The sequence below is a fragment of the Dyadobacter sandarakinus genome (genome assembly GCF_016894445.1).
In the GTDB taxonomy this organism is placed as follows: domain Bacteria; phylum Bacteroidota; class Bacteroidia; order Cytophagales; family Spirosomataceae; genus Dyadobacter; species Dyadobacter sandarakinus.
This window is the reverse complement of record NZ_CP056775.1, coordinates 3867367-3925037: the sequence shown is the minus strand read 5'-3', so window position 1 is coordinate 3925037 and position 57671 is coordinate 3867367. Positions and strand designations below refer to the sequence as shown.

48 protein-coding genes (2 of these 48 only partly in view) are annotated in these 57671 nt (G+C 48.9%); 24 read left to right on the top strand and 24 right to left on the bottom strand.

All coding sequences use genetic code 11. The features are described from left to right. Window positions 1–542 carry the 5' portion of an NAD-dependent epimerase/dehydratase family protein gene (locus HWI92_RS15790; RefSeq protein ID WP_204657055.1) on the bottom strand. Its footprint begins 520 nt before the window's first position, so 542 of the gene's 1062 nt are visible here — the first part of the coding sequence; the start codon lies at window positions 540–542; its stop codon lies off the left edge, out of view. A gap of 252 nt (window positions 543–794) precedes the next feature. Between HWI92_RS15790 and HWI92_RS15785 the strand changes: the two genes are divergently transcribed. The 4 genes from HWI92_RS15785 to HWI92_RS15770 are packed head-to-tail and all read left to right on the top strand — an operon-like array spanning window position 795 to window position 7846. Next, window positions 795–1523, top strand: coding sequence for a hypothetical protein (locus tag HWI92_RS15785; protein ID WP_229248113.1), 729 nt, complete (start codon window positions 795–797; stop codon window positions 1521–1523). Further along, window positions 1520–4279 carry a TonB-dependent receptor gene (locus HWI92_RS15780; protein ID WP_204657053.1) on the top strand — a complete coding sequence of 920 codons (2760 nt, stop codon included), beginning with the start codon at window positions 1520–1522 and terminating at the stop codon, window positions 4277–4279. The genes HWI92_RS15785 and HWI92_RS15780 overlap by 4 nt, the downstream gene beginning before the upstream one ends. A gap of 12 nt (window positions 4280–4291) precedes the next feature. Further along, on the top strand, window positions 4292–5425 hold the full coding sequence (locus HWI92_RS15775) for a DUF4249 domain-containing protein (protein WP_204657051.1): 1134 nt from the start codon (window positions 4292–4294) through the stop codon (window positions 5423–5425). A gap of 12 nt (window positions 5426–5437) precedes the next feature. Then, a complete protein-coding gene (locus tag HWI92_RS15770; RefSeq protein ID WP_204657049.1) occupies window positions 5438–7846 on the top strand; it encodes a hypothetical protein in 2409 nt (802 codons plus the stop codon). Here HWI92_RS15770 and HWI92_RS15765 read toward each other — a convergent pair. Next, on the bottom strand, window positions 7843–8304 hold the full coding sequence (locus HWI92_RS15765) for an Lrp/AsnC family transcriptional regulator (protein WP_204657047.1): 462 nt from the start codon (window positions 8302–8304) through the stop codon (window positions 7843–7845). The two genes, HWI92_RS15770 and HWI92_RS15765, sit on opposite strands and share 4 nt — an antisense overlap. A gap of 163 nt (window positions 8305–8467) precedes the next feature. Here HWI92_RS15765 and HWI92_RS15760 point away from each other — a divergent pair, with 163 nt between their 5' ends. Continuing rightward, window positions 8468–9427 (top strand): NAD-dependent epimerase/dehydratase family protein, encoded by a 960-nt coding sequence (locus HWI92_RS15760; protein WP_374757878.1) that lies wholly within the window; start codon window positions 8468–8470, stop codon window positions 9425–9427. A 70-nt stretch (window positions 9428–9497) separates the two neighbouring features. Continuing rightward, window positions 9498–10679 carry a glycine C-acetyltransferase gene (gene kbl, locus HWI92_RS15755; RefSeq protein ID WP_204657045.1) on the top strand — a complete coding sequence of 394 codons (1182 nt, stop codon included), beginning with the start codon at window positions 9498–9500 and terminating at the stop codon, window positions 10677–10679. Window positions 10680–10895: 216 nt separating this feature from the next. Here kbl and HWI92_RS15750 read toward each other — a convergent pair whose 3' ends face one another. Then, window positions 10896–11699 carry a transglutaminase domain-containing protein gene (locus tag HWI92_RS15750; protein ID WP_204657043.1) on the bottom strand — a complete coding sequence of 268 codons (804 nt, stop codon included), beginning with the start codon at window positions 11697–11699 and terminating at the stop codon, window positions 10896–10898. A gap of 185 nt (window positions 11700–11884) precedes the next feature. Here HWI92_RS15750 and HWI92_RS15745 point away from each other — a divergent pair, with 185 nt between their 5' ends. From HWI92_RS15745 to HWI92_RS15735, 3 genes are all read left to right on the top strand, one after another. After that, window positions 11885–12418: a YceI family protein gene (locus HWI92_RS15745; protein WP_204657034.1), complete on the top strand. Its 534-nt coding sequence runs from the start codon at window positions 11885–11887 to the stop codon at window positions 12416–12418. A 134-nt stretch (window positions 12419–12552) separates the two neighbouring features. Next, window positions 12553–13905 carry a neutral/alkaline non-lysosomal ceramidase N-terminal domain-containing protein gene (locus HWI92_RS15740; protein WP_204657032.1) on the top strand — a complete coding sequence of 451 codons (1353 nt, stop codon included), beginning with the start codon at window positions 12553–12555 and terminating at the stop codon, window positions 13903–13905. Window positions 13906–13907: 2 nt separating this feature from the next. Further along, window positions 13908–14990 (top strand): Gfo/Idh/MocA family protein, encoded by a 1083-nt coding sequence (locus HWI92_RS15735; RefSeq protein ID WP_204657022.1) that lies wholly within the window; start codon window positions 13908–13910, stop codon window positions 14988–14990. Between the two features lie 4 nt (window positions 14991–14994). On the opposite strand, the gene HWI92_RS15730 is transcribed toward HWI92_RS15735, so the two are convergent. Further along, the gene (locus HWI92_RS15730; RefSeq protein ID WP_204657020.1) at window positions 14995–16560 is read right to left on the bottom strand and encodes a helicase HerA-like domain-containing protein; all 1566 of its coding nucleotides are present in this window, start codon (window positions 16558–16560) and stop codon (window positions 14995–14997) included. A 215-nt stretch (window positions 16561–16775) separates the two neighbouring features. Between HWI92_RS15730 and HWI92_RS15725 the strand changes: the two genes are divergently transcribed. The 4 genes from HWI92_RS15725 (at window position 16776) to HWI92_RS15710 (ending at window position 21335) form a co-directional block, all read left to right on the top strand. Then, complete coding sequence (locus HWI92_RS15725) at window positions 16776–17780, top strand: alpha-E domain-containing protein (protein ID WP_204657012.1); 1005 nt, start codon at window positions 16776–16778, stop codon at window positions 17778–17780. 46 nt (window positions 17781–17826) lie between these two features. Continuing rightward, the gene (locus HWI92_RS15720) at window positions 17827–18567 is read left to right on the top strand and encodes a proteasome-type protease (RefSeq protein WP_204657010.1); all 741 of its coding nucleotides are present in this window, start codon (window positions 17827–17829) and stop codon (window positions 18565–18567) included. 180 nt (window positions 18568–18747) lie between these two features. Next, window positions 18748–20151 carry a phosphoglucosamine mutase gene (gene glmM, locus HWI92_RS15715; RefSeq protein WP_204656994.1) on the top strand — a complete coding sequence of 468 codons (1404 nt, stop codon included), beginning with the start codon at window positions 18748–18750 and terminating at the stop codon, window positions 20149–20151. 35 nt (window positions 20152–20186) lie between these two features. Continuing rightward, window positions 20187–21335 (top strand): cysteine desulfurase family protein, encoded by a 1149-nt coding sequence (locus HWI92_RS15710; RefSeq protein WP_204656992.1) that lies wholly within the window; start codon window positions 20187–20189, stop codon window positions 21333–21335. A 16-nt stretch (window positions 21336–21351) separates the two neighbouring features. Here HWI92_RS15710 and hemH read toward each other — a convergent pair whose 3' ends face one another. The 8 genes from hemH to HWI92_RS15670 form a co-directional block, all read right to left on the bottom strand. Further along, window positions 21352–22422: a ferrochelatase gene (gene hemH / locus HWI92_RS15705; protein ID WP_204664610.1), complete on the bottom strand. Its 1071-nt coding sequence runs from the start codon at window positions 22420–22422 to the stop codon at window positions 21352–21354. 44 nt (window positions 22423–22466) lie between these two features. After that, on the bottom strand, window positions 22467–23417 hold the full coding sequence (locus HWI92_RS15700; RefSeq protein ID WP_204656990.1) for an N-acetylornithine carbamoyltransferase: 951 nt from the start codon (window positions 23415–23417) through the stop codon (window positions 22467–22469). A gap of 54 nt (window positions 23418–23471) precedes the next feature. Then, window positions 23472–24608 (bottom strand): aspartate aminotransferase family protein, encoded by a 1137-nt coding sequence (locus HWI92_RS15695; RefSeq protein ID WP_204656988.1) that lies wholly within the window; start codon window positions 24606–24608, stop codon window positions 23472–23474. 318 nt (window positions 24609–24926) lie between these two features. Then, on the bottom strand, window positions 24927–25910 hold the full coding sequence (argC, locus tag HWI92_RS15690; protein ID WP_204656986.1) for an N-acetyl-gamma-glutamyl-phosphate reductase: 984 nt from the start codon (window positions 25908–25910) through the stop codon (window positions 24927–24929). Window positions 25911–25914: 4 nt separating this feature from the next. After that, a complete protein-coding gene (gene argG, locus HWI92_RS15685; protein WP_204656984.1) occupies window positions 25915–27114 on the bottom strand; it encodes an argininosuccinate synthase in 1200 nt (399 codons plus the stop codon). 37 nt (window positions 27115–27151) lie between these two features. Beyond that, the gene (locus tag HWI92_RS15680; protein ID WP_204656982.1) at window positions 27152–27556 is read right to left on the bottom strand and encodes a helix-turn-helix domain-containing protein; all 405 of its coding nucleotides are present in this window, start codon (window positions 27554–27556) and stop codon (window positions 27152–27154) included. Between the two features lie 11 nt (window positions 27557–27567). Further along, window positions 27568–27864, bottom strand: a complete 297-nt coding sequence (locus HWI92_RS15675) for a type II toxin-antitoxin system HigB family toxin (protein ID WP_204656980.1) — start codon at window positions 27862–27864, stop codon at window positions 27568–27570. A gap of 167 nt (window positions 27865–28031) precedes the next feature. Beyond that, a complete protein-coding gene (locus HWI92_RS15670; protein ID WP_204656978.1) occupies window positions 28032–28745 on the bottom strand; it encodes a GNAT family N-acetyltransferase in 714 nt (237 codons plus the stop codon). A 371-nt stretch (window positions 28746–29116) separates the two neighbouring features. On the opposite strand from HWI92_RS15670, the gene aat reads away from it, so the two are divergent. From aat to HWI92_RS15645, 5 genes are all read left to right on the top strand, one after another. After that, window positions 29117–29725, top strand: a complete 609-nt coding sequence (gene aat / locus HWI92_RS15665; RefSeq protein WP_204656976.1) for a leucyl/phenylalanyl-tRNA--protein transferase — start codon at window positions 29117–29119, stop codon at window positions 29723–29725. Between the two features lie 108 nt (window positions 29726–29833). After that, window positions 29834–30865, top strand: a complete 1032-nt coding sequence (gene proB / locus HWI92_RS15660; protein ID WP_204656974.1) for a glutamate 5-kinase — start codon at window positions 29834–29836, stop codon at window positions 30863–30865. Continuing rightward, window positions 30865–32115 (top strand): glutamate-5-semialdehyde dehydrogenase, encoded by a 1251-nt coding sequence (locus HWI92_RS15655; RefSeq protein WP_204656972.1) that lies wholly within the window; start codon window positions 30865–30867, stop codon window positions 32113–32115. Before proB ends, HWI92_RS15655 begins: the two co-directional genes overlap by 1 nt. Next, window positions 32109–33239, top strand: coding sequence for a M20 family metallo-hydrolase (locus tag HWI92_RS15650; protein ID WP_229248104.1), 1131 nt, complete (start codon window positions 32109–32111; stop codon window positions 33237–33239). Before HWI92_RS15655 ends, HWI92_RS15650 begins: the two co-directional genes overlap by 7 nt. Further along, window positions 33239–34066 carry an enoyl-CoA hydratase/isomerase family protein gene (locus HWI92_RS15645; RefSeq protein ID WP_204656970.1) on the top strand — a complete coding sequence of 276 codons (828 nt, stop codon included), beginning with the start codon at window positions 33239–33241 and terminating at the stop codon, window positions 34064–34066. Before HWI92_RS15650 ends, HWI92_RS15645 begins: the two co-directional genes overlap by 1 nt. On the opposite strand, the gene HWI92_RS15640 is transcribed toward HWI92_RS15645, so the two are convergent. The 3 genes from HWI92_RS15640 to HWI92_RS15630 all read right to left on the bottom strand — a co-directional run bounded on the left by HWI92_RS15640 (window position 34067) and on the right by HWI92_RS15630 (window position 37065). Next, window positions 34067–35629 (bottom strand): Rne/Rng family ribonuclease, encoded by a 1563-nt coding sequence (locus HWI92_RS15640; protein ID WP_204656968.1) that lies wholly within the window; start codon window positions 35627–35629, stop codon window positions 34067–34069. It lies immediately after the preceding gene. A gap of 260 nt (window positions 35630–35889) precedes the next feature. Beyond that, window positions 35890–36732: a tetratricopeptide repeat protein gene (locus HWI92_RS15635; RefSeq protein WP_204656966.1), complete on the bottom strand. Its 843-nt coding sequence runs from the start codon at window positions 36730–36732 to the stop codon at window positions 35890–35892. A 27-nt stretch (window positions 36733–36759) separates the two neighbouring features. After that, window positions 36760–37065 (bottom strand): HU family DNA-binding protein, encoded by a 306-nt coding sequence (locus HWI92_RS15630; RefSeq protein WP_204656964.1) that lies wholly within the window; start codon window positions 37063–37065, stop codon window positions 36760–36762. Window positions 37066–37224: 159 nt separating this feature from the next. Between HWI92_RS15630 and mutY the strand changes: the two genes are divergently transcribed. The 4 genes from mutY to guaB all read left to right on the top strand — a co-directional run bounded on the left by mutY (window position 37225) and on the right by guaB (window position 41929). Continuing rightward, window positions 37225–38310 (top strand): A/G-specific adenine glycosylase, encoded by a 1086-nt coding sequence (mutY, locus tag HWI92_RS15625; RefSeq protein ID WP_204656962.1) that lies wholly within the window; start codon window positions 37225–37227, stop codon window positions 38308–38310. 135 nt (window positions 38311–38445) lie between these two features. Next, window positions 38446–38910 carry a single-stranded DNA-binding protein gene (locus tag HWI92_RS15620; RefSeq protein ID WP_204656960.1) on the top strand — a complete coding sequence of 155 codons (465 nt, stop codon included), beginning with the start codon at window positions 38446–38448 and terminating at the stop codon, window positions 38908–38910. A 230-nt stretch (window positions 38911–39140) separates the two neighbouring features. Beyond that, window positions 39141–40376 carry a transporter associated domain-containing protein gene (locus HWI92_RS15615; protein ID WP_229248102.1) on the top strand — a complete coding sequence of 412 codons (1236 nt, stop codon included), beginning with the start codon at window positions 39141–39143 and terminating at the stop codon, window positions 40374–40376. A 77-nt stretch (window positions 40377–40453) separates the two neighbouring features. Continuing rightward, window positions 40454–41929 (top strand): IMP dehydrogenase, encoded by a 1476-nt coding sequence (gene guaB / locus HWI92_RS15610; protein ID WP_204656951.1) that lies wholly within the window; start codon window positions 40454–40456, stop codon window positions 41927–41929. 155 nt (window positions 41930–42084) lie between these two features. Here guaB and HWI92_RS15605 read toward each other — a convergent pair whose 3' ends face one another. Next, window positions 42085–42738 carry a DedA family protein gene (locus tag HWI92_RS15605; RefSeq protein ID WP_204656943.1) on the bottom strand — a complete coding sequence of 218 codons (654 nt, stop codon included), beginning with the start codon at window positions 42736–42738 and terminating at the stop codon, window positions 42085–42087. Between the two features lie 45 nt (window positions 42739–42783). Further along, complete coding sequence (locus tag HWI92_RS15600; RefSeq protein WP_204656941.1) at window positions 42784–43578, bottom strand: phosphosulfolactate synthase; 795 nt, start codon at window positions 43576–43578, stop codon at window positions 42784–42786. 160 nt (window positions 43579–43738) lie between these two features. Between HWI92_RS15600 and mazG the strand changes: the two genes are divergently transcribed. Further along, window positions 43739–44572, top strand: coding sequence for a nucleoside triphosphate pyrophosphohydrolase (gene mazG, locus HWI92_RS15595; RefSeq protein WP_204656939.1), 834 nt, complete (start codon window positions 43739–43741; stop codon window positions 44570–44572). Window positions 44573–44578: 6 nt separating this feature from the next. Further along, window positions 44579–45244: a thiamine diphosphokinase gene (locus HWI92_RS15590; protein ID WP_204656937.1), complete on the top strand. Its 666-nt coding sequence runs from the start codon at window positions 44579–44581 to the stop codon at window positions 45242–45244. Here HWI92_RS15590 and HWI92_RS15585 read toward each other — a convergent pair. The 7 genes from HWI92_RS15585 to HWI92_RS15555 form a co-directional block, all read right to left on the bottom strand. Beyond that, window positions 45239–46882, bottom strand: a complete 1644-nt coding sequence (locus tag HWI92_RS15585) for a M1 family metallopeptidase (protein ID WP_204656935.1) — start codon at window positions 46880–46882, stop codon at window positions 45239–45241. The genes HWI92_RS15590 and HWI92_RS15585 overlap by 6 nt on opposite strands. Window position 46883: 1 nt before the next feature. Next, on the bottom strand, window positions 46884–47864 hold the full coding sequence (locus HWI92_RS15580; RefSeq protein WP_204656933.1) for a Kelch repeat-containing protein: 981 nt from the start codon (window positions 47862–47864) through the stop codon (window positions 46884–46886). 126 nt (window positions 47865–47990) lie between these two features. After that, window positions 47991–49328 (bottom strand): glucoamylase family protein, encoded by a 1338-nt coding sequence (locus HWI92_RS15575; RefSeq protein WP_229248094.1) that lies wholly within the window; start codon window positions 49326–49328, stop codon window positions 47991–47993. Between the two features lie 78 nt (window positions 49329–49406). Next, window positions 49407–50756 (bottom strand): glucoamylase family protein, encoded by a 1350-nt coding sequence (locus HWI92_RS15570; protein WP_204656929.1) that lies wholly within the window; start codon window positions 50754–50756, stop codon window positions 49407–49409. Window positions 50757–50764: 8 nt separating this feature from the next. After that, window positions 50765–52258, bottom strand: a complete 1494-nt coding sequence (locus tag HWI92_RS15565; protein WP_204656927.1) for a RagB/SusD family nutrient uptake outer membrane protein — start codon at window positions 52256–52258, stop codon at window positions 50765–50767. Between the two features lie 13 nt (window positions 52259–52271). Next, complete coding sequence (locus HWI92_RS15560; protein ID WP_204656924.1) at window positions 52272–55304, bottom strand: SusC/RagA family TonB-linked outer membrane protein; 3033 nt, start codon at window positions 55302–55304, stop codon at window positions 52272–52274. A 166-nt stretch (window positions 55305–55470) separates the two neighbouring features. Then, window positions 55471–57671: the 3' portion of a triple tyrosine motif-containing protein gene (locus HWI92_RS15555; protein ID WP_229248092.1), read on the bottom strand. The gene runs 613 nt beyond the window's last position; only the last 2201 of its 2814 coding nucleotides appear in the window; its start codon lies beyond the right edge, outside the window — the gene reads right to left on this strand; it ends in the stop codon at window positions 55471–55473.

Below are 57671 nucleotides of genomic sequence, written 5' to 3'. Positions count from 1 at the left end.
ATCAACTCCGAGGCAAGTTTGGTAGTCCCATACAGCGAGCGGGCGCCGGTCAGTGGGAAGTCTTCGGCAATACCCCTGGACGAAGCACCCGGCACCGGTTGTTCGTCGGCCAGTGCAAACCGGGTATCTTCCTCAATAAAGTTGAGTGTCTCAATGGTTTTGATCGGGTAAACACGGCTGGTTGAAAGAAACAAAAAACCCGCTTTGTGCTTCAGTGCAAAGTTCAGACAGTTGATCGTACCCACGAGATTGGTATTAATCAGGTAGTCCGGCGTGCCATCCAGCCCTGCCAGTACCGAAGGCTCCGCGGAGGCTTCTATGACCATATCCACCGCCGGGATGCCGTCAAAGTCCTCTTTGCTGCGGATGTCGCCATGTACAAACTCCACTCCGCTCTTTTTCAGGCGGGGCAAATTGAGCTCCGACCCGCGGCGTTTAAGATTATCCAATGCAAATACCTCGTAGCCGGGGTAGTTAGCTTTCAATGAAATAGCCAGAGATGACCCTACAAAGCCGGCACCGCCGGTAATTAGTATCTTCATGATATTTTGAAAAGTGAAAAGAAAACCAGGAAAAGTGCAGTTATTTATCCCAAAAACAGGCAGGAGCTGCAATTTGATGTGTAAAATATTTATATTTCAATCATCCGCCGAATTCCGGTAAATAAATCCCGGAAAAAAATAGGAAGCGTACAAAGTAAGTAACCCGCGATTACAACTTTGGGTATACATTCCCGCGCCCCGAACCGGAAAACAGACAAATTTGAGAAGTATTGTAAACTTTAATCGCACTCCATGCGCATTAATACCATTGTCTTTTTTTTCTGCATCGGCCTCTCCGGGAATTTGTTTGCCCAGGACAGCGACATCCGTGTATCTGCGGTTAATCCGGCAGCATACCCCATTTCTCTTTATAAAACAGCCACCGCCCAGACACAAAACCTGTACAATGGGCGGCAGTACTATCTGTACGATGCCCGGAACGACGAGCATCAGTTTTTCCAGCAGAGCAAGTGGCGGAATGGTGTGATCATGTACGACGGTCAGGCTTTTGACAGTATTCCCATGCTGTACGACATCGTTCGCGACGAGCTGGTTATCCGGCATGTGTACGGTGATCACCTTTTGCTTCAGTCAGAGAAGGTCGCGAATTTCTGGCTTCTGGATCATCACTTTAAAAGAATGGAGTCGGGCAAGGATGTTAATGCATCCATGCGCAGCGGCTTTTATGATTTACTGTATGAGGGAAAAACGCAGGCTATTGCGCGTCGCTCTAAATCGAGACAGGAGAAAATACAGGATAAGCGTGTCATAGCACTTTTTCCGCCCAAAAATTTCTATTATGTCCGGAAAGACAGTACCTACCATCCCGTGCATTCCAGGAAATCATTCTTCGCCTTGTTTCCTGAACATAAAAGGGATTTCCGGCGGACTTTGCGTGAGAAAAACCTAAGGTTCCGTAGAGACCGGGAAATGGCGATTATCAGCCTGGCCACAGCCTACGACAAAACAGCCAGACCATGAGAAAACTGCTACCCCTCTTTTGCTTTCTGTTATTTTCACTGACTGCTGCTGCCCAGGGCACAGCGGAGAAGAAGATAACCATGCGCCTGGACTCCGCGCGGTTTGGTGACTTTGTAAAACAAATGGAGTCGCAAACCGGATACTATTTTTACTACGATGCAACCCGGTTTGACAGTCTTACCCTTGATCTTGATGTAAAAAACCTGAGTGTGAGGGAAGTTCTTGACCAGGTTTTCAGAGGCTCCGAGTTTGAGTATTCCATCGATCTGCAAAAACGCATTTACATTACCCAGGGCCAGCGCATTATCACCCAGCTTCCCCCCAGGCTTTTTGAGCCCGACGCCGTCACAGACGAAAACGTCGTATATGCCGGAGCGGAGAATGACGCCAAGGAAAAACTGCTCTCCACTGCCGAAAGCAAGGTGCATGAAATCGGAATCAGGAAACACCGCATTGTGCCTGGCAACAGTACCATCACAGGGTATGTCCGCAATGCAGCCACGGGCGAGCCGGTGATAGGTGCAGCCGTTTTTATAGATAAACCTAACATTGGTATTACCACGGACGCACTCGGGTACTTTTCCATCACCATTCCGCGGGGCAAGCAGATATTGCGGGTAAAAAGTACCGGCATGCGCGAAACGCAGCGGCAGGTGGTGCTGTACTCAGACGGTAAGCTGGACATTGAAATGCGCGAAAGCGTTATTGCATTGAAAGAGGTATCCGTGAAGGCCGGAATGGACAGGAATGTAGTGGGTACACAGATGGGGACCGTAAAACTGACCATCAAAAATCTGAAACAGGTACCTACGGTTTTTGGTGAAACCGATCTGCTTCGCACCATTATGACGCTGCCGGGCGTGAAGTCAGTGGGAGAGAACAGTACCGGGCTCAATGTACGCGGAGGTTCTACAGACCAGAACCTGATCCTCTATAATGATGCTACCATTTATAATCCTTCCCATTTGTTCGGCTTTTTCTCGGCTTTCAATCCGGATGTACTGAAAGACGTTGAATTATTCAAGAGCGCGATCCCGGCCAAATTCGGCGGAAGGCTGGCATCGGTGCTTGATATCAACAGCCGGGACGGCAATAAGAAGAAATTTGTAGCCTCTGGTGGTGCAGGGCTGGTTACCGGAAGGCTTACGCTCGAAGGTCCGCTTGTAAAGGACAAAACGTCATTTTTGCTGGGAGGACGTTCTACCTACTCCAACTGGCTGATCAGGACACTGGATAATGAAAATTATAACCAGAGTTCCGCTTCCTTTTATGACGTCAACCTGCATATCAGTCACGAGATCAATGAAAAAAACAGTCTTTTTCTGACCGGATATATCAGCGACGACCGGTTCAGGCTTTATGGCGATACGCTTTACACCTATCAGAATCAGCTTGGCTCCCTGAAATGGAAGCATACATTCAACAACAGGCTGTACAGTGTATTTACGGTTTCGCACAGCAAGTACCAGTACACCATGGAAGCAAAGGGATTGCCGCTGAATTCATTTGACCTGAAATTTGACATCAACCAATCCAACTTCAAGGCCGATCTCAGCTATGCATTGCACCCGAAACATACGCTTGACTTTGGCGCAAGTGCATTGTACTACAAGCTGCATCCCGGCAAATTTACACCTACCAGCACTGAGTCGCTGATCGTGCCGGATACCCTGGAGGCGGAGCAGGCCATGGAAAATGCATTGTACATAGAGGATAAGTTTGAAGTAAGTCCGAGACTGTCCATTACAGCCGGTATCCGCTATTCTTTTTACCAATATCTTGGTCCCAGGAATGTGAACACCTACCTGCCCGGGCTTCCTGTCGATTACATTTACCAGGAAGGCGTGCAGCATTACGGATCGGGCAAAAAGATAAAAGGGTATGGCGGTCCGGAATACAGGGCGTCTGTGCGGTACAGCATTTTCGATAACCTGTCTATGAAAGCGAGCTACAACAGTTTGCGGCAGTATATCCACCTGCTTACCAATACGATGACCATTTCTCCGACGGATATCTGGAAGCTGAGCGACAGCTACATCAAGCCGCAGATAGGGGACCAGTTTTCACTGGGTTTTTACAGGAATTTCAGGGGTAACAAAATTGAGGTTTCACTCGAAGGTTATTACAAAAACATCCGCAACTTCCTCGACTATAAAGGCGGCGACTCGCTCATTATGAATCACAACATTGAGGCCGCCGTGATCAATACCAAGGCCAAGGCTTACGGGGTGGAATTTATGGTTAAAAAAATGAGCGGAAAACTCAATGGCTGGCTGGCTTATACCTATGCCCGCACGCTGCTCCGGGCCATAGACCGCGACTCGCCCGACGCGCCCAATCACGGGGCATTTTATCCGAGTAACTACGACAAGCCGCACGATTTCACCCTCATTTCCAATTATCGTCTTTCACACCGTTTTAGCTTATCGCTCAACTTCACATACAGCACAGGCCGCCCCTATACGCCGCCTGTCGGGAAGTATATGATTGATGGCGCCCAGCGCGTGTATTATGCTGATCGTAATCAGTTCAGGATACCTGATTATTACCGGACGGACCTGTCTATGAATATAGAGGGCAATCACAAGATCAGGAAGCTCGCCCATAGTTCATGGACGCTGGCGGTATACAATCTCTGGGGACGAAAAAACCCTACATCAGTGTATTTCCAAACCGTTGGCGGGCGTGTGAACGGGTACCAGCTGTCTATTTTTGGTCAGCCGATCCCCACGGTTACTTACAATTTCAGATTTTAACGTAATGCAGATATGAAATACTGGTTGTTGAAAATCAGCTTTTTTGCGCTGATACTTGCGCTTGACAGCTGCATTGAGCCCTTCTCGCCACCCGAAGTAAATTCCGACCAGGGCTACCTGGTGGTGGACGGTTTTCTCAATGTAGGTAATGACAGCAGCAAGATCACATTGAGGAGGACGCAAAATGTGAATGTAAATACATTCCCTGCCGTGGTGGCTGGAGCAGCGATTGTGGCCGAAAGCGAAACCGGCGAGTCGTACAACTTTACAGAAACCGGCAGCGGCGAGTACATCCTGCCGCCGTACCCTTTTAACCGCTCCACGAGGTACCGGCTCCGTGTCAGCCTGGGCGCAGACCTGGAATACTTGTCGGAGTTTGTAGACGTGACCCAAACGCCTGCGATTGACAGTGTTACCTACAAGTACGATCCCAATCAGGATGCAATGGTCTTTTATGTCAACACGCACGACGCACAAAACAAAACACAGTTTTACCGCTGGAAATTTGAAGAAACGTGGGAGTACTTTACCGCCTATGCCTCCAACCTGGAAGTTGTAGACAGTCAGGTAGTGACCCGCCGGCAGCAGATCAGCCGGTGCTGGCGTACCATGCCTTCAGGAGGGATATCGCTGGGAAGTACTGTAAAGCTGAGTGCCGACATCATCCGGGACCTGCCACTGATTAAGGTGCCTGTTTCCACCAACAAGCTGTATTCCCGTTATAGTATTCTGGTAAAACAGTATGCACTCTCGCGGCCGGAGTTTGAGTATTGGACAAGCCTCTCTAAATCGACACAGATCACCGGCGGGCTTTTTGATCCGCAGCCCGGTCAGGTCACAGGAAACTTTCAGAATACGTCGGATCCTCAGGACCTGGTTTTCGGCTATTTCCGGGCGGGTACCGAAGATCAGAAGCGACTTACGGTTTCCCCAGGACTGGGCAATTTTCCCAGATGTGCGCTGCCTGACACATTACCTGTTTTATGCACACCTGCAACGGATGTGGAATGTGCAGCTAAAACGGCCAAATTATTACTGAATTACTACGGACCGCGCTCGGACTTTGTACTTGCAACCACGCCGGACTGCGCCGACTGCCGCCTGCAGGGCGGTACCACCAACAAGCCTTCGTACTGGGACAGATAGCCACACATTCGTATGAAAACCAGAACATTCATTAGCATTGTCGTTTTTTTTGCTAGTCTGCCACTCTTCGTCACCGCGCAGGAAGATGCAATGATCCGGTCAATCCGGCAGCGGTTTGATCTTTTCAGGGAAAAGTCGGTGCAGGAAAAGATGTACGTCCACCTGGATCGTACCCTGTATCTTATCGGTGAGACGATCTGGTTTAAAGCCTACAACCTGGATGGAAACACACATCTGCCACTCGACCTCAGTAAAGTAGGGTACCTGGAAGTACTTGACCAGGATAACAATGCAGTAGCACAAACAAAATTTTCCATTGCTGCCGGCAAGGGAAATGGTACCCTCCTTATTCCTGCGGGCGTAATCAGCGGAAGTTACAAGGTGCGCTGCTACACCAGCTGGATGAAAAATGCAGGTCCCGACTACTTTTTCGAAACACCCGTCACAATTGTTAATCCGTTTGTACGCTTTGATCCCGGCACGGAGGAAGTTGCAGATGAAGGTTACGATGTCCAGTTTTTCCCGGAAGGCGGGCACCTGGTACAGGGTATTGAAAGCAAAGTGGCATTCAGGGCGATAGGGCCCGACGGGAAAGGGCTTACCTTCCAGGGGGCACTGGTTAATAGCCGCAATGATACGGTTGCCAGGTTCACGCCGGAGCGCAGCGGCATCGGTTTTTTTGTTTTTACCCCTGAAAAAGATGAACAGTACAAGGCTGCGGTCAGAAACAAGCGGGGACAATGGTCTGCCTACGAATTTCCTGCTGCGGAAATGGTGGGTTATGTAATGCGGCTGCGGGAAGGGCAGGGTACCATGATGGATGTGGTAGTATCCGGCAAGCGCGAAGATGAAGATGAGCCCTCCACGGTTTACCTCCTCAGCCACACCCGGCAGGGAAATGTACTGGCCGACAAGAAGGTCTGGAGGAAAGGTTCTGTTACTTTTCAGATTGATAAATCTCAGCTGGGTGAAGGTATTTCGCAGATCACCGTCTTCAATGAAAAGCTCAGGCCCATTTGTGAAAGGTTGTATTTCAAGCGCCCCACTCAGCGCCTGCAGGTGTCGGCTACGAGCAGTAAAAATTACATTACGCGGGAAAAAGTCAGCCTTGAACTCACGGCTGCACTCGGTAATGCACCGGCTCCGCTGACTGATCTCTCCATTTCCATTTTCAGGGAAGATTCCATACAGGCCAGGCCACAGCAGGATATTTCCAGCTATTTCTGGCTTAGTTCCGACCTGAAAGGTACCGTCGAGGATCCCGGCTACTACTTTGAAAATCCTTCATCTGAAAAAGACCGCCAGCTCGATAACCTGATGCTGACGCATGGTTGGAGGCGGTTTAAATGGGAGCAGGTTTTCTCCAACAAGCCGCTTGCATTTGACTACTTACCCGAGTACGACGGTCATTTTATTTTTGCAAAACTGCTGAACAAAAATGACAGTACGCCTGCCAAAGGCGTGGAAGCTTTCCTGGCCTCGCTCGATGTGCCTGCGCGGTTGTATGTGGCGCACAGCGATCCGAAAGGCAATCTGATGTTTGAGGTGCGTAAGTTTACCGGACCCAAGGAAATCACGCTGCAAACCAATCTGAGCAGGGATTCACTTTACCGCTTTGAATTCACAAGCCCATTCCCGAGGCAATTTTCAGATCGTAAGGTTCCTCCTTTTGTTTTTGATAAAACAATGGAAAACCAGCTACTGACGCGGGCAATCAACATGCAGACCAGCAATGCATTTATGCCCGTGAAGTATGTCGATCGCAACTCCACGCTTACCGACTCGCTCCCGTTTTTTGGTATGCCTGATGAGAAGTACTTCCTGGACGATTACACCCGTTTCCCGACCATGGAGGAAGTGCTGCGTGAGTATGTGAAAGGTGTTCTGGTAAGGAGGAGGCAAAAGCAGTGGCATTTCTGGATGGTGGATAAGCTTATTCCGAATACCCTTTACAATACCGATCCCCTGATCCTGCTGGATGGTATACCGGTGTTCAATGCAGGCAAAATCATTGAATTTGATCCGCTTAAGGTAAAGAAAATCGAACTCATCAGCTCCCGGTACTTCCTGGGCCTATCCACGTTCACGGGCATTGTGAGCTTCTCCACTTACCAGGGTAATCTCGGCGGTTTTGAACTGGATCCCCGTGTCACGGTTATGCCGTATGACGGTATACAGGCAGAGCGGGAGTTTTATGCACCCCGGTACGACAGCGCCAATGCCGGCAGCCGCATTCCCGACTTCCGCAACCTGCTATACTGGTCGCCCGGTGTTACGACCGGTGCGGACGGAAAGGCGCATGTCGACTTTTACACTTCCGATCAGGATGGGCATTACCGGGTGGTGGTGCAGGGAATGAACCCGGCGGGCGTGAGCGGCAGCCACACCTTTACATTTGATGTAAACCGACGTAATTTTTAGATGTAAAACTCGGAGGTGTGTTTGATTTCTTTCAAAACGAAAGTACTGTTGAGCACGCCGATATTATCGATTTTGGATAGTTTGTACTTGACAAAATCGTGATAGTCGTCGAGGCTGGCTACGTGGATTTTAAGTAGAAAATCTACCTGACCGGCCATGTGATAGCATTCCTGCACTTCTTCCAGCTTCTGAATTTCCTGCTCGAATTTCTCGATGAATTCCTCATTGTGGTACCGCATGGATACCTGGCAAATGGTAGTGACCTGCCTGTTGATGAGTTTTTTATCCAGAATAGCCACGTACTGCTTAATGTAACCCAGGCTTTCCAGCCGGCGGATGCGCTCATAAACCGGCGACACGGTCAGGTTGAGCATTGTGGCAATCTCTTTGGTAGTTTTTTTTGCATCTTTTTGCAAAATGCGGAGTATTCTGGTATCGATTTTGTCCAATTGTTCCATGGTGCAATAATATTTTCTGTGATAGGATCAAGTTAAATCTTTTTGCAGGAAATCTTACTCCCGAGTTGGTGATGTCTGGTAATATTTACTGCAAATGGTCCTATAAATTGAAATTAGTAGGCTGTTTTGTCAAATTTGCCAGAGATCTAAATGGAATGTCACTATGAAGTTGAAACGCGAATGTATCCTGGTAACCGGTGCCAATGGTCAGATTGGTTCGGTGCTTACGGGCTATCTCAGAGGTATTTACGGCGACGATCAGGTGATTGCCACAGATATCAGAGAGCCGGAGACAGCAGCCGGGCGTTTTGAGAAGCTGGATGTGACAGATGCCGCTTCACTGGCGCAGATCGTTTCCAAAAACAAGGTCACGCAGGTATACCACCTTGCGGCCATTCTTTCTGCCAGAGGTGAGCAGGAACCGATGAAAACCTGGCAGGTGAACATGGGCACGTACTTTAATGTGCTGGAAGCAGCGCGGGAGCGCGGAGTGGAAAAAGTATTTTATCCCAGCTCGATCGCAGTGTTCGGAGCCCACATTTCAAATGAGCCGGGTCAGTGGGCATACCTCGAACCAGCCACCGTGTACGGCATCAGCAAGGCAGCCGGCGAAAACTGGTCTGACTACTACTTCAAACGATACGGCCTGGACATCCGCTCGCTGCGATACCCTGGCATCATCGGGCACCAGTCTATGCCCGGCGGCGGAACTACTGACTATGCCGTCGATATCTACCATAAAGCTGTAAAAGGGGAGGCATTTGAATGTTTTTTGAATCCAGATACAACCCTGCCGATGATCTATATCAGCGACGCCATGGACGCTACCATAAGACTGATGGAGGCTGCCAGGGAGGATATTACTGTGCGTACCAGCTACAACCTGGCCGGAATGAGCTTCTCGCCTGCGGAAATTACTGCCAGCATCCAAAAGTTTATTCCCGACTTCACCATCACATACAACCCCGACTTCCGGCAAAAAATCGCTGACTCCTGGCCCAGCCACATCGACGATTCCATAGCCAGAAAAGACTGGTCCTGGCGTCCTTCCTATACCCTCGACAAAATGACAGAGGAAATGATCAGGGAACTCAGGAAAAAGGATCTCAGCATAAAGCGCTAGTTATCATAAGCCAAGACAAGAGCCTCTCTCTTATTCAATCATTCAATCACATAACCATTCAGTCATTACCATGTACCCCATCAAAACCGACCTTCAATCCGAGCTGGACGAGATCCGCTCGGCAGGGTTATATAAAAAAGAGCGCGTAATCACCACCCCGCAGTCCGCCAGTATTGAGACAGACGGGAGGGAAGTGCTCAATTTTTGTGCAAACAATTATCTGGGTTTGTCATCACATCCCGACGTGATCAAGGCAGGCATTGAAGCCATCCAAACGCATGGCTTCGGCATGTCGTCGGTGCGGTTTATTTGCGGAACCCAGGATATTCACAAGGAGCTGGAACGAAAAACAGCTGAGTTCCTGGGGATGGAAGATTGTATTTTGTACGCGGCAGCATTTGACGCCAATGCTGGAGTGTTTGAACCTTTACTCAATGAGCAGGATGCCATCATTTCCGATGAGCTCAACCACGCTTCGCTGATCGACGGCATACGCCTGTGCAAGGCCAAACGCTTCCGGTACAAGCATAATGATATGGCAGATCTAGAAGCACGTTTGCAGGAAGCCCGTGGCAGCCGCCGCATCCTGATTGTCACCGACGGCGTGTTCTCTATGGATGGTACCATTGCAAGGCTCGACAAAATTTGTGATCTGGCAGAGGCCAACTCTGCCATGGTGATGATTGACGAGTGCCACGCAACCGGATTTCTGGGCAAGACGGGCCGGGGTACGCATGAGTTCAGGAATGTGATGGGGCGGATCGATATCATTACAGGAACCTACGGCAAGGCGCTGGGGGGCGCATCTGGTGGTTTTACGGCCGCCAAAAAAGAAATCGTTGAAATACTCCGGCAGCGTTCGCGTCCCTACCTTTTTTCAAATACCCTCGCGCCTTCCATCGTGGGTGCATCCATTAAGGTACTGGACCTGCTCTCCCAATCCACAGCCCTGCGCGACAAGCTGGAAACCAATACGGCTTATTTTCGCAAAGCCATGCAGGAAGCGGGCTTCGACATCTTGCCCGGTGAACATCCTATTGTACCGATCATGCTGTACGATGCGAAGCTCGCCCAGGAATTTGCCGCGCGGCTTCTGGATGAAGGCATTTATGTGATCGGCTTCTTTTATCCCGTCGTTCCCAAAGACAAAGCCCGCATCAGAGTCCAGATTTCAGCCGCCCACGAGCAGGAACATCTGGAAAAAGCAGTAGCAGCATTCACAAAAGCAGGGAAGGAGCTGGGGGTGGTGTAGGGGGCTGGGGTGGTCAGGTTTAGTCAGGTGTAGTCAGGTATTGACAGATGTGGTTGTGTGTGCTTGTGTTGTGAATTATTGTAAATAGGTCTATTTATCAAAATTTGTTTATTCCTAACCCCTTAAAAAACAACACCTGACTAAACCTGACAACACCTGACTACCCCAAACAACACCTGACCAAACCTGACTACCCCATAGAACACCTTACTCTCCCTAATTCCCCTCCGCCTCCATCAACTCCGCCTCCACATGCAATGATTGCAGTGTTGCATTGCCATATTGGGTAACCATTGCCACATCGGCAGCATCGCGTCCGTGGGCGATTTCGATGCGGTAGCCGTCGGTTTTTTCCTGTACGGCGTCAAAGGTGTACCAGTCTCCGCCAATGTATACCTCAAACCAGGCATGCAGATCCATCACTTTAAGCCGATCCAGATAGCCCACAGTCATGCGCGTAGGAATGCAAAGATTACGGCACAATGAGATGGCCAGATGCGTGAAGTCACGGCACACGCCAATGCGGTTGCGCGCTACGTCCAGTGCAGTAGTGCTGGCATTGGTCACACCGTACTGGTACTTGATATTCTGATGAATCCATGTGCGAATCGCCTCCACCTGATCGTAGCCCGGCGTCAGATTACCTGCAATATTCATTGCGAGCATGTTAATTTCATGTAAATCCGACTGGCAATACCGGCTCGGCAGAATATAATGCATCACACTGTCGGGCAGGTCGCCTACGAGCATATAGCCCGGCTTGGGGTCCGGAATCGGTTTGGTAGGGTTTACCTGTGCCTGTACTTCCGTCGTGATCGTCACCTTACCCACCGGCAGGATCATCCGCTGGCAGGGATTTCCGTATAAATCCGTGTATTCCGAAAATGATACAGAAGGCTCTACATTAAATCCTTCCTGTATGATAGACTGTCCGTCCTGCCGGCGGGGCCGGAGCATGGTCGTTACTGTGGTGGGCGCATACACGTCATACGTAAATATGCTTCTTCCCTTCATTTTCATGTATTAAGTCGATTTAGTTTTTTGGATAAATATGAGAATCAATACACTGACTTAAAATTGCATGCCATATTTTACATCCAACAATATAGCCTTTATACGAATTAAAACCCCATTGTACACGTTTACCAACCAAAATCCTGATTTAGGATTTGTCAAATGTTTGTGGAATTTAAATTGAAAACCCTATGGCAGTTACAAAATGGATTGTAGACCCTATTCACTCTGATGTTCAGTTCAAGATCAAGCACCTGGTAATTTCCACGATCACAGGTTCTTTCAACAATTTCGAGGGAGGTGCTACCTCCGATATGAACGATTTTGAAAACGCAGAGATTCATTTTTCTCTGGATGTAAACAGTATTGACACCAATCAGGAAACCCGGGATGAACACCTTCGCTCAGCCGACTTTTTCGATGCCGAGCAGTACCCGCATATCACGTTCCAATCGAATTATTTTCATAAAGTCAAAGGCGATAATTACAAGCTTTCGGGCTTGCTTACACTGAAAGGCATTACCAAGCCCATTGAGCTCGATGCCGAGTATGGCGGCAGTGAGCGCGATGGTGACGGTAAGCTGCGCATCGGCTTTGAAGTTGAGGGGCGCATCAGCCGGCAGGAGTTCGGCCTCAACTACATGCAGCTGACTGACGCCGGCGGACTCGTCATCGGTGAGGATGTTAAGCTCATTGCCAACATCCAGCTCGTGCGCCAAAGCTGATTATCAACCATATTTTGACCTCAAACCCGACGGTTGCCAGCGCATTGTCGGGTTTTTTGGTAAAAACTGCGGCCGCAAGTGCAGTAATCGGTTATCTGTTTATCTTTACAAACAAACCCTCAAATCAGATTTTAATGAAATTTTTCAGAATCCTGTTATCAGCACTCGGCGTGTTGCTGCTGCTGCTGGTACTGGCGATAGGTTCCATGGTAACGACTATGGACCGCACGCCGTACAAGGAAATGCCTTATTACAGGCAATGGAAGCAGCTTATTGCGGGTGTAAAGGCCGATACTTCCAATATGTCCGGCAGCCTCAGAGTAGGGTGGGCCAAGGTTAACATTACTCCGCCGGCTCCCACCCCCACGGCCGGTTACGGCAAGCGGAAAGGCAAGGAATATACTTCCGTGCACGACTCGGTGTATGTGCGCGCCATGGTGATCGACAATGGAACAACGCAGGCAGCGATCGTTGCGGCCGATCTGCTGATCATACCGCCTACCGTCATCAGCCGCCTCAAACCACGACTTACCAAAGATAATATCCCATTTGACCAGGTGTATTTCGGTGCTACCCACAGCCACAACAGCGTGGGTGCATGGGGTACCGGTATTTCAGCCTTGTTCTTTTCGGGTAAATATGATGACGCTACGGTAAAAAGATTATCGGATGCCATCTTCAATGCCGTCACCGCGGCACAGAAAAACCTGGAACCTGCCACCCTCACCTACATGGAATCGGTGGATTCGGTGGACATCAAAAACAGGCTGGTAGGAAATGAAGGCGGTATTGACCCCGAAATACGTTCGGCTGCTTTTGAAACCATAAGCGGCAAAAAAGCCATTTTAAGTTCGTACGCAGCCCATTCTACCATTATCAATTCGGGCAATATCGTGCTCTCCCGCGATTATCCCGGCGTGCTGGTGGATTCACTCGAAAAAGGCAGGTACAACTTCGCCATGTACATGGCCGGAGCAGTAGGCAGCATGGCCCCGATCGAAAAGGGTACCGACGATTTTGACGAAATGAAAAACCAGGCCTACGGCGTCCAGCGGGCATTGCTTTCGGAAAAGGCAGTGAAGGAGCCGGCGAGGGGAGCTGTCCTGGAAACGATCACGTTGCCGCTGCCTCTGCGCAATCCTTCTCCGCGGCTTACCATGGACCTGGTCCTCAGGCCCTGGGCATTCAAAAAAGCTTTCGGCGAATATCCCGTGTTTGTCAAGGCATTACGGGTAGGCAATATCATTATGGTAGGCATGCCCTGCGATTTTTCGGGAGAGCTCGTGGCCGGACTGGATGCCTATGCCAAAACCAAGGGCATGAATCTGATGGTAACCAGCTTTAATGGAGGGTATATCGGGTATATTACCCATGATAAATACTTTGAAAAAGACTCCTACGAAACAAAAACCATGAACTGGTACGGTCCTTACAATGGTGCTTACTTGCAGGAGGTCATTATTGATATCATTGATAAATTATCCTGATTATGAAGTGGTTCTTCCTGTTGACTTTTGGGATTTGGAGCTTTGCAGCAGCTGCCCAAGCTCCTGTACGTGTTGCAGTAGCCGGCCTGAGCCACGGACATGTGGGCTGGATTTTTAACCGGAAAGAAAAAAAAGATATTCAGCTGGTAGGTATCTATGAAACCAACCCGGAGCTCGTCGCCGAATTTGCAGGAAAATACAAGCTCGATCGTAAGCTCTTTTACAATGACCTGGCCAAAATGCTGGAAGAAACAAAGCCTGAGGCAGTTTCCGCGTTCGGGGCGATCAGCGACCATGTGGCGGTAGTACGCGCATGTGCTCCCCGGAAAGTACATGTGATGGTGGAAAAGCCGCTTGCAACCACATTGGCTGACGCCAAAGAAATTGCACAGCTGGCCTCAAAACATCAAATTCAGGTGCTGACAAATTATGAAACATCCTGGTATGCAAGTAACCAGCACGTCAGGCAGCTTGTGGAAGAAGGAAAGTTGGGGGAAATCAGGAAGGTAATGGTCAATGATGGCCATCAGGGCCCCAAGGAAATCGGGGTCAGCAAGGAGTTTTTTGCCATTTTAACCGACCCTGAAAAGAATGGTGCCGGTGCACTCACCGACTTCGGATGTTACGGGGCCAACCTCATGACCTGGCTTTTGAACGGTCAGCGGCCCACCTCTGTTACCGCCGTAGCGCACCAAAACAAGCCGGATATATACAAGAACGTAGACGACGAAGCCTCCATCATTCTCCAATACCCCAAAGCGCAATGCATTATTCAGGCTTCCTGGAACTGGTCTTTTGCCCGCAAGGATATGGAAGTTTACGGCAATAAAGGTTACGCCATTGCCGTAAATCCCACCACAATCCGCCAGCGGCTGTCGGAAAAATCGCCCGAAGAAACATTGAAGATCTCCCCGAGGCCCGATCCGTTTACCGACCCTTTTTCAGTACTGGCGGATGTTGTGCAGGGTAGGTTGCAGCTCGAAAAGAATGATCTGTACGGTTTGCCGGTCAATGTGACAGTAGTCGAAATTCTCGAAGCAGCGAGAAAATCGGCCAGCGAAGGCAAGACCGTTTATCTTCAGTAAACTGTCAGAAACCAAATAGTCCACCACTCTTTTTGCGCGTGCTGCCGGTACTTTTACCAAAAAGCATCCCGAAAACACCCCGTACCACCTCCCGCCCGATCTGCTTGGCGAGGGGTGAATTTAGTGCTTCTGAAATCACGCTTTTTTCTTCCCTGACCCTTCCTGCCGGTTTGGAGGTAGCCTTTTCCTCTTGCTGGGCCGCAGCAGTTTTTGCATGGTCTTCCATGCGGCGCGTCAGTATTTCGTATGCACTTTCCGGGTCAACGGGATCTTTGTATTTCAGGTAAAGGTCTGAGCTGGTGACATGCTTATCATAGTCCGCCTGGGTCATGGGGCCCATCACGGAGGTTGGCGGAAGCAAATGGGTGGCAGCAACCTCGGTGGGGATCCCTTTTTCATTCAGGACGGTAATCAGTGCCTGCCCGATCCCCAGCGTGGTAAGTACCTGATCAATCGTATAAAAATTGGATTTCGGGTATGTTTTAACTGTTTGTTTGAGCGCATCCGCGTCCTGGGGCGTAAATGCCCGGAGCACATGCTGTACCCGGTTGCCAAGCTGCGACAGCACCGAAACCGGGATGTCCTGTGCCATTTGGGTACAGAAAAAGATACCCACGCCCTTCGAGCGGATCAGCCGCACAACCTGCTCAATCTGGTCCAGAAAAGCGCGGGGAGCATCTTTGAAAAGCAAATGAGCTTCGTCCAGGAAGAAGACCAGTTTTGGCTTGTCGAGATCGCCGGCTTCGGGAAGTTTCTGGTAAATTTCGGCCAGCAGGCTGAGCATGAATGTGGAAAACAATGCAGGCTTGTCCTGCACGTCGGATACATTGAGCAGGCTGATCACACCTTGTCCGTCTACTTTATTAATCAGGTCGTCAATGTCAAAAGACCTTTCCCCGAAAATCGTGGACACGCCCTGCTGTTCCAGGGCGACGATCTTGCGGAGGATAGTACCCGCGGTTGCGGACGAAATTGTTCCGTAGTCCGCCTTGATCTCCGCTGCGCCTGGTCCGTCGGACAGGTAGTTGAGCACTTTTTTCAGATCATTCAGGTCGACCATGGGCAAATCCTTATCATCTGCATACTTAAACAGGATCGCGAGTACACCAGCCTGGGTTTCGTTCAGCTCAAAGATCTTTGAAAGCAGAATCGGCCCGAATTCGAGCACGGTGGCGCGCATCTGGGCGCCTTTTTCGCCACTCAGCGAGTAAAGTTCCACCGGGTATCCGCGTGGCTCGAACACGGTTCCGAGTACCCGGGAGCGTTCTTCGAGCATGGCGCTGGCCTTACCGGGCTGTGCAATGCCCGACAGGTCACCTTTGATGTCCGACATAAAAACCGGAACACCTGCCGCCGAAAGCTGCTCGGCAAATACCTGCAAAGTCCGCGTTTTTCCCGACCCTGTGGCACCTGCTACCAGTCCGTGGCGGTTCATCATGCGAAGCGGCAGGTTCACCCGTGCTTCCCCGATGATCTCACCATGGAGTATGGCGGAGCCGAGGTGTATCACAGGTTGCGCAGTGTTGTACGACTTCTGAATAGCGGCGACAAAATCTTCTTTTTGTGACACGGAAATACCGGTTTATGGGATGGATTGTTATTTTACAAAAATTAGAAGTTTACGGCATAAAGCAAGTTGCACTTCGATTTTTTATCCTATGATAATATTCAAAGACGATGTGGGACTTTTCGCATGTTCTTGTATTTGCAAAATTTTATTAGGTATTTTGATTTGATCGCCTAATGTTTATTCTGATTTAGATATTTAAAGTCAATATTGCGTTTATGCTGAGCCGAGTTGCCAATTCAATTTACTGGATGAACCGTTACATGGAGCGTGCTGAAAATTACGCCCGCTTTGTAGGAGTTAATTTTAACCTGGCCCTCGACCTGCCACCGGATGTTGACGAACAATGGGAGCCGCTGCTGATTGCTACGGCGGATCATTTTCTTTTTTATAAATACTTCGAAAAACCTACCAAAGAGGACGTTATTCATTTTATGACGTTCGATAAGCGTAATCCTAATTCTATCATCAGCTGCCTGTATGAGGCTCGCGAGAATGCCCGTACCATCCGCGAGGCAATCTCAAAGGAAATGTGGGAGACGATCAACACCTTCTATCTTTCATTGCGCAGCACTTCCCCTGAGGATTTCCGCAATATGGACCATATGCAGGCATTTTTTACCGATATCCGTAAAAACTGCCAGCTGTTCCACGGCGTGGTCGATACCTCCATCACCCGGAATGAAGCCTGGCATTTTGGCCGGCTGGGGCGCCATATCGAGCGTGCCGATAAATGTTCGCGGTTCCTGGATGTCAAGTACTTCACACTTCTGCAGGACTCGGGTACTTCCGGCTCCACGCTCGACCTGATGCTCTGGACCGCCGTGCTCAAATCAGTAAGTGCCTACAACATGTACCGCCAAACGCACAGTGCGCTGACGCCCATGAATATTGTGGCTTTCCTGATCCTGGACAAGCTTTTTCCGCGCTCAATTGCCTATTGCGTGCGCCAGGCGGAGCTCTCGCTGTATGCCATCGGCGGCTCCATTCCCGAGCGTGGATACAGCAATCCTGCCGAGCGCGCACTGAGCAAAATCCGCAGCGAGCTGGAATTTGTGGAGGTGGACGAGATATTCAAAATGGGCCTGCACGAATATTTGGACAAATTCCAAATCAGGAATAATGAGGTCGATAATGCCATTTTTGGTGTGTATTTCGGACTTGAAACGGGCATGTCCCAAAGCCAGTCCATGGGGCACTCAAGAAGCCAGTGGATGAACTGATAATCTTTTCTATCTTAGCGACCCTATCCATCAGAGCCGCATAGAAATGACTTATTGCTTAGGCATTAAACTGGCGACCGGCCTGGTTGCCATTGCAGATACCCGCCTCACCTCCGGAACGGAAGTATCTACCAACAAGAAGGTTTCTGTTTATCAGTCAGACAAGCACTCCATCTTCATCATGACCTCGGGGCTGCGGTCCGTGCGTGACAAGGCAATTACGTACTTTAAGGAGGTGCTGGAAGAGCGTGAAGCATCATTTGACAAGATATACAAGGCCGTGAATGCACTGGGTGAGCAGGTCAGGCGGGTTGCCGAAGAAGACCGGCGCGCGCTGAATGCAGCCGGACTGGCTTTCAACCTGTTTGCAATCGTAGGCGGCCAGCTTGAAAATGACAGTGAGCACAAGCTTTTTTTGCTGTACCCGGAAGGTAACTGGGTGGAGGTAGGCGATGAAGGTTCCCCTTTTATCATTATAGGCAATTCGGGCTACGGAAAACCGCTGCTGTACCGCAGTCTCAAATTCGACAGCTCCATGCAGGATGCATTAAAAATAGGTTTTCTGTCCTTTGATTCTACGCGCGTCAGTTCCAATGATGTCGACTACCCGATTGACGTTGTACTGTATGAGCGTGATTCTTTCCAGATCGTGGAGCACCGGTTTGAAAAAGATGACCTCGACTATGTGGGTAAGCAATGGAGCGCATTGCTGAGCAACTCTGTGCACAAGCTGCCTATGGAATGGATGGGGACCGTGTTCAGTAAACTGGAGCAGGCCGCGCAGTAAAAGATTGGTAGTCCGGGAAACGATCCCGGCGGCGCTGAGGTTTCCTTTAGTACAGTGAAATGCGTAAGGCGGTAAATGTATATTTATCGGTCCGTATACTGTATTGTATGAAGAAAAAACCTCACTCCAAAGAGGGAAATTAGTATTTTTGCTTTCTATCAAACCGAGGATTTTTATATCGTGACGTTAATCAAATCTATCTCAGGAATCAGAGGTATAGTGGGTGGGAAATCTGGCGAGGGACTGACTTCGATTGATGTTGTCAAATTTGCTGCGGCATACGGAACCTGGCTCAGGCGTACCACTCCCCAGAATGCAAAAGTTATCATTGGCCGCGACGCCCGCCTTTCCGGTGAAATGGTGAGCCGGCTCGTGGCCGGAACTTTGCAGGGAGTAGGGCTTCACGTGATCGATCTGGGACTTTCTACCACGCCTACCGTGGAGCTTGCTGTCACTGCAGAAAAAGCCGCAGGCGGAATTATCCTGACGGCCAGCCATAACCCCATTCAATGGAATGCCCTGAAACTGCTTAACCATGAGGGAGAGTTCATCTCAGGATCGGAAGGAGAAGAAGTACTCGCTATTGCCGAGGCAGAGGATTTTGCATTTGTTGACGTTAAAAAACTGGGTACATATAGCACAGACGATACTTACCTGCAAAAGCACATTGACCACATTCTCGGACTTGCACTGGTAGACACCGAGGCAATCCGGAATGCACATTTCAAGATTGTAGTGGATGCCGTAAACTCTACCGGCGGCATTGTGGTGCCCATGCTGCTGGAAGCATTGGGTGTAGAGGTAAAAAATATTAAAAAGCTGAACTGTGACCCGACAGGCAATTTTGCCCATAATCCGGAGCCGCTTCCCGAACACCTGAGGGAAATCAGCAAGGAGCTGAACAATGGTTCTTATAACCTGGGTGTCGTTGTGGATCCGGATGTAGACAGACTTGCATTGATGTGCGAGGATGGTACGCCTTTCGGCGAGGAATATACCCTGGTCGCAGTTGCCGACTATGTACTTAAAAATACGCCGGGCAACTCGGTATCCAATCTTTCCTCTACGGCTGCATTGCGTGATGTGACGCTGAAAGCCGGCGGCAAGTACTTTGCATCAGCAGTAGGAGAGGTGAATGTAGTGAATGCAATGAAAGAGAATGGTGCAGTGATCGGGGGAGAGGGCAACGGAGGCGTCATATACCCAGAAAGCCACTACGGCCGTGACGCACTGGTAGGTATTGCGCTGTTCCTTACGCACCTGGCCAAATTCGGAAAGACAGCCTCCGTATTGCGCCGCTCTTATCCGAACTATTATATTTCAAAAAACAAGATCGAGCTGACGCCGGATATCAATGTCGATAACATCCTGAGCCGCATTCAGACCCGCTACTCCAAGCAGCCGCTGAATACAGTTGATGGCGTCAGGATTGAGTTTGACCGCGAGTGGGTACACCTGCGCAGATCGAATACGGAACCTATTATCCGGATCTATTCAGAGTCTGAAACACAGACTACTGCTACCAACCTGGCCAACAAGATTATTTCCGACATCAAGGAGATTATTTCGGAGCCTAAAAAATAAGCCTCCGGGCAATTACCAATCTGATATTTACAGATATGAAAGTTTATCTGGATAATGCCGCTACCACACCACTAGATCCCGAAGTACTGGATGTGATGATCCCGCTCATGAAAGAGCAGTTTGGCAATCCCTCTTCAATCCATGCCTACGGACGTTCCGTGCGCTCATCCGTAGAACGTGCCCGCAAAGCCATCGCAGGTATCCTCAATGTGGCTCCGGCAGAAATCTTTTTTACATCCGGAGGTACCGAGGCCGATAATACGGCAATCCGCTGCAGCATTGAAACCTTCGGACTCAAACATGCCATTACTTCACGTATCGAGCATCATGCCGTGCTGCATACACTCGAACATTTGCATAAATCAGGACACATCGCATTGAGCTTTGTCGACCTGAATGAAAAAGGAGAAGTGGACCTGGCCCATTTGGAAAGTCTCCTGGCAAGTCATCCGCGCTCGCTGGTTTCACTCATGCACGGTAACAATGAAATCGGTAATCTGCTGGACCTGGAAGCTGTGGGGGATATTTGTGAAAAGTACGATGCTATTTTTCATAGTGATACGGTACAAACCATGGGGCACTACCGGCACGATCTGCAAAAGCTGAAAACACATTTCATCGTCGGTGCCGCACACAAGTTCAACGGCCCGAAAGGTGTAGGATTTCTATATGTAAGACCCGGCATCCGGATTGCGCCTTTTGTACACGGCGGTGCCCAGGAGCGTAACATGCGCGGCGGTACCGAAAATGTATATGGAATTGCCGGCCTGGCGAAAGCACTTGAAATTGCCTACCGGGATATGGACGCGCATCGCAGTCATATCGAAGGACTGAAAGCCAGAATGATCGCGAAATTGCGTGAGCAGATTGAAGGAATCACTTTCAATGGAAATTCGGGCGACCTGGATAAGAGTCTTTATACCGTGCTGAATGTGAGCTTACCATCTTCGGATATCAGCGACATGCTCCTTTTTAACCTGGATATTGCGGGCATTGCTGTGTCGGGTGGAAGCGCGTGTTCGAGCGGCACGGAGATTGGCTCACACGTACTCGGCCAGTTGCCGATCGATGCTGACCGGGCCAATGTGCGTTTTTCTTTCGGAAAATATAATACGGAAGCTGAAATCGACTACGCGGTACAAACGCTGGCAGACATTTATAAAAAAGAAAGCATTGCTTTTTAAATAAAAAGATCCGGCGTTAAGCCGGATTTTTTACCATATCCTGGACGGCTTCCACCCAGATATCACTGTCATTCAGGCTTTCGACCAGTTGCCAGTGCGTGCCGCCATTCTTCTCAAAAAGTTCTTTATATTCTTCTCCTACCTCGATGGTAGTTTCAAGGCAATCGGCTACAAAGGAAGGTGAAAAAGCCAGCGCGCTCCTGATCCCTTTCTGAGTCAGTTCGGGTATGATCTCATCCGTGTAGGGTTTAATCCAGGGCGTCTTGCCAAGCCTTGACTGAAAGCAGGTCGTGTATTTTCCTTCGGGGATATTCATTGCTTTTACCAGGAGGCGGGTTGTCTCAAAGCATTGGGCGCGGTAACAGTGCTGGTTGCGATGATCCAGCTGGTTGCAGCAGCTTCCAAACTGACAAAAGCTTCCGGTAACATCTCCCTTAGTGATCTGCCGCTCGGGGATTCCGTGGTAGCTGAACACAAAATGATCAAAATCGTGCTGTGCCATATACTTCCGGCCAAGCTGGGCAAACCCTTCAATGAACTTTGGATGATCCAGGAACCTGTTGACAAACCGGATTTCAGGCAGTACTTCCCAGTCCTGTACCAGCCGCATTACCTCTTTATACACTGACCCGGTGGACGCAGAAGCATACTGCGGAAAAAATGGTACTACAATGATGTCTGACAAGCATTCTTGCCGCAGCTTTGCCAGCGCTGACGCAATGCTCGGATTCTGGTAGCGCATGCCGAGTTCAACCACATAGCCCGGGCCTAGGCGCTGCTGCAGTTTCTCCTTTACAGAATAACCATAAATTTTCAGGGGTGAACCATCCGGCCGCCATAGCTGCCTGTAAACCTTTGCTGATTTGGGAGCCCGGAAAGGGGCAATGATCGTGTTGATCAGAAACCACCTGTTCAGATATGGGATATCAATCACACGCTCGTCCATCAGGAACTGCCTCAGGTAGCGGCGTACATCCGGCACCGACGGGCTGTCGGGGGTTCCCAGGTTAACGATCAGAACACCCGTTTTTCTGGTAAAATCCTCGTCTTTTATAGTGGTTGGCCGGGCCAATGTCGCACTGCTCATTTCTTTTTTCAATTTATTGACAGGAGATTTACGCTCCTTCCATTTTACTGTAACCCAATCAACACTTCCTTCAATGCTGCCTGTGCCGACCATTCGCGGTTGGCGGCCTGTTCAATTACAATGGACCTCGGCCCATCGAGTACCTCATCGGCAACTTTCACATTGCGGCGCAGCGGCAGGCAATGCATGAATTTACCATTATCCGTCAGCGACATTTTGGCTTCTGTAATCATCCACGAGGGATCATGGGTGAGCACCTGCCCGTACTGGCGGTACGACGACCAATTTTTACCATATACAAAATCCGCACCTTCCAGCGCTTTATCCTGATCATAGATCACCTGACCTTTACCTACAAATTCCGGCGCAAGATCGTAGCCCTCAGGGTGAGTAATGACCAGCTCTACATCCATGGGGTTCATCCATTCACAAAAAGAATTGGCTACGGCCTGCGGCAGTGCCTTGAAATGGGGAAGCCAGGTGAGTACTACCTTGGGGCGCTGTTTGATCCTGAATTCTTCGATGGTAATGCAGTCTGCGAGCGATTGCAGCGGATGCCTTGTCGCAGATTCCAGATTGATGATCGGCACCCCGCCGTATTTCTGAAACTGGCTGAAAACGATTTCAGCATAATCTTTCTCCCTGTCCTGCAAACCTGCAAAAGAACGGATACCAATGATATCGCAATAGCTTCCGATTACGGCCGCGGCTTCCTTCACGTGCTCAGCCTTATCACCGTTCATGATCACGCCTTCCTCCATTTCCAATCCCCAGCCATCCTGGCCCACATTCATGGTAATCACGTTCAGACCAAGATTTTGCGCCGCTTTTTGCGTGCTCAGCCTTGTCCGCAGGCTCGAATTGAAGAACAGCAGTCCAATGGTTTTGTTTTTTCCCAGTGCTGCATCTGCAAATGGATCGCGCTTGGCTGTAATTCCGCTGGTGATGAGTTGATTAAGATCAGTAACGTCTTTAATCGAAAGGAAGTTTTTCATCAATGATGGTGCCGGGCATGTTAGGTTACGACCGGCGCATTTATGGTTTTATGGTTAAACGGTTGCTACACTCAGCTCTTTTTTCAAAGCTTCCAGGAAGATATCAGCCTCCTCACGTCCCAGTGCCAGCGAAGGCAGCAGGCGGATCGTACTGGTACCGGCTACTCCAGTGAACATCTTATGCTCAAATAAAAGTTTGTTACGCAGGTCTTTTACAGGAAAATCAAATTCAATCCCGATCATCAGTCCCCGGCCGCGGAGGTCCTTGTAGCCGCCAATGCTTTTTAATCCTTCAAAAAGATACGCACCGACATGAGCTGCATTGTCCAGCAAATTTTCATTTTTCATAATGTCCAACACTGCCACCCCGGCTGCACAGGCAAGATGATTTCCGCCAAAGGTAGTACCCAGTAATCCGTAGCTGGCCTTGAACTTTGGAGAGATCAGGATACCGCCTATCGGAAATCCGTTGCCCATTCCTTTGGCCATGGAAATAATATCCGGATCAATGCCGCTGAACTGGTGCGAGAAAAACTTTCCGGTACGTCCGTAACCGCATTGTACGCTGTCGAGGATCAGGATTGCGCCTGTTTCGTCACATTTGCGTCTGAGTGCTTTCAGGAATTCGTCGGTACAAACGTGGATACCGCCCACGCCCTGTATCCCCTCCACAATCACGGCACATACTTCCTCTGTAATGCCGTCTTCAAGTGCTTCCACATCGTTAAATGGCAGGAAAGTAACGTGTTTGTTGTTGTTGACAGGGGCTACGATGGCGGGATTGTCAGTAGCGGCTACTGCGCCGGCAGTACGGCCATGGAATGATTTGGTAAATGCGACAACCTTTGTTCTGCCATTATGAAAGGAGGCCAGTTTCAATGCATTTTCATTGGCCTCTGCGCCCGAGTTACAGAGAAACAGTTTATAGTCAGGATAACCGGAGAGGTCACCCAGTTTTTCGGCCAGCTCTTCCTGAGCGGAAATTTTAACCGAGTTGGAATAAAAGCTGATTGCATTGAGCTGGACGGTCAGCTTCTCAACATAATAAGGATGACAATGTCCTACGGAAATGACTGCATGGCCGCCATAAAGGTCCAGGTACTTGGTACCATTGGAATCCCATAAATAGCTTCCCTGCGCCTTCACCGGCTCTATATCGTAAATCGGATAAACATCAAATAAATGTGACATCTTGTTGTTTGTTAAAGGGCGAAGTTCAGGTTGGATATGTGCTGAAAGTGCCCGGTATTGATGGTTTTAACTGGTAATTGAAAAATCGTAGCAGCAGCGGCAGCAAAAATGTCCCGGAACGCTATATCAGGTTCCGCCTTCGGAAATGCTGGCTGAATCCGGAGGATTGTCTGGAAATACCTTGCGTGCGGGATAATACAGGAATACCGCTCAGCAGTAATTCCATCTCTTTGCTTTTGTCGCTTTTGATTGCTTTCATTATCATGTATAAACCTTATCAACAAATATCAGCGCAGGCTGGCAAATACGTTTGGCAACCTAGAATGCTGCTGCCTTCAATCTGAGGCCGGTATTTTCCGGCAGACCAAACATCAGGTTCATGTTTTGTACCGCCTGGCCAGACGCACCTTTAGTCAGGTTATCAATGATGCTGCTGATCAGAAGCTGACCATCATGGACTTCCAGGTGCACCAGGCATTTATTCGTATTTACAACCTGTTTGAGGTCTATCGGTGCATCGCTGACGTGGGTAAACGGATGCTCCTGATAGTAACTCTTATAAATTCTTTTCGCCTCTTCCAGTGTTCCGTCAAAGGTGGTATAAACATTGGCCATGATGCCGCGGGTATAATCACCACGGTACGGAATAAATCTGACGTTCTGCTTAAAACCTTCCTGCAGCTTCCCGACGCTCATTTTAATTTCGGTCAGGTGCTGGTGCGTAAATGCTTTGTAAACAGATACATTGTTGTTTCTCCACGTAAAATGCGTAGTCGCACTCAGTGACTGTCCTGCACCTGTACTGCCTGTCACGGCACTTACATGCACATCATCCCTGATCAGCCCCGCGTCAGCCAGTGGCAGCAATGCCAGCTCAATGCTGGTTGCAAAGCAGCCCGGATTGGCTACTTTCATTGCAGTCTTGATAGTATCCCGCTGCAATTCGGGCAATCCATATACAAATCCTTCGGATTCATCCCTGAAATCGGTACTCAGATCAATGATCTTTACAGTGCCCGGGACAGTATATTCTGACAAGAATTTCTGAGACTCGCCATGCCCGGAGCAAAGGAAAATCACATGCAAACTCTCACTATCCAGCAGTTCCTGAACATCTTCACCCGAAAAAACCAGGTCGGTATCGCCAAGAAGGTCAGTATGCGTGGCATAAACAGGCTTACCGGCCTGACTCTTGCTGTGGGCAAATGCAATGGAAGCTTCCGGATGGCTGATCAGTATCCGCAGCAGCTCTCCGCCGGTATATCCGGCAGCGCCAATGATACCTATATTTATTGCTGTCATCCGCTTATTGGTTTGATTCGCTTACTTTGGCATAGATCATCACCTGGTTGGATGCTACTTTGGAGAAACCGCGTACATCGTCACCCGTCCAGGCATTGTTCATTTCTCCGTAGCTGCCGAATTTCGCCGACATCAGGTCGTACGGAGACTCAATACCTTCCACATGAAAGCGATAGGGAGCCAGGTAGACGTGAACTTTACCAGTCACGTGCGACTGGGTATCCGTCAGAAATGCCTCGATATTGCGCATAACAGGCTCTACAAACTGTCCTTTGTGCAGCAAACTGCCGTACCAGTTGGAAAGCTGCTCTTTCCAGTACAGCTGCTGCTCACTCAGCACATGTTTTTCCAGAGTATGATGTGCCTTGATGATGATGAGCGGAGCCGCAGCTTCAAATCCTACGCGGCCCTTGATCCCGATGATGGTATCACCCACGTGTATATCCCGGCCAATGCCGAAAGGTTGTGCGATGGCCGCCAGTTTCTGGATGGCCTGCACCGGATTTTCAAACTTCTCTCCGGCTACACCTTTCAGCTCGCCTTGTTCAAATTCCAGCGTAATGCTCTCGGGTTCCGTTTTGGTGATCTGAGTAGGCCAGGCTGACTCGGGCAGGTATTTTTCGGAAGTCAGGGTTTCTTTTCCGCCCACGGATGTTCCCCACAAGCCTTTGTTAATGCTGTATGCAGCCTTGGTCCATTCGCGACCCACGCCTTTCTGCGTCAGGTACTCGATTTCAGCTTCGCGCGAAAGTTTCAGGTCACGGATCGGGGTAATGATTTCGGCATCGGGAATAATGATCCTGAATGCCATATCAAACCGGACCTGATCATTGCCGGCTCCCGTACTGCCATGCGCAATGGCGCTCGCACCGATTTCCCTGGCATACTCCGCCACAGCAACCGCCTGAAACACGCGCTCCGCACTTACCGAGAGCGGATAGGTATTGTTTTTCAACACATTACCAAAGATCAGGTACTTGATACAATCATTGTAATATTCGCTGGTTTTGGAAATGGTAGCGTGTTGTTTCACGCCCAGCGCGTAGGCATTTGCCTCGATGGTTCTGAGCTCTTCATCTGAAAAGCCACCGGTGTCTACCAGCACGGAATGGACCTCGTAACCTTTGTCTTCGGCTAAATATTTTACACAAAAAGAGGTATCAAGGCCTCCGCTGAACGCTAAAACTACTTTGGGCTGTGACATTATTGTTGGTATGGATACAAGATAAACGGAATGAAAATCAGTGAATAGCGAGTAAAGTTTCGGCTGGTATTCCCAGGTTTCTGCTCAGTTCTCTGATCATTTTAATGGTTAAACTTCTTTTTTTACTTAAAACTTCCGAAACACGGTTTTCACCTCCAAAGTATGGCGCTACGTCTTTTCTTGTCAGATGAAGCTGCTTCATTCGCTCTTTGATCGCTTCAATGGGATCGGGCTTTGGAATTGGAAAATGCCTTTTCTCGTAATCAATTGCGAGCACTGTAATGGCTTCCAGAATGTCCAATGCCTTCTTTTTCTCCTCAGGATCTTCCAGCAAGTCAGCATCTACCAAAGCTTCTATGAGTTTGCCGGCCTCCTCAAAATCCTCCTGACTCGTGATCGGCTTTATTCTAATTTCATCAATGCTGATCGAGTGCGTTTTCATAAGTTCTGGTATTATAACTCTTTGATGTTCGTAATGCTGTCGTATGCTGCATGGTTTCCGATAAACCTTACAAATACAAGCTGTCTTTCATACTCGAACTTGGCTACCAGCCGGTACTTATTATGTGCGATGTTAAATACAATACGTCCATTCCCGACCGTGTCAGCATTCTTGAAAAACTTAATTACCCCATTCGGACCATCAAACCGGTTTTTCTCCACGGAGTCATACCAAAATTCAAGTGCCGGACGAGCGTCGGGATGATCATTCCAGAATGATCGTAGTGTGCCTCTGGTAAAAATCCGCATGTTGCGAACAAAAGTACATAAGTTTCAGACAACGATATTCCCGTTTTGGGAAAAGCTTGTGAGTTCGTTGGGTTTTATCGTAAAACAAAAAAATACCTCGCCTCAGGCCTGAAAAGGCTGCCGGGCGAGGTACTCAGAATGTTTGTTATCTGTGAATTGATGCGGTACTAGTGTACCAGCGCGGCCCCGGCGTTTTTCTTTTTCGCACGTTCTTCCCTTCGCAGCAAAATGCGCTGCTTGATCCGCATCCAGCGTTCATACAGACCTGATTCTTTCAGAAAGTCCCAGGATCCTTTTTCTGCTGCTTCCGTATTTACAATCTTCTTGTCTTCCGGATTGTACATCATCCCCGTGCAAAGGCAGTGTTTTCTGCCGGTGCGGGTGAGTACATCATAGTTTACACAGCTTGCGCAGCCTTTCCAGAAGGCATCGTCAGCAGGAAGCTCGCTGAACGTTACCGGCTCATAGCCCAGGTCGGAGTTGATTTTCATCACCGGCAGACTGGTCGTAATGCCAATGATCTTTGCGTCAGGATATTTGGTGCGTGATAGTTCAAAAGCCTTTTGCTTGATAGCCTTGGCCATACCGCTGTTACGGTAATCAGGATGTACGATGAGGCCCGAATTAGCCACAAACTTGCCGTGTTCCCAGGTTTCTATATAACAAAAGCCCACCCATTGACCGGCCTCAGTGGTAGCAATGATGGCTTTTCCTTCCACCATTTTTTCCATAATGTACACCGGAGAACGTTTGGCAATACCAGTACCACGCTTTTTGGCGCTTTCCTCCATTTCTGCACAAATTACGTCTGCAAAATGGAGATGGTTTTCATTGGCAGTCTGAACAACAAACTTACTGCCCACTACTTCGGTATTTTTCATTGATGTATGTACTGACAAAAATGTTCGAAACAAAAAATAACTATACCCAGAGAATAAACGATGGGACGTTTTGGAAAGTACTTCAAGAAAATCGGGGATGAAAAAGCTTTACCACGTAGGTAAAAGAGAATTATGCGGTCCTTGTGGACCTGAATCGGAAAGGCGTAGTATGAAGGACAGTATGTATGCCGTTACAATTCATTGACAGGTGATGTGTCTTGGTAGCTACAAATTTTGAAAAAAAATTTATCACGCCAAAGTAACATAAGATATATTTTTATGGTTCGGCTGCCTGTAAAGTTCTGTGCGTAAATTTTTGCACTTTTACCCGAAATGCAGGCAAGGAATGTACGCTTAACATTATTTTACCAATGTCGGAACTTACCACTGACGACCTGATTTATGGGTACATTAATGGCATATTCCCCATGGCGGAGTCAGACGGGAGTATTTACTGGTACTCGCCCGATCCCAGGGCTGTGATTCCCATTGATACTTACAAACCGCCCCGCTCCCTCCGGCCGGTGATTAACAGGCATCATTTTGAGATCAGGGTCGATACTGATTTCGAAGGCGTCATGCGCGGCTGCTCGTTGCCGAGGGCCAAAGAAAACGGCACCTGGATCTCGGAAACAATCATTTCTTCCTACACCGCACTGCACCAGCTCGGTTACGCCCACAGTATTGAAGCCTATCGTGAAAACAGGCTCGTGGGAGGCCTTTATGGTGTAGCGATCAACGGTGTGTTTTTTGGTGAATCGATGTTCACGATTGAAAGCAATGCATCCAAAGTCGCTTTTCATTATCTCATGCTGATGCTCCGTCTCAACCGCTTTGTTTTACTGGATACGCAGTTTATCAATGATAATGTGCTGCGTTACGGCGCCATTGAAATCCCGAGGCTCGACTACCTTACGCAGCTGCATAAAGGTTTGAAGATGAAACGCACCTTTGATCCGCAGGTGCTGCAGGGAATGTAATAATGCCCGCCGCCCGCGCTCCTGATGCTTGCATTGCCCTTTGAATGCTGTAATTTTGGCGCAGTTGCTTCTTTACGCACTGGTAAATGCGTATAATTCCCTGTGAAAGTGTCTAAACCAATTCTTGTTATCAAGTTCGGAACCGCCTCGATTACGCTTCCTTCAGGTGAGCCGGATACCGGCATCATCGCAGAAATAGCCCGGCAGGTTTCGGAAATACATGCCGGTTACCGGATCATCATTGTTTCTTCCGGTGCGGTCGGTGCAGGAAAGGCCTATATTCAGGATTATAAAGGGACAATGACCCAGCGTAAAGCCGCTGCGTCAGTAGGGAACCCGCTCCTCGTAGGACTGTATGCAGCCAGCTTCGCACCAACCAACATATTTATAGCGCAGGGACTCTGCGAAAGGCAGCATTTTGCGAGCCGCAAGAAGTTTTTACAGCTCAAAGAAACCTTTGAGGAACTCTGGGCAAACAACATTATTCCTATTGTCAATGAAAATGACGTAGTCAGTGACCGTGAGCTGAAATTTTCGGACAATGATGAGCTGGCTACCTTGCTTGCAGTAGGCTTCGGAGCCGAGTCACTGATGTTTTGTACGTCAGTAGGCGGATTACTCGATGGGGAAGGAGCAGTTTTGAGAAATGTGTCCAATGTCAACGAGGTTTTTAAATTTGTAAAAACCGATAAATCTTTTCTCGGACTGGGTGGTATGGCGTCCAAGCTGACCTTTGCCAAGCTGGCTGCCCGGATGGGCATACGGGTGGTTATATTCGGGATGAACAGGAAAGATGAGCTGCTTGACGCATTGCATGGAAATGCAGGTACCCTGATCAAACCTGGCAAAAGCACCTTATCGGCCCGCAACCGCTGGCTTGGCAGCGGCGGACTGGTTTCGGGACGACTGCAGATTGACGAAGGTGCTTCAAAAGCATTGTTAAAAAGAAAAAGTCTTCTTGCAGTAGGGGTATCTGATGTGGAAGGTGACTTTGAGGCAGGCGAAATCATTGAGATTTATTCTCCCGCCCAGGAGATGATCGCAGTGGCACGCGCGCGTGAAACCTCTGGGGCCATCCGCGAAAATCTGAAAAAAATGAATTTTGAAGTGGCGCATGCCAACGATATCGTTTTATTATAATGGACTCCATTTTACCTATTCTGAAAGAGACGCGGGAAGCTTCGGTAGCTGTCCGCAGGCTGGACGATCAGCAGCGTGCTGATGTACTGGTGAAACTTGCAGCCGTCATCCTGGCTAACAGTGACAATATCGTGACTGAAAACCAGAAAGACCTGGCGCTGATGGATGATGCCGACCCGAAAAAAGACCGTCTTCTTTTAAATACCAGGAGAATTAACGACCTGGCGCAAAGTCTTATGGATGTGGCCGGTCTGCCTGATCCTACCCGGACCATATACCTCGACAAAACCATTGAGCAAGGCATGCATCTACGCAAGATTGCGGTGCCGCTGGGCGTAGTCGGGGTTATTTACGAATCAAGGCCCAATGTAACGATTGATGTTGCCGCGCTTTGCCTAAGGTCCGGAAATGCCTGTGTTTTAAAGGGCGGAAAAGAGGCGCATTATTCCAATACTTACCTGGTAAGCCTGATCCACGAGGCGCTGTCCGATTTCGGTGTGCCCGCAGCTGCTGTCACTTTGCTGCCTGCTGGGCGCGAATACGTAGGAGAGCTGCTTACGGCAACCCAGTTTGTAGATATTATTATCCCGCGCGGCTCGGAGTCGCTGATCAAATTTGTGCGGCAAAATTCGCTGGTACCTACTATTGAAACGGGTGCCGGAGTGTGCCATACCTATGTGGATCGTACAGCAGATCTGGATAAGGCTGCGGAAATTGTAGTCAATGCAAAAGTTTCCAAGCCGGCGGCATGCAATGCATTGGATACCGTGCTGGTAGATTCGGACGTAGCAGAGGTTTTTTTACCAAAGCTGAAAGAAGGATTTGAAAAATGGCATGTTGAAGTGTATGCAGATGAAACTTCTTACGCAATCATGGAAAAAGCCGGGTTTGCATTGCTGAACCGGGCTGCTGCCGATGATTTTGGGCGTGAGTTTCTGGATTTTAAATGCTCCGTTAAAGTAGTAGCTGACCTTTATGAGGCACTGCACCATATCGAGGAATTTTCGTCCCGGCATTCGGAAGCAATTATTTCAAATGATCAGGATGCAATAGATAAATTCCTGAATGAAGTAGATGCCGCTGCTGTTTATGCCAATGCCTCTACCCGCTTTACAGACGGAGGGGTATTTGCACTGGGAGCGGAAATAGGGATTTCTACACAGAAATTGCACGCGAGAGGCCCATTTGCATTGGAGAAATTGGTAACCGAAAAATGGATTGTGACAGGAAACGGACAGGTAAGATGGTAAGCGATACAAATTCCATGCTGACAGCTTCATCAGTAAAGGAGGCAATGCTGCAAACACTTTCGGCAGATGCAATTGCCTTATTGAAACAGCTGATAGAAACTCCTTCCTTCAGCCGGGAGGAAGCGCATACCGCCTCTTTGCTTGAAGCCTTTTTACAGGCTCGCGGTATTTCGTTTAACAGAAAGAAGAATAACATCTGGGCGTATAATCTGCATTTTGATCCTGCTAAGCCTACTATACTCCTTAACTCGCACCACGATACGGTAAAGCCCAATAAGTCCTGGACACTTGACCCTTTCGTTGCAAGCGAGGCAGATGGTAAATTATATGGATTGGGGAGCAATGATGCAGGAGGCTGCCTGGTTTCCCTGATAGCCGCTTTTTGCTACTTCTACGATCAGCAGAACCTCGGATATAACATCGTACTAGCAGCAACCGCGGAAGAGGAAGTATCCGGAAAGGAGGGTTTGGAAATTGTTGTTCCTGAACTTCCCGAGATTGCCTTCGCAATTGTGGGCGAGCCAACAGAAATGCACCTGGCCGTAGCTGAAAAAGGTTTGCTGGTACTGGACTGTACCGCAAAAGGTATCTCCGGGCATGCGGCAAGAGAAGAAGGAGAAAATGCTATTTACAAAGCATTACAGGATATTGGCTGGGTGAAATCATACCAATTTCCGAAAGTGTCCGAAACGCTTGGGCCGATCAAGATGTCAGTAACGATCATCAATGCGGGTACACAGCATAATGTGGTCCCGGATGCCTGTACTTTCACGATTGACGTTCGCGTTACGGACGCTTACACGCTTGAAGAAGTGGTACAGATCATTCGTTCTAATATTTCGTCGGAAGTTTCGCCCCGCTCCATCCGTCTACGCCCTTCGAGCATTCCGGTGGATCATCCGATTGTGCAGGCAGGTGTAAGCCTTGGCCGAACTACCTACGGCTCGCCGACCACTTCCGACCAGGCTCTGCTGGATTGCCCATCGTTGAAAATGGGACCAGGCCACTCTGCACGCTCGCACAGTGCCGACGAGTTCATTTACCTGCACGAAATTAAGGCGGGAATCAGGCAGTACATTACCATGCTCGAAGCCGTCGTAACAAAAAACAACCCGCAGGAATAATGCGCTTTTACACCAGGGACGATGTAGCAGCCTTCGGCACCTTTGACTTCCTGTACATCAGGGTGAGCTTTGCGGGGCATATGCTCCGGATTACCCTGAACCGGCCCGAAAAGCGCAATGCTTTCAATAATACCATGGCCGAAGAGATCGTGTTTGCGCTGGCTTTTGCAAAGTACAATGCGGATGTTCGCTGTGTTATAATAAATGCGGAGGGACTTGTATTTTGCGCCGGTGCCGACCTGAGTGCATTCCACGACAATGCGGCAAATTCAGTGAACCCGAAACTCCCGGCGATAAGAGAGGAAGTGCGTTTGGGAGATGCCTTTTCTGAGGTACACAAACCCTGCATGGCCGTGGTACAAGGACCGGTGCTGGCGGGCGGTTTCCTGATAATCTGCGGATGTCACTTTGTGCTGAGTACACAGGAAGCTACATTCAGCCTGCCCGAGGTGAAGCGGGGCTTGTGGCCGATGCAAGTCATGGCTTCACTCCTAAAAATCCTGCCTCCCAGAAGAGCATTGGAAATGGCTATAACAGCACGTAGTTATAATGCCCTGGAAGCACAATCCATGGGTTTGGTAACGGATGTTTTCAGGGATGATGAAATCCTGGAAAAGGCTGAACAGCTTGCCTTAGAAGTAGTTGAAAATGCTCCACTTGCCATACAAAAAGGTCTGGAAGCATATAGTATGCTGGCAAATATGCCGCAAGATCAGCAACATACTTACCTCAAAGCAGAGCTTGACAAGCTGCTGCTTAGCCAGGACGCTGCCGAAGGCATTCGGGCATTTGGGGAAAAACGCAAGCCAAACTGGCGCGCTCAGTAGCTAGTTGCCCGGTACGATCTCGATCTCTTCTCCATAGCGATTATGGAATTTGAAATCAGTCACGCCGAGTGAGCTGTCTTTGATCAATTTCACCCAGGTTTTGTAGTTTAAAAACCACTTAACCTGCTCAGAAATCAATCCCTTTGTAAAATACGAATGCAGGAACGGGTGCAGTGAAATGGTAATTCCGCGCTCATTCTGTTTGGTCAGAATGTAATCCAGATTATTGGCAATAACATCCGACACAAGGATGCTTGCCTGAATAGTACCGGTACCACCGCAAGTAGGGCAGGTTTCACGAGTAACAATATTCATTTCCGGACGAACGCGCTGACGGGTAATTTGCAGCAGTCCGAATTTCGATAACGGAAGAACCGTATACTTCGACCGGTCCCCCTTCATTTCGTCGCGCATGACATCAAAAAGCGTACGTTTATTCTCCGCTTTTTTCATGTCGATAAAGTCGACGACAATAATGCCGCCCATGTCCCGAAGCCTGAGCTGACGGGCAATTTCCTTGGCTGCTTCGAGGTTTACGCTTAATGCCGTAGCTTCCTGATCCTCTTCAGAATTGGATTTGTTACCGCTATTGACATCGATCACGTGCAACGCTTCGGTATGCTCGATGATCAGGTAACCACCGTTTGGCAAGCTTACGGAACGTCCGAACAAGGATTTGATCTGCTTTTCAAGACCAAACTGTTCGAAAATCTTGTTTTTGCCATTGTGCAACCGCAAGATGTTTTCCTTGTCGGGAGCAATGTTGTGGATATAGGCTTTGATGTCGTCGTATACTTCCTTCGAATCTACAGTAATACTGTCGAATGATTCGTTCAGCATATCTCTGATAATGGAGGAGGCACGGTTCATCTCACCGATCACACGGTCCCGCGGCTTCGCATCACGAAGTGCTTTAATGCCCGATTCCCACTTGTCCAGGCAATCCTGAAGGTCTTTGTTGAGTTCGTCCACATCCTTGCCCATGGCAACAGTGCGGATGATCACACCAAAGTTCTGCGGCTTGATAGACGACATGAGCCTCTGCAGGCGCGTTCTTTCCTGCTTATCAGTAATCTTTTTGGAAAGATTGACCGAATTGGCAAATGGTACGAGTACGATGTAACGCCCGGCAATAGAAATATCGCAGGACAGGCGAGGGCCTTTTGTAGAAATTGGCTCTTTTACAATCTGAACCAGAATGGGCTGGTTCTTGGAGAGGACTTTGTCGATTTTACCCAGCTTTTCAATTTCAGGCTCCATTTTGAAGTTATTCAACTTCCCTGAATTGACACGCTTGGCAATAACGTCTTTGGTTAGCTTATTAAGCGAGTTGATGTTAGGTCCAAGGTCCAGATAATGCAGAAACGCATCTTTTTCAAAGCCAACATCTACAAAGGCTGCATTGAGCCCTGCCACCAGCTTTCGGACTGTACCGAGGTAAATATCTCCTACGGTAAAGCTTTGGTCCGGTGATTCGACGTGATACTCTAAAAGACGTTTATCCTGCAAAAGGGCTATACGCTCTCCCTTTTGAGTAGAATTGATTAGTAACTCGTTACTCAATGTTCAACCAACTGAATGGCTATAAAAATGTGGATACTTAACCTCCCGCTTTTTATGACAAAAGGGGTTTACCTAAGTGGGTAAGAAGTTATGACCGAATTTATATAAAATCCGGTCATAATAATTATTTCTTCTTATGTCTGTTTTTTCTGAGGCGTTTCTTTCTCTTGTGAGTGGAAATCTTATGTCTCTTTCTTTTTTTTCCGCAAGGCATAAATTATATCGTTTTAAATAAGTAATTAGTTGCTTCTGCCTCTGCTTTATTCATTCAGACGGGCTTCCAACTCTCCGATTGCCTGTTGGATCACGGGGTCTTTTTCCTCTTTTTTAACCTCTTGCAAAACTTTCCTGGCCTGCTCCTTATCACCCAGCTCCACCAATGTGAGCCCCAGGTAAAATTTCGCTTTTGTATTGGCAGGATTGTTGGTTAAAATCTGTCTGAATCTGTCAGCAGCTTTTGAATATTGATTTGATCGCATGGACAGGATCCCCAGGTTGAACAGTGCAAGTTCATTGGTCGGATCTGTGTCGATCACCTCACGCAACAACATGATTCCCTGCATCGGGTTTTCAGTGTTCACGTAAGTCATGGCCATGTTAGCTTTTGCGGCTAGCAGGCCGGGATTCTGGTCAATGGCCTTCTGGTAATATTCCCGGGTTTTCACACCCAGATTCTTGGCTTTCTGATCGTCTACTGCAAACCCGTATGCTTCGTAGTACCGGTCACCGGTACGCATCAGATTTTCAATGGACGGAGATAATGCGGCAATTTTCTCTGCATAAAAAGCCGCACTGTCAAATTTTTGCAGTTGCGCAAATTTGTCAGACAGTTTGATGCCCGCAGCAATCTTGCTTTTATCGTCGGCCTGAATGAAGCCACTTCGCAACCGGCTGATCTTCTGCTGATCAGGAATCAAAGTGGCTCCATCATGCGAAGGGGAGGAACTTTCAGCAGCAGGTGTCGTGGAAGCCGCCACGTTGCTCTGGTTTCTCTCTTTGTCCACGTCTTTTCCCTTATTATTCACAACGACCTTGGGAAGGCTGAATAGCGTTCCGACCAGAGCGATTGCCAATACACAGGAAAGAATAATGGACTTTTTCATAAATTATAAACCCAGACCTCAGATGATTTATTTCTCAACAACGGCCCGCAGCTTGTCGCTTTCTTTAACCTGTTCAACAAAAACTTTTGCAGGCTTAAAGCTTGGAACAAAGTGCTCGTCAATGATCATGGAAGTACCCTTTGAAATGTTACGGGCAACCTTACGCGCACGCTTTTTATTGATGAAGCTACCGAAACCTCTTACATAAAGATTCTCACCTTCAGAAAGCGAGTCTTTAACCACGGTGAAAAATGATTCGAGGGTTTGCTGAACGTCGCCCTTGTCTACGCCTGTTTTCTCAGAAATCTGTGCGATTACGTCTGCCTTAGTCACTTTGATTGTTTACTTTAAGTGGATATTATTTCATTTATTTACCTACTCATCTGAGTTTTGGGAACACAAAGGTACGGTAATTTTACCAGAATTTAAAAAAAGGGGAATTTCATTTTTTATATAAATGACTAACAAACAGGACACAAAAGGGCTTGTAATATGAGGCTGGACGGCTTTCCTGTAAATGATTTTAATCAACGGCTGAAAGCCTGGTATGTGCTCAACCACCGTCCGCTGCCCTGGCGGGAAACCCATGATCCGTACAAAATCTGGCTCTCAGAAATCATCCTTCAGCAAACCCGTGTAGCCCAGGGAATGCCTTATTACGAGAAGTTCCTTCTGCATTATCCCACGGTATTTGACCTCGCACAGGCGGACGAACGCGACGTGCTCCGGCTCTGGCAGGGACTGGGCTATTACTCGCGCGCGCGCAACATGCATTATACGGCCCGGCAGGTTGTCAGCGAATTTGGAGGGAAGTTTCCGTCTAGTGCGGCACAGCTCGGTAAGCTCAAAGGACTGGGTACCTATACGGCTGCGGCTATTGCATCCTTCGCATTTGGTGAGGTAGTAGCGGCTATTGACGGGAACGTGTACCGCGTGCTGGCCAGGTTGTTTGGCATCCGTGCGGATATGCTTGGAAATGAGGGTAAAAAGGAATTTGCTGCATTGGCTTCCGAGCTGGTTTCAAGGGATGATCCTGCTACCTATAACCAGGCTATGATCGAGTTTGGAGCGCTGCATTGCGTGCCTGTTTCGCCCAAATGCGGGAGTTGTCCTTTCTCCGACCTGTGCTATGCCTACGCTACGGGAACTCAGAACGAGCTGCCGGTAAAGGTCAAAAAGCTGAAAGTGAAGCAACGCCATTTCAACTATTTTATCATTGAAAAAAATGGCTTACTGGCTATGAAAGAGCGGCGTGCGCGTGATATCTGGACTGGCTTATACGATTTTTATCTGGTCGAAACAGCTGAGCCTGTAACTTCCCCCGACATCCTGGAAGATGAGCCGGAGGTACAGCACCTGCTGCGGGCAGGTATGATCCGGGAGGTGCCGAAAACCTACTTTCATATTCTTACACATCAGAAACTGAACGTACGGTTTTGGTGGATCCATATCACCACTGACGCTGATTCGGTACTTCCGGCAGGACTTGCATTTTACCGGGAAAGTGAAATTGAAATGCTGCCAAAGCCGATCCTGATTGATACTGTATTGAAAGAAGAAGGGTATTTGCCTGGATGAATTTTTTTTAAAATAACGTGACCGGGATTATAAAGCCGCGTCTGAATGGTAGGCAGGAATTTGTTAAGCCTGGGAAATCTTGTTTGAAATAACCTTATATTTAATTTACCATCATCCATACCAACATCAAAACTTATGGCAGGAAGTGTTAACAAAGTAATCCTGATTGGAAACCTGGGCAGTGACCCGGAGGTGCGTTACCTGGAAAGCGGCTCAGCCGTGGCTAAGTTTAATATTGCTACCACCGAGAGCTATACCAACAAAAATGGTGAACGTGTGGAAAATACGGAGTGGCACCGCATTGAACTTTGGGAAGGTTTGGCAAAAGTTGCTGAAAAGTACCTTAAAAAAGGCAATCAGGTGTACATAGAAGGACGCATCCGGACAGACAACTGGACAGATAAGGACGGGCAGCAAAAAACCGGGGTCACGATCCGTGCCAATAGTATGACGCTGCTGGGAGGACCTTCGGGCAATACGGGCGGTGACACTGGACAAGGTTATGCACAGTCTGCACCTCAGCGCGGGCAGGCACCCAGGCAACCGGACCCGATTCCACCGTCGCTCGCCGGAAATGACGATGATGATCTTCCATTCTAGTAAGGAAATGCATGTGTCTAGTAAGGAAATGCATGTGATTCTGTCAGAAACCGGAATTTTCAATAGAGGTTTTTCAAAATCCGGTATATATCTGACAGAATCGCTACATTTAACTAATTAAACCTGGTTCGAACGAGCATTTGTTATTTGTGAAAGAAACTGCTGACAGCGACGATCCCCTTCCCCGAACGCGTCAGGGGAAATTGCTTCCCCGACATTTAACACGCAATTTGCTTGCAGGGATACTGGCACCTGTTGATATGCTCGCACCTTATGACTTCATTGTCATAGCCCTGCTTTTCTTTATTTCACTTTTTATTTCCGGTATCCGTGCAGCCTATGCTGCTACAAATGCGCTTGAAACTCCATGGGAGCGCAAAACGGATGCGGAAAGCAATCTTCCGAACCGGCGCGAACAGCTTGCATTGTCCCTGGTACAGCGTGCAGTTACCATGCTGGCATTGCTGCTGGCGGCACGTCTTGCCTGGATAGGGACGCAGGGCGAGCATTACGAAACTGCCCAATGGATCGCGCTGGCCGTATTGGCTTTCTGGATCTGGGCTGATGCACTCGTACGTTTTTTCTGTGCCAAAAAAGCGCATGAAATACTGGCAAGGCTTGCCGGTACAAACCGGGTGGTAGTAAGAATAGCGGCTTTTCTGACCCGGCCTGTGATCAGGGTAGGGTATGCTGCCGGCGTGCTGGTCCGGGAAGGTGCAGAATTAACCGCTGCAAGTCTGGAAGCAAAGGCAGAAAGTGAAGAGGAAAGTGATTTGCTGCGCGGCCTTGCTAATTTCCGTCAGACCAATGCACGCAAAGCCATGCAGGCAAGGCTGCACATCACCGCATTTGATGTTGAGCTTAATTTTCATGAACTAATGGACAGGATCAACAAGTCGGGTTACTCACGTGTGCCCGTTTTCAAGGATGATCTGGACCATATTGAAGGTATTCTGAATGTAAAAGATCTGCTGCCGCATATTCATCTGGATGAACATTTTGCCTGGCAGAAGCTCATGCGGCCGGTTTATTTCATACCGGAAAGCAAGCGCCTGGATGATCTGATGAAGGATTTTCAGAACAAGCGGGTACATATGGCCATTGTTGTGGACGAGTATGGCGGAACAAGCGGGCTGATCACACTGGAAGATATCATCGAAGAAATATTCGGAGACATCAATGATGAGTATGATGAGGACGAAGAAGTCAATTATACGCAGGTAGATGAAAATACCTACGTCTTTGAAGGCCGTGTGCTGATCAATGACCTTTGCCGGCTGCTTGACTTGGAAAGTGACTATTTTGATGAGATCAGGGGAAACAGTGAATCCCTTGCAGGCTTGTTGCTTGAAATGTTTTCGCGCCTGCCCCGTACCGGCGAAATTACCTCCCACCGCAATGTTACCTTCAAGGTACAATCAGCGGACAAGAAGCGGATCAAGAAGGTCAGGGTACTTGTGGCATAAAGAAAAAATCCAATCCATTTTATTTACTGCAAAGTAATTCCTAATTTTACCCGGCAAATAACAATCGTTTATTTGCTATGAGCACAGACCCATCTTCCAAAGTCCTCTTTGAGGCACTCACCTACGACGACGTTCTTCTGCTACCGGGTTATTCAGAAATTCTTCCTCGCGATACTTCAACAAAAACCAGGCTCACCAGAAACATCGAGCTGAACATTCCTATCGTTTCCGCTGCGATGGATACCGTGACCGAGTACGAGCTCGCCATTGCCATGGCACAAGAGGGCGGTATCGGTATAATCCATAAAAACATGAGCCTTGAAGCTCAGGCCGAGCAGGTTAGAAAAGTAAAGCGCTCGGAGAGCGGCATGATCCTCGATCCGATCACGCTTTCAGATACTGCCACACTTGGCGATGCCCACCAGATCATGCGTGAATTTAAAATCGGTGGTATTCCGGTTATTGACAAAGATCACAAGCTGATTGGTATCCTTACCAACCGCGACCTGCGCTTTGAGCGGGAAATGAGTAAATCGGTCATCGATATCATGACCAAGGAAAACCTGATCACCGCCTCAGATGGTTTGTCGCTGGACGATGCCGAGAAAATTCTTCAGGAGTATAAAATTGAAAAATTACCCATCGTTGACGCCAATTACAGGCTCACCGGACTGATCACCTATAAGGACATCCTGAAACGCAAGTCGCATCCCAATGCATGCAAGGATGAATTCGGGCGGCTCCGGGTAGGTGCGGCTGTGGGTGTTACCGCTGATTTGCTCAAACGCGTAGAGGCACTCGTGAAAGCCGGTGTGGACGTTATCAGCCTGGATACGGCCCACGGGCACTCCAAAGGTGTGATCGATGCCGTAAAGCTTATCAAAACAAACTTCCCCAAACTGGATGTAATTGCCGGTAACGTTGCTACTGGTGCAGCAGCCAAAGCGCTCGCCGATGCGGGTGCGGATGCCGTGAAAGTAGGTGTTGGCCCGGGAAGTATTTGTACAACAAGGATTATTGCCGGTATTGGCGTACCTCAGCTTACTGCTGTAATGTGGGCTGCACAGGGTCTGGAAGGTACAGATGTACCCGTAATTGCCGACGGTGGTATCCGCTTTTCGGGGGATATGACCAAAGCACTGGCAGGTGGAGCAAGTACGATCATGATCGGATCCATGCTGGCGGGAAGTGATGAGGCTCCGGGAGAGATTGTTATTTACGAAGGACGTAAGTTCAAGGCTTACCGCGGAATGGGCTCCGTTGAAGCCATGGAAGAAGGTTCCAAGGATCGCTACTTCCAGGATGCAGAGGATGATGTGAAAAAACTGGTTCCCGAAGGTATCGTAGGACGTGTTCCGTTTAAAGGCAAAGTTTCTGAAATTATTTACCAGATGGTAGGAGGGCTGAAAGCTGGAATGGGTTACTGCGGTGCTGCTGATATCACCAAATTGCAGCAGGCGGAATTTGTAAAAATTACCTCAGCCGGCGTAAAAGAAAGCCACCCGCATGATATTATGATCCAGAAGGAAGCACCTAATTATTCGAGAGGGTAGGGGGCTGTTGGCTTTCGGCTTTCGGCTTTCGGCTTTCGAAAAAATGGAAAGTCAAGTTATACGAAAAATGCCTCACAGGAATGTGAGGCATTTTTTATGATATTGTATTCAATGGAAGTCCGCCGAGAGCCGATCGCCGAAAGTCGATCGCCCAGCTAAACTGCCGCTTTCGCGAACCTGCTTCTCAGATAGCCAAAAATCATCGGGAGGATAGAAAATCCGATAATTCCGAAAATCACGAGTTCGAAGTTTTTCTTCACGATATCCATATTCCCAAAGAAGTATCCAAGTAAAGTAAGCGTAGGCACCCACAAGATCGCCCCGACTATACAGTAAATGATGTATTTGGAGTAGTTCATACTTCCTGCACCGGCTACGAACGGTGCCACGGTACGTACGATAGGGATAAAGCGCGCCATGATTACGGTGCTGCCACCATGCTTTTCATAAAATGCTTCGGTTTTTTCAAGATACTCACGTTTCAGGAAGAGTATCCGCTCGCGTCGCTTGATTTCACCGCCAAATTTTTTACCGATAAAATAATTTAGGTTGTCGCCCAGCAATGCGGCAACAATCAGTGTGATAATGATCAGCCAAACATTCAGGCCTGCACTTTCATTGGCAGCAATGGCACCCGCGGCAAAAAGCAGTGAGTCGCCCGGGAGCAGCGGCATGATCACCAACCCGGTTTCCGTAAAAACAATCAGGAAAAGAATGATGTAGGTGAGTGTACCATACTCCTCCACGATGTTGAACAAATGCTTGTCCAAATGCAGGAAGAAGTCAATGAACTGAGTAAGGAGTTCCATAGCTAATCGGGTAAATACGTGTGAAATGGTATGCGCTAAACCAGCCTATTTGGAATCAATTTTCCATTTTTGCTTGGTTTTGGTATTCAGGAAGTCGTTGAAAGTATCTCCGCGCAGCCCGAGTCGGATGGTCTCAAGCGGGATGAGTTCGGCGGGTGCAATGTTGCCCAGGTTGACATTCGCTCCCAGCAGTTTTACGAAAAATACCTGCTGTGACTTTTGTGGAGCCTCCCAGATCATATCTTCAAAGGCTACCTGCGTAAGTATCTCTTCCACAAGGCCCTGGCGAACTTCGCCGCTGGCCCGGAACAAGCCTACATTACCCGATTCCCGGGCTTCACCAATAACTTTCCATGCCCCTGCTTCCAGCTCGGATTTAATCAGCTGAATCCATTTATAGGGAGGGATAATCTTATTTTCATCTTTGGAACCCACCTCGGAAAGTACCGTAACCTGCTTGGACAGCACATTAATGTACTCGCATTTTACATCCTGAGGCATTTCAATGGAACCGTCGGAAACTTCGGCAAATTTGAGGTCATACTTGTCGAGCAGCCTGCGGTAATCTTCGAATTGATTTCGGACTACAAATGCCTCAAACAACGTTCCGCCGAAGTAGACAGGAATGTTGGCACTTTTATAAACCGCAAGCTTTTCGTTAAGATTGGTGCTGACGAAGGAGGTGGCCCAGCCAAGTTTTACGATATCGATATATGGGGAAGACGTCGATAACATATCCTCAACTTCCCTCACACTCAACCCCTTATCCATTACCATCGTGACTCCCTTTTCTCTCGGCTTCGCGGTGCGGGCGGGAACTTGCGATAACGTAAAATTCATATATGAGTACGCTTTTTCTCTTGCAAAAACTCCGGTAAAGGTAACAATTACCTCCGATTCGCAGCAATAAAATCCATACGATTGCCTGATTACAATGTATATATCTGAGATAATTACTATTTTTAATTTCAGGGCATGACGATGTCTTACCTTTGTTTTTATGGAAAAAGAATTCAGCAAACTAACCGGGAGCAGGCAGGAGCAGCTCATGGCATTCGACAGGCTTCTGACAATTATGGATGAGCTTCGTGAACAATGCCCCTGGGACCGCAAGCAAACGCTTGAAAGCCTGCGGCACCTGACCATTGAGGAAACCTACGAGCTCTCCGATTCCATTCTTGAAAATAATAAAGGCGAAATCCGTAAAGAACTGGGCGATCTTCTGCTGCACATTGTTTTTTATGCCAAAATCGGCTCCGAAAGCACGGATGAAACCCGGTTTGATATCAAAGACGTACTGAATGGAATTTGTGAAAAGCTGATATCCCGCCACCCGCATATTTACGGAGATGCTGTGGCCGAGGATGAAAATGCTGTGAAGCAAAACTGGGAAAAGCTCAAACTAAAAGAGGGAAACAAATCGGTGTTGTCGGGTGTGCCGGGCTCGCTTCCTGCATTAGTGAAGGCCATGCGCATTCAGGAAAAAGCCCGCGGCGCAGGATTTGACTGGGACGAAAAACAGCAGGTTTGGGAAAAGGTAGAGGAAGAGATGCAGGAGTTTAAGGAGCATTTCAATATCGAAAATGGCCAGGCCACCGATCAGGCAGGGGCTGAGGGAGAGTTTGGAGATCTGCTGTTTTCATTGGTGAATTATGCCAGATTTGTAGATATCAACCCTGAAACTGCGCTGGAAAGGACTAATAAGAAGTTTATAAAACGTTTTCAATACCTGGAAGAAGCCTCGAAAGCCGATGGGAAATCATTGTCCGAAATGACCCTGGCCGAGATGGATGAATACTGGAACCAGGCCAAGGTACTTCCGGGTAATCAGTAGCTGCGCATGTCTTCTCATCATATTGTAAAAGAAAAACAGGAACCGGCGCTGATCATCGCCAATGGTGCGTCGTGCAGCGAGGAACTGCTCGGCCAGCTGCTCGAATGGAGCCCGTTTATTGTCGTGCTCGACCAGGCGATATACCGGGTGCTCGAACTTGGGATCAAAATTGACGTCTGGATGGGCGACTTTGATAACAGTCATGACTTTGACGATATCAGGCAAAAGCAGCATCCGCTGGAAATCGTCCATACGCCCGATCCCGACTACACCGATCTTGAAAAAGCCATCCAATTTCTGATTGACCGCGGATTTCCGGCTGCGAATATTGTATGGTCTACCGGCCGGCGGGCTGATCATGCGATTACCAATATGACCAACCTGGTACGCTATAAGGACCGCATCAGGCTGGTGATGTTTGATGATTATTCCAAAATTTTCCCGCTGTCCGGTACATTTGAGAAGTGGTATACGGCCGGTACGCCCGTTTCGCTCATTCCCGTAGGAACTGTGGAAGGAATTGTAACGACCGGCCTCAAATACAACCTGCACCATGAAGCATTGATCATGGGCTACCGCTCAGGCAACAGCAATGAAGCGGCTACCGACGGTATGGTGAAGATTTCAGCGGAAAAAGGGGATATGCTGATTATGGAATGCTGGGATTTATAGCGGTGCCTGCTTGCTTTCCTTGGCAGTTACATAGTAGTTACGATCCACTGTGAGCGTTTTTGCTCCTTTTGTTTTCAAAGCCTGCCACTTGCCGGTAGGCGAAATAACCTGCTCCTTACCGCTGATCATCACTCTTACCGGCATATCAAAACCATCGACCGTGTTGGTCCAGCGATATTGCAGGCCTTTGCTTCCGAATGCATATTCAAGCTCGGGAATGCGTGTATCTCTGAGATACTGATTGAAAAATCCGGAAAGATCTTTTCCTGATTTTTCACTGATGTACTGCTCGATCTGAGCTGCTTCTACCGTCTGGTGATAGAAGGTTTCATTTAGTCCGCGAAGGATTTGCCGCCATTTTTCATCATCATTCACGATTTGACGAATGGTATGCAGCATATTACCGCCTTTGTAATACATGTCTTTGGATCCCGAGCGGTTTACCCCGTAAGTCCCTATGATGGGCAATTTGTTTTCAATCAATGCACGGGTGCCGATCACGTAGTCTGAGCCCGCTTGTTTACCAAAGTAATATTCGGTAAAAAGATTCTCAGAGTAGTTGGTAAAACTTTCGTGAATCCACATGTCTGCTGCATCCTTGTAGGTAATGTTGTTGGCAAACCACTCGTGCCCGCTTTCATGGATAATGATAAAATCCCATTTTAATCCCCAGCCTGTATTGGAAAGGTCGCGGCCCAGGTATCCCTGCTTGTAGTGATTGCCATAAGTTACCGAACTCTGGTGCTCCATGCCCAGGTAAGGCACTTCAACCAGCTTGTACCCGTCTTCATAAAAGGGATACGGCCCAAACCAATGCTCAAAAGCTTTCAGCATTTGGGGGGCCTGCTTAAACTGTTGCTTTGCTTTTTCCAGGTTTTGCGGCAACACATAGTAAGCCACCGGCAAGTCACCTTTTTCACCTTTGTACACCTCTTTCCAGCTCACGTAGTTGGCAACATTCATGTTGACACCGTAGTTGTTGATCGGGTTCCTGACTGCCCAGTTGAAGGTATGCGTCCCGTCGGCATGCTCTTCCACGGACCGGAGCTGACCATTGGAAACGTCCATCAGATCCTTCGGCACGGTAATGCTGATCAGCATACTGTCCGGCTCGTCATACATATGGTCTTTGCAGGGCCACCACGCGCTGGCTCCAAGTCCCTGGCAGGAAGTAGCAATGATCGTATGACCTTGTCCGTCCGGTACCCATTGAACACCGCCGTCCCAGGGAGGATTTTTAGCCAGTCGCGGTTTGCCGGAATAAAATACCTCTATCTGCCCGCTCTGGCCAGGCTCCTGTTTCTTAGTCAGGTTGATGAAAAAAGCATTACCATCCCGCGTAAACGTGAGCTCGGAGCCATCCTGCACTACTTTCTCTATGTTGAGCGGCTCCTGTAAGTCCACCTGCATACGCTGGGCCGGTTCCAGAACCTTGTACCCGATGAGCGTACTCCCGCTGAGTGAACTATCGCTGGCCTCCGGCTTCACACGAAGATGATAGTAGGTGAGGTCCCACCATTTCCGCTCCGGGGTAATGGACCCGCGCAGCGTATCGGCACGAGTGATCTTCTCTTCTTTTTGTGCCAGGGCAGGCATTGCTGCCGCCAGCAGGCACAGGCACACCAGGTAACTTCTCATTTTATTTATCAAGGATTTCCAAGTCATTCAGTTCGGGACCACCGCCCCGGTTGGCCGAGCCGGCCGCGATGTACACTTTCTTATTGAGCGAAACCGCCTGTGTACCGTGCCTGCCCTGATGCAGTGAGGGCAGCTTTTCCCATTTGTTTGTTTGGGGGTTAAAAGCTTCAACTTCGTTGTGCGCTTCCACGTGTGCGTCGCTTTCACCGCCTATAATGAGCACTTTATTGTCGTAAACCACCGTAGTATTACCGGCCCTGAGCGTAGGAAGATTGTTGGATTCGTCCATTGTCGACCATGTACCTGACTTGAAATCGTACACATCCACTTCCCTGATCACCGTATTAAGTACCTGGTTAATACGGGCTGTGGAAAGTCTTCCGCCGGCAACATACAGCTTATTATGAAGTACGGCTACCTGCACATGGTCGCGGGGACGAGGTGCATCGGCAAGCGTTTTCCAGGTATTTTTTATGGGATCATACTCATCAAACCAGGTAACCTGCCCATCCCAGTGTCCATCCTGAATGCCGCATACAAGGTATATTTTATCATTCATTACAAATGCACCCGCAGCTCCCCGGCGCCGGTTTTCAGGAATGGAAGCTCCTTTCCGCCACTCATTTTTTACCGGATTGAAAATGTAAATGTCGGGGATTGGCGTCTCGTGCGGGTATCCGCCTGTAAATGCACCCAGTACGTAAATTTCGTTTTTGTAAGTAACCGCCTGAAAGTGGCTCATTTCCAGCGGGGTTTCTGCCAGCGACTTCCAGGCGTCTTTTTTGAAATCATACTCATCCACCGGCTTTACACCCCGGCCACCCAGAAGGTAAAGCTTACCGTTGGCAGTTGCCATGGCGTTTTCATGCCGCTTTCCGGGGTTATTTTCCGGCTCCGAAACTGTCCATATCTGTGCAGGTGCAGCGAGCGATAATGCACTGAAAATCAGCAGCAATGCACTTTTTTTGTAAAGTACCTTCATGATTCTGTGTTAAATGGATTTGCCAGCAAAATGCATTCAAAACTTCATTAAAATACAATTATATCTCAAAAAACAGAAAAGACCGGCGCAGTGCAGTGTACTGGCCGGTCTTTTCTGTTTTTAAACTTATTGTCCTGCGGAGGCCTGCAGCGCCGGGCTTTCAAACCCAAGCTTTTTCAATCCTGCCTGAATATCAGGATCTTTCATAAAAAGCTTCCAGAGCAATCCAGTCCTGTAATTTTCGATCATCACGATAATCGGTCCCTGATCAATGGCCAGGTGGGACGTAGCGTACCAGTTCTGCGATTCATTGAATGCATCGGTGAAGCCGTACTCGCTCCATATTTTGTCTCCAAGGTCATCATAAAAATGCCTCAGCGCCTTCATGGATTGGGCCGGTGTGTACGGGAAGGACGATAATGCCGCAGTAGGGGTGATCGTACCGAAATCATTGGAAGGGGAATGTGCATTGTAACCGTCGTAAGTATCACTGGCAGTAAGTCCCCAGCTGTTTTCGCCATATCCTTTGAACTTGCCGGGATTCGCCACGCAGTGTTTATAATTGATCAGTGTATGGTTCACATTCTGTTCCCAGTAGTTGGCATACTGGTCTTTCAGGTTGCGCGGGTCCAGTCCTACAAACGAGTAGTGTGTGAAAAACAGCGGTCCTCCATAGTCAAATCCCAGTGGAAGGCGCACACCGTAAAACTCTTTCCCATTTTTGAAATGGTCACTCTGCGCCCAGCATTTATGATAAACCTGAGGTGAAACCGGATAGCGCGGCGACGATGCGGCGAGCACATACGTAATGAGTGTTTCGTTATAGCCGCGCAGCTCAAAGTTCATTGCCCAGCCATGGTTCGGACTCCAGTGCCAGTAAAGCTGATTGGGGTTGCCGCGCGTGTACCAATCCCATTCAGCCTCATTCCACAGCCACTGGATGCGGTTCCGCAGCTCACGTTCCAGGTTATTGTCCTTGTCAAAATACTGGCGTGCAGCGAGCAGACCCGAAAACAGGAATGAACTTTCGACCAGGTCGCCGCCGTCGTCCTTGCGGCCGAAGGGTACTGTCCGGCCTGTTGCGCCATTGAGCCAGTGCGGGAAAATACCATGATAATGATCTGCCTTGGACAGGAACTTAACCATTTTAAGCAGGCGCGTGGCTACCGAGTCACGGGGCTGCCACTGCCGATCTGCCGCTACGATCATGGCCATCACACCAAATCCGGTACCTCCCGTAGTAACTACCTCGTCGCCATAATCGAATGCAATGTTGCTGCGCTCGCGCGACATACCGCTCACCGGATGTCCAAACTCCCAGAAGTAGCGGAAAGTCTGCTTCTGTACCAGTTCAAGCAGGGCTGTATCGGATAAATTTTTGGGCCGGCTTGCCGGGTTGAATGCTGCGGGTTTAACAGCAGCAGCCTTCTTTTTCTGTGCATTGCTTTCCGCGCTGCAAAGCATCAGAAAGGCCATTATGATGTAATAGCAGGAATATTTCATGACGTTGTGATAAGATTTCAGCGTAATGCTTGTTGGAATCTAATTGAGTTTTGGACTCGTAAATCCAAGTTTCTTCATACCCGTTTTGACCTCAGGCGAGCTCATAAACAGTTTCCAGAGAAGGCTTGTGCGGTAATTTTCAATCATAATCACCATCGGTCCCTGATCAATAGCCAGGTAGGAGCTGGCATACCAGCGCTGCTCAATGGAAAATGCATCCCGGAAGCCGTACTCTCCCCAAAGTTTATCGCCAAGCTTATAATAAAAGAACTTCAGCGCCTTCATCGACTCGACGGGGGTATATGGAATCGATGATACCGCGGCGGTAGGTGCAATTACACCTTTGTCGTTGGTTGGCGAACTAGCGGTATAGCCATCCGGAATATCACTTGCTGTGAGTCCCCAGCATTGGTCGCTGTAACCGGCATGTACCAGGGGATTGGCCACACAATAGTTATAGTTGATCAGCGTGTGGTTTTTGTTTTGGGTAAAATAATTGGTAAAACGATCCGTCAGCCCGGTCGGATCAATGCCGAGAAATGAATAATGCGCAAAGAAGAGGGGACCACCGGAAGCTTCACCCAGCGGTAGCGTCACGCCCTGGTAAGCCTGCCCATTCACAAAGCCACCGTTTTGGGTCCAGCCATTTTCATAAACTGCCTTTGAAATGGCGTGTGTCGGTGAAGATGCCGCCAGTACGTAGGTGATCAGGCACTCATTCCATCCACGAACTGGCAGGTTCATCGCCCACCCAAAGGCTGGGCTCCAATGCCAGTAAAGTACATTTTGGTTTCCCTGCGTAAACCAGTCCCATTCCACGTTCTGCCAGATCGTCTGGATATCTGCGCGCAAGGTATTTTCTGCGGCATTGTTTGCATTGAAGTACTGCCGCGCCGTGAGCAGGCCCTGGATCAGGTACGAGGTTTCGACCAGATCGGCTCCGTTGTCCTTGTCACTGAAAGGTACCGTAGCCCCGGTAGCCCCGTTGATCCAGTGTGGAAAAGCGCCGTGGTAGGTTGTCGTTTTTGTTTTCAAAAAATCAACGATCTGCTGCATTCTGGCCAGGCCTTGCTCCCGGGTGATAAACTTGCGTTCAATCCCCACCGGGATGGTCATGATACCAAATCCGCTGCCCCCTGAAGTTACAATGTCACCTGAGGTATTGCGCTCTCTGGCCAGCCCGCTTATGGGATGTGCAAAGTCCCAGAAGTACTTGAAGGTCTGCTGCTGGACAAGCGTGAGCAAAGCATCATCTGATATGCGCGGGAACTTATCGGTTGAGTCAATTAAAGTAACCGGCCTTACCGGCCCGGGCTCCTGCTTTTTACTGTCGCAGGAGAACCCGAGCCAGACGGCCGGTATAAATAGAAGGAGGCTTTTACGCAACATTATGATGATCAGTAGCCTGGATTTTGGGTCAATACGCCTCCACTCAGGTCAATCTCGGTTTGTGGCACCGGCCACACTTCATTCTTGTTCGGTTTCCAGCCTTTTGGCCCGAAGATCTCCTGCGCACGGCCTTGACGAATTACATCAAAGTAGCGGTCAAACTCCATCGCCAGCTCGTGGTGACGTTCTTCCCAGATCGCCAGCCGCAATGCAGCCTGGTTGGTAGTCGTAACTTTTGGCAGGATGGTTTTGCTGGTTCCTCTTGCGCGTGCCCTCACCAGTTCCAGCGATTCCAGCGCTTTGGTAGTATTGCCCAGTTCATTGGCAGCTTCCGCATTCATCAGCAATACCTCCGCATAGCGGATCACCCGCACATTCTGCTGCACGCCTTCCGGAAAACCGTTAATGAACATATTAAAGGGCACATAAGACTTCTGATTGTACATAGAGTTGCTGTTTGTATCAATCGGAATCTTGTCACCCTGAGGTGTTGTTTCACCACGGAAAATAATGGTAGCATCCCGGCGCGGGTCGCCGGCTTCGTAAGAGTTTGCCAGCTCCTCGGTAGGTACATTAAAGCCCCAGCCGCCACCTTGTACGCCGCGTACGCCTTGTACCTGCGAGTACTGTGAGTTCGATGCTTCAACATTGGAAGCAATCAGCTCGTTCTGGATTTCGAAAACCGATTCAGAAGAGTTTTCATTCTGCATGCGGAACAATGCTTCGTAATTCGGTACCAGGGAATACTGGCCCGACCCGATGACCTGGCTCGTCAGGTCAAATACCTGCTGCCACTTTTTCTGGTACATGGCTACCTTGGCGTGCAGCGACTGGGCTGCGCCTTTAGTAATCCTGCCAAGATCTGCGGAAGCATAGCTTAGCGGAAGTACAGTTTCAGCTTCGGTAAGGTCTTTCTCAATAGCAGCATACACCTCAGCCTGCGGAGTACGCGGGAGGTTGTACTCCGTGGTATTGGCAGGTACCGCAAGCCGCAAAGGAACTGCACCAAATGCCCGGGTAAGCCGGAAGTACGAATAAGCACGGACAAACTTAGCCTCAGCGAGGTAGCGGGCTTTCAGACTTTCGTCCATGGTAATGCCCGGAACATTGTCGAGCACCTGATTGGCGTAATTGATGTTTTGGTACTGACCCTCCCAGAAACCTCCGAGCTGTCCATCACTTGAACCAACCGTGAAATTGTCATAATTGTTGAAGAACGTTGCATCAGAGGGTGTACTTCCCTTTTCGGCATCGTCAGATCCCATGCTTTCCAGTGCAATGGGAGCAAAGGCGGTATTATTCCAGGTGCGCAGGTTGGCATACATGGCATTCACAGCCTTGGTGGCATCATCCTGGCTTTGCCAGAATATAGTGCCGGCCTGCTTTCCCTGAGGATCAACATCCAGGAAACTTTCCTTACAGGCAGAAGGGACAATCAGCAGGGACATCAATCCCAGGTAAAGGCCGGCGTTCTTGATCTTGTTGTTGGTTATATTTTTCATTCGTTTGGATCGCTTAGAAGGTCACATTGATACCGAAGTTGTAGGTCGCCGAAAGAGGATACACATTGGCATCGATTCCTGCCTGCGTCGGCTTGTTTTCATTAGCACGTACTTCCGGTGACAGCCCTTTGTATTTAAAGAAGTTCAATGCATTTTGTGCATTGGCATACAGTCTTAGCCTTTTGATTTTAAGCTTTTCAACTACTGCTTGTGGCAGCGTGTAGCCCAGCTGTGCATTTCTCACACGGAAGTAGCTGCCGCTTTGTACAAAGAAAGTACTGGCCAAATAGTTGGAACCTCCTCCGATGTTGGCAGAAGGATACGTATTGGAAGTACCCTCTCCATGCCAGCGGTTGTCGTAGAAATCTTTGGTAAAGTTCTCATTACCATAGCGCCAGCCCATATTTGCATTATAGATATCCACACCGGATACACCCTGAAAATCGAGCATCAGGTCAAAGTTGCTGTAATTCCAGCTGGTATTGATCCCGTAAGTAAACTTGGGGTTCGGGTTGCCGATAACCTGGCGGTCCAGTCCGCTGATGGTTCCGTCCGGTGTACCGTTTGTACCGCTGATATCCCGGTACCTGAAATCACCCGGTTTTGCAGTAGGCTGAGCCGAAGCCTTAATCTCGTCCTGAGTCTGGAAAATACCATCCACTACCAGTCCGTAAAATGAACCGATCGGGTCGCCTACACGCGTTCTTGTTGCGAGGGCACCGCCGGTAAGTCCCACACCACCATCATAAATGGAGTTGGCTCCCGAGGTCACGGCCAGTACTTTGTTATTATTGATACCTCCGTTTACGCCGATGCTGTATGTGAGATTCTCACCGATTTCGTCCCGCCAGGCCACATTGAATTCGAAGCCTTTATTCTCGAAATCAGCCTGGTTGCCTACAATCCGGCCTGATTGGGTACCAATGGAAGTAAGTACCGGAATGTCGAAAATAGCCTGTTCTGTTTTCTTGATATAATAATCAAGTTCAAGTGTAAGCCTGTTTTTCAGGAATGCAGCTTCCAACCCTATATCAGTACCTACTCCACGTTCCCAAACAGTGGTTGGAGGGATAATCGTGTTGATGCTGGCACCGGTATTCAGTTGTCCGCCAAAAATAGCTCCCAGACCGCCGCCGGTTGCCACAGTGAGCGTCGACAGGTTGGAAGGCACGGATGCATTACCGATTTTACCCCAGCTACCTCTAATTTTCAGGTTGTCAAAGAAAGACTGACCTTTCATGAAAGACTCATTGCTGATCACCCAGCCTGCACCTACCGACGGGAAATATCCCCATGCATTACCGCCTTCATAAAACTTGGATGAACCATCCGCACGCAGTGATGCATTCAGCAGGTAGCGGTCCTGGAAGGAGTAGTTAACCCGTCCGAAGTACGAAGCGTATGTTCCCAGATCCCCAACATCGGTAACGTTGCGGGAGTTAGCACTTCCGAGTGCCAGGTAAAGATCGCCTTCGCTGGAATAGGGTACGTTCAATGCATTTGCAGTAAGCGTGTAGGATTGATCACGCTGTGCCGATTGTCCCACCAGTGCCGTCAGGCTGTGGTCACCAAACTCCTTGGTATAGGTCAGGGTATTTTCAAAAATCCAGTACCGGGTCTGAGGACGCGTAAATTGCAGCGAACTGATATTGTTGCGTTGTTTCAATGTTGCCTCATATACCGGAACGTAGCTGCGTGTTTCGTCCTGCGCGTACCTTCCACCCAGGCTTGTCCGGAATGTCAGACCCTTGAAGAGTGAAAGTTCAGCATACGCATTGGCCGTGAGCAGTGTTCTTTTCGTAATCTGATTGTAATAATCAATAGTGACCTGCGGGTTGAAGTTATTGGCATCACCGAGGTTGAAAGTATTAGGATCTCCATAGGAGCCGTCTGCATTGTAAACCGGCACCACTGGTCCGGCGGCATAAAGCTGCCGGAAAATGCCGCCTGCCTCGTCCCGCGACTTGCTGTACGAACCGGTAGCTGTGTAGCCCACTTTCAAGGCTTTAAAAACCTGAAAGTCGTTCTGCAGCCTGGCAGTGTAGCGCTTGAAATCGTTTTTCTGAACAATACCATCCTGGTTAAGGAAGCCAAGCGAAAGGTTGTAAGTAGACTTGTCCGTTCCGCCACTGATGGAAAGCTGGTGGTTGTTGATCTGGGCGGTGCGCAGGATCTGACCATACCAGTCGGTACCCTCGCCGTAAGAGCCGGCATTCAGGATATTACCTTTTCCATTGATCGCACTCAGCTCATTGACCATTGTGGCATACTCATTGGCATTGGCCATTTTGATCTGGTTGGTCACCTGCTGAAAACCCACAAATCCATTGTAATCGATCACAGACTTACCTGACTTACCTTTTTTGGTGGTAATCAGCACAACACCATTTGCCGCGCGTACCCCATAAATTGATTGGCTTGAAGCATCTTTCAGGATGTTCATGCTCTCTATGTCCGCCGAGTTGAGGAAACTGATATCGTCAAACCATACACCGTCTACTACATACAAGGGATTGGGACTGCCGTAAGCAGTACCTACGCCGCGGATGCGGATTTGCGGTGCTTCACCGGGTTTACCGGAGTTGTTGATCTGCACACCGGCTACTTTTCCCTGCAAACCACTCACAGCGTTCATAGAAGGCTGGGCAGCAATTTCAGCTCCTTTGATCTGCGCCACGGAGCCGGTCACGTCCAGCTTGCGCTGCGTACCATAGCCCACTACCACTACTTCATTCAAAGCTTTGGCATCTTCGGCCAGGGCGACATTGATGGTGGTTTGGGATCCTACGGTAATTTCCTGAGGGGTCATCCCGATCATAGAAAATACCAGCACAGATTCGGATGAAGGTACCTGGATGGTGAATGCACCTTCTGCATCGGTAGGGACGCCGGTGGTGGTTCCCTTTATCAGTACGCTGGCCCCTGGCAAGGCCGAGCCGTCGGAGCCTGAGGTTACCTTTCCGTTTACAGATATTCCCTGGCCATAGGAACTCGCTGCAGCGAAAAGAAAAACCAGCATGTACAGTAGTCGTACAGTCGTTTTCATTGATGATTCGTTAGTGATTGAATTATTAGAAGAAATTATTGACTTCAAATTTATGCTTGAAGCCGACCACTAATCAAATTCTGTACTACATCACCACTACATCAATGAAAATAATGCAAGGAATAGTTGGAATAAATTGGTCGTTTATCGGATTAGTACAATTGACCTAAATATCCATCATAAACTGAACAAGGTTGGAATCTGCGTCAAGTCCGAGCTTTTTACGCAGGCGGTAGCGTTTAATTTCTACGCCTCTGACCGAAATACCAAGAACCGGGGCCATTTCCTTTGTTGATAAGTTCATTCTCAAACAGGCTGCAAGCCGCAGTTCAGAAGGAGATATAGACGGATAAATGCTGCGGAGCCTCTTGAAAAATTGCTCATGTACTTCGTCGAAATTCTGTTCAAAAAGAACCCAGTCGTCCCTGCCGGCAACGTTCCGCTCAATGCTGTTCAGCAGCTTCTGGTAATGAATGTTGGGGAGTTGGTTACCCATTTCGGCCTTCACCTGTTTGAGCTCATCCCTGATTTCTTCCAGGATCTCGTTTTTACGTACTACGTTAATGGCTACATTGCTCAGCTGCTGGCTTTTACTCTGAACTTCGGTTTGCAATTTTTCATTTTGAATTTCCATGATCTGGCGCTCGCTTTGCAGGCGCTGCTGGCTCAGCTCCTCCTCCTGTTCCCGGATCAGCCGCTGCCGGTGCCGGGCCGCGCGTTTTTCCTGAAACACAACCAGGCCCGCCAGCATCAGCAGGATACCAACCGCCAGCAGGAGCTTTGCCATCACGGTTTCGCGCCAGTAAGGCTGAATTCCAAACTTGTAGGACGTAGCTACTTCGGATAGGCTGCTGCGTACTTCAAAGGTGTAGTCACCGGCTTCCAGGTTGGTAAATTCCGCAAAGTTCTGGTCAGTCCATTCAGACCATTGGTCGGTGAGTCCTTGCAGTCGGTATTGATACTGAATGTTTTTTCCGTAAACCGGGAGCGCATATGCAATGCGCACCGAGCGGGCATCTGCGGGAAGCCGAGGGCTCCCAAACACGGCAAAACTTTCGGACACATTCCGGAGGTTGGTCACCTTCCTGATCAGCGGAGGTTCGTCTGCAGGCTGGGACAAGCCGGTCATCCGCCGGTTAAAAAGTGCATATCCGTTATCAAGGCAGAAGAAGTAGTAGTCGGGCGATAATGGGATAATTGTCTCATCATTCCGCACGAGCATGAGTTCCAGCATACGTGACGTATTTTGTGCATTTATAAAGGATACCCGGTTCATATACACTTTAAACCACTCTCCATTGATCCCTGACCTGAGCTTGAAGCTGTCGTCGTGCTTTGTGAAATCACGCGCGGGCTGCAGTACATTTTGTGCATCGGGTTCAAAAAAGGCAGTACCCGAGCGCACAACGATGTGGTTACGCCATTTCTGGATTTCTATAGAAAATTCACTGGGTATGTCTTCCGGACTTTTGAATTCTTTCAGCGTCAATGCAGTGTCAAGGGCTGGCGTAAGGCGGGCAACAAAAAGACCCTTGTAGGCGTGGCCCAGCCAGAATTGTCCTTTCGCATCCTGGACAATCTGTTTGATGGGTACGGCAGGAATACCTTTTACCCGGTGGGCATAGGACCAGTTGCCGGCCGCGTCTTTCCGGTACACATGCAGACCGGTGTACGATCCCTGAAGCAATAATGTATCCGCACCTGATGTAACAGGAAGCATGACCCAGCCGCCGGTCACATCAGAAAGTTTAACGACACCCTGGTCCGTAATGCGGTAAGTAGCATCATTGTGGCCGCAGAGCAGCTGGTTATTGACCACCGTCAATGTCCAGGTTTGACCTCCCAGGCCCGGTACCGGGCGAAAAGCTTCATCTGACAACCATTTTTTTACAAAAACACCTTTGTTGGTACCTACATACAGTTGTCCTTTCCACAGTGCTGCTGCATAGGTTGAGCCCAGCGGGTTATCATTGATCCGGTACGACACAATGGGGGCGGAGAGCTGCGCAAGGTCAATCCCCTGATCCATCCCGATCCAGAGCTGACGACGATTGTCTTCGGACAATGCGAGTATGGTATTGTTCTGAAGTCCGTTTTTCTTGTTAAACTGATGCAGCAACTTTCCTTCCGGTGAGACAATGTACACGCCTTTCTGAATGGTGCCGAATGCATAGCTGCCATCGCCCAGCAGGATGGCACGGTTGATCATATTCCTTTTCAGCTCATCTGAAATCGCGATGTTCCAGGGTTCCAGGCGATTGTTGTCCCAGATAAACAAACCGTTTTTGGTCGTACTGATGAGCATTCGTCCACCCGGAAATGGCAGGATGGAGGATACGATACTTTGCGCCAGCGGCTCGGTACCGG

What these genes read in the sequence shown, in the direction of transcription:
- HWI92_RS15670 (WP_204656978.1), bottom strand. Translation starts at nt 28,745, where the DNA reads ATGAAAAATACCGAAGTAGTGGGCAGTAAGTTTGTTGTTCAGACTGCC.
- HWI92_RS15695 (WP_204656988.1), bottom strand. Translation starts at nt 24,608, where the DNA reads ATGTCACATTTATTTGATGTTTATCCGATTTACGATATAGAGCCGGTG.
- HWI92_RS15770 (WP_204657049.1), top strand. Translation starts at nt 5,438, where the DNA reads ATGAAAACCAGAACATTCATTAGCATTGTCGTTTTTTTTGCTAGTCTG.
- HWI92_RS15720 (WP_204657010.1), top strand. Translation starts at nt 17,827, where the DNA reads ATGACTTATTGCTTAGGCATTAAACTGGCGACCGGCCTGGTTGCCATT.
- HWI92_RS15560 (WP_204656924.1), bottom strand. Translation starts at nt 55,304, where the DNA reads ATGAAAACGACTGTACGACTACTGTACATGCTGGTTTTTCTTTTCGCT.
- argC (WP_204656986.1), bottom strand. Translation starts at nt 25,910, where the DNA reads ATGACAGCAATAAATATAGGTATCATTGGCGCTGCCGGATATACCGGC.
- HWI92_RS15710 (WP_204656992.1), top strand. Translation starts at nt 20,187, where the DNA reads ATGAAAGTTTATCTGGATAATGCCGCTACCACACCACTAGATCCCGAA.
- kbl (WP_204657045.1), top strand. Translation starts at nt 9,498, where the DNA reads ATGTACCCCATCAAAACCGACCTTCAATCCGAGCTGGACGAGATCCGC.
- HWI92_RS15575 (WP_229248094.1), bottom strand. Translation starts at nt 49,328, where the DNA reads ATGCTTTGCAGCGCGGAAAGCAATGCACAGAAAAAGAAGGCTGCTGCT.
- argG (WP_204656984.1), bottom strand. Translation starts at nt 27,114, where the DNA reads ATGTCACAGCCCAAAGTAGTTTTAGCGTTCAGCGGAGGCCTTGATACC.
- aat (WP_204656976.1), top strand. Translation starts at nt 29,117, where the DNA reads ATGTCGGAACTTACCACTGACGACCTGATTTATGGGTACATTAATGGC.
- HWI92_RS15780 (WP_204657053.1), top strand. Translation starts at nt 1,520, where the DNA reads ATGAGAAAACTGCTACCCCTCTTTTGCTTTCTGTTATTTTCACTGACT.
- HWI92_RS15600 (WP_204656941.1), bottom strand. Translation starts at nt 43,578, where the DNA reads ATGAATTTTACGTTATCGCAAGTTCCCGCCCGCACCGCGAAGCCGAGA.
- HWI92_RS15645 (WP_204656970.1), top strand. Translation starts at nt 33,239, where the DNA reads ATGCGCTTTTACACCAGGGACGATGTAGCAGCCTTCGGCACCTTTGAC.
- HWI92_RS15740 (WP_204657032.1), top strand. Translation starts at nt 12,553, where the DNA reads ATGAAATTTTTCAGAATCCTGTTATCAGCACTCGGCGTGTTGCTGCTG.
- guaB (WP_204656951.1), top strand. Translation starts at nt 40,454, where the DNA reads ATGAGCACAGACCCATCTTCCAAAGTCCTCTTTGAGGCACTCACCTAC.
- HWI92_RS15735 (WP_204657022.1), top strand. Translation starts at nt 13,908, where the DNA reads ATGAAGTGGTTCTTCCTGTTGACTTTTGGGATTTGGAGCTTTGCAGCA.
- HWI92_RS15775 (WP_204657051.1), top strand. Translation starts at nt 4,292, where the DNA reads ATGAAATACTGGTTGTTGAAAATCAGCTTTTTTGCGCTGATACTTGCG.
- HWI92_RS15760 (WP_374757878.1), top strand. Translation starts at nt 8,468, where the DNA reads ATGAAGTTGAAACGCGAATGTATCCTGGTAACCGGTGCCAATGGTCAG.
- mazG (WP_204656939.1), top strand. Translation starts at nt 43,739, where the DNA reads ATGGAAAAAGAATTCAGCAAACTAACCGGGAGCAGGCAGGAGCAGCTC.
- hemH (WP_204664610.1), bottom strand. Translation starts at nt 22,422, where the DNA reads ATGAGCAGTGCGACATTGGCCCGGCCAACCACTATAAAAGACGAGGAT.
- HWI92_RS15680 (WP_204656982.1), bottom strand. Translation starts at nt 27,556, where the DNA reads ATGAAAACGCACTCGATCAGCATTGATGAAATTAGAATAAAGCCGATC.
- HWI92_RS15635 (WP_204656966.1), bottom strand. Translation starts at nt 36,732, where the DNA reads ATGAAAAAGTCCATTATTCTTTCCTGTGTATTGGCAATCGCTCTGGTC.
- HWI92_RS15605 (WP_204656943.1), bottom strand. Translation starts at nt 42,738, where the DNA reads ATGGAACTCCTTACTCAGTTCATTGACTTCTTCCTGCATTTGGACAAG.
- HWI92_RS15725 (WP_204657012.1), top strand. Translation starts at nt 16,776, where the DNA reads ATGCTGAGCCGAGTTGCCAATTCAATTTACTGGATGAACCGTTACATG.
- HWI92_RS15745 (WP_204657034.1), top strand. Translation starts at nt 11,885, where the DNA reads ATGGCAGTTACAAAATGGATTGTAGACCCTATTCACTCTGATGTTCAG.
- HWI92_RS15620 (WP_204656960.1), top strand. Translation starts at nt 38,446, where the DNA reads ATGGCAGGAAGTGTTAACAAAGTAATCCTGATTGGAAACCTGGGCAGT.
- HWI92_RS15700 (WP_204656990.1), bottom strand. Translation starts at nt 23,417, where the DNA reads ATGAAAAACTTCCTTTCGATTAAAGACGTTACTGATCTTAATCAACTC.
- HWI92_RS15675 (WP_204656980.1), bottom strand. Translation starts at nt 27,864, where the DNA reads ATGCGGATTTTTACCAGAGGCACACTACGATCATTCTGGAATGATCAT.
- HWI92_RS15750 (WP_204657043.1), bottom strand. Translation starts at nt 11,699, where the DNA reads ATGAAAATGAAGGGAAGAAGCATATTTACGTATGACGTGTATGCGCCC.
- HWI92_RS15650 (WP_229248104.1), top strand. Translation starts at nt 32,109, where the DNA reads ATGGTAAGCGATACAAATTCCATGCTGACAGCTTCATCAGTAAAGGAG.
- HWI92_RS15585 (WP_204656935.1), bottom strand. Translation starts at nt 46,882, where the DNA reads ATGAGAAGTTACCTGGTGTGCCTGTGCCTGCTGGCGGCAGCAATGCCT.
- HWI92_RS15785 (WP_229248113.1), top strand. Translation starts at nt 795, where the DNA reads ATGCGCATTAATACCATTGTCTTTTTTTTCTGCATCGGCCTCTCCGGG.
- HWI92_RS15570 (WP_204656929.1), bottom strand. Translation starts at nt 50,756, where the DNA reads ATGTTGCGTAAAAGCCTCCTTCTATTTATACCGGCCGTCTGGCTCGGG.
- HWI92_RS15765 (WP_204657047.1), bottom strand. Translation starts at nt 8,304, where the DNA reads ATGGAACAATTGGACAAAATCGATACCAGAATACTCCGCATTTTGCAA.
- HWI92_RS15580 (WP_204656933.1), bottom strand. Translation starts at nt 47,864, where the DNA reads ATGAAGGTACTTTACAAAAAAAGTGCATTGCTGCTGATTTTCAGTGCA.
- HWI92_RS15655 (WP_204656972.1), top strand. Translation starts at nt 30,865, where the DNA reads ATGGACTCCATTTTACCTATTCTGAAAGAGACGCGGGAAGCTTCGGTA.
- mutY (WP_204656962.1), top strand. Translation starts at nt 37,225, where the DNA reads ATGAGGCTGGACGGCTTTCCTGTAAATGATTTTAATCAACGGCTGAAA.
- HWI92_RS15565 (WP_204656927.1), bottom strand. Translation starts at nt 52,258, where the DNA reads ATGAAAAATATAACCAACAACAAGATCAAGAACGCCGGCCTTTACCTG.
- HWI92_RS15590 (WP_204656937.1), top strand. Translation starts at nt 44,579, where the DNA reads ATGTCTTCTCATCATATTGTAAAAGAAAAACAGGAACCGGCGCTGATC.